This is a genomic window from Streptomyces sp. NPDC056347, from assembly GCF_042262625.1.
Classification (GTDB): domain Bacteria; phylum Actinomycetota; class Actinomycetes; order Streptomycetales; family Streptomycetaceae; genus Streptomyces.
This window is the reverse complement of record NZ_JBHJQP010000039.1, coordinates 1-49,241: the sequence shown is the minus strand read 5'-3', so window position 1 is coordinate 49,241 and position 49,241 is coordinate 1. Positions and strand designations below refer to the sequence as shown.

Annotated in this window: 40 protein-coding genes and 5 tRNA genes; 25 read left to right on the top strand and 20 right to left on the bottom strand. The window is 73.1% G+C overall.

All coding sequences use genetic code 11. From position 1 onward, the window contains the following. Positions 1-90 precede the first annotated feature (90 nt). Positions 91-1,182: a Leu/Phe/Val dehydrogenase gene (locus tag ACFCV8_RS12260; RefSeq protein ID WP_376685230.1), complete on the bottom strand. Its 1,092-nt coding sequence runs from the start codon at positions 1,180-1,182 to the stop codon at positions 91-93. A gap of 175 nt (positions 1,183-1,357) precedes the next feature. On the opposite strand from ACFCV8_RS12260, the gene ACFCV8_RS12255 reads away from it, so the two are divergent. Beyond that, positions 1,358-2,200, top strand: coding sequence for a hypothetical protein (locus tag ACFCV8_RS12255; RefSeq protein ID WP_376685229.1), 843 nt, complete (start codon positions 1,358-1,360; stop codon positions 2,198-2,200). Positions 2,201-2,810: 610 nt separating this feature from the next. Further along, a complete protein-coding gene (gene bldC, locus ACFCV8_RS12250; RefSeq protein ID WP_003949541.1) occupies positions 2,811-3,017 on the top strand; it encodes a developmental transcriptional regulator BldC in 207 nt (68 codons plus the stop codon). A 967-nt stretch (positions 3,018-3,984) separates the two neighbouring features. Here bldC and ACFCV8_RS12245 read toward each other — a convergent pair. Both ACFCV8_RS12245 and hrpA read right to left on the bottom strand, forming a co-directional pair. Continuing rightward, positions 3,985-4,059, bottom strand: a tRNA-Asp gene (locus ACFCV8_RS12245). A gap of 150 nt (positions 4,060-4,209) precedes the next feature. Beyond that, entirely contained in the window at positions 4,210-8,142 is a 3,933-nt protein-coding gene (gene hrpA, locus ACFCV8_RS12240; protein WP_376685228.1) for an ATP-dependent RNA helicase HrpA, read from the bottom strand. 197 nt (positions 8,143-8,339) lie between these two features. Here hrpA and ACFCV8_RS12235 point away from each other — a divergent pair, with 197 nt between their 5' ends. The 3 genes from ACFCV8_RS12235 to ACFCV8_RS12225 are packed head-to-tail and all read left to right on the top strand — an operon-like array spanning position 8,340 to position 10,580. Continuing rightward, positions 8,340-8,771, top strand: a complete 432-nt coding sequence (locus tag ACFCV8_RS12235) for a hypothetical protein (RefSeq protein ID WP_376685227.1) — start codon at positions 8,340-8,342, stop codon at positions 8,769-8,771. 52 nt (positions 8,772-8,823) lie between these two features. Beyond that, on the top strand, positions 8,824-9,732 hold the full coding sequence (locus ACFCV8_RS12230; protein WP_376685226.1) for a DsbA family protein: 909 nt from the start codon (positions 8,824-8,826) through the stop codon (positions 9,730-9,732). Beyond that, entirely contained in the window at positions 9,729-10,580 is an 852-nt protein-coding gene (locus ACFCV8_RS12225) for a cytochrome c biogenesis CcdA family protein (protein ID WP_376685225.1), read from the top strand. Before ACFCV8_RS12230 ends, ACFCV8_RS12225 begins: the two co-directional genes overlap by 4 nt. A 38-nt stretch (positions 10,581-10,618) precedes the next feature. On the opposite strand, the gene ACFCV8_RS12220 is transcribed toward ACFCV8_RS12225, so the two are convergent. The 4 genes from ACFCV8_RS12220 to ACFCV8_RS12205 all read right to left on the bottom strand — a co-directional run bounded on the left by ACFCV8_RS12220 (position 10,619) and on the right by ACFCV8_RS12205 (position 11,412). Further along, positions 10,619-10,695: transfer RNA gene (locus ACFCV8_RS12220), tRNA-Phe, on the bottom strand. Positions 10,696-10,718: 23 nt separating this feature from the next. Continuing rightward, positions 10,719-10,793: transfer RNA gene (locus ACFCV8_RS12215), tRNA-Asp, on the bottom strand. Positions 10,794-10,832: 39 nt separating this feature from the next. Then, positions 10,833-10,905 (bottom strand) — tRNA-Glu (locus ACFCV8_RS12210). A 156-nt stretch (positions 10,906-11,061) separates the two neighbouring features. Next, positions 11,062-11,412, bottom strand: a complete 351-nt coding sequence (locus ACFCV8_RS12205; protein WP_376685224.1) for a metallopeptidase family protein — start codon at positions 11,410-11,412, stop codon at positions 11,062-11,064. 310 nt (positions 11,413-11,722) lie between these two features. Here ACFCV8_RS12205 and ACFCV8_RS12200 point away from each other — a divergent pair, with 310 nt between their 5' ends. From ACFCV8_RS12200 to ACFCV8_RS12110, 19 genes are all read left to right on the top strand, one after another. Then, on the top strand, positions 11,723-12,316 hold the full coding sequence (locus tag ACFCV8_RS12200) for a hypothetical protein (protein WP_376685223.1): 594 nt from the start codon (positions 11,723-11,725) through the stop codon (positions 12,314-12,316). Positions 12,317-12,524: 208 nt separating this feature from the next. Continuing rightward, positions 12,525-14,489 carry a DEAD/DEAH box helicase gene (locus tag ACFCV8_RS12195; protein ID WP_376685222.1) on the top strand — a complete coding sequence of 655 codons (1,965 nt, stop codon included), beginning with the start codon at positions 12,525-12,527 and terminating at the stop codon, positions 14,487-14,489. A 117-nt stretch (positions 14,490-14,606) separates the two neighbouring features. Next, a tRNA-Lys gene (locus ACFCV8_RS12190) sits at positions 14,607-14,679 on the top strand. 379 nt (positions 14,680-15,058) lie between these two features. Beyond that, positions 15,059-18,994, top strand: a complete 3,936-nt coding sequence (locus tag ACFCV8_RS12185; RefSeq protein ID WP_376685221.1) for a BTAD domain-containing putative transcriptional regulator — start codon at positions 15,059-15,061, stop codon at positions 18,992-18,994. A gap of 391 nt (positions 18,995-19,385) precedes the next feature. Beyond that, a complete protein-coding gene (locus ACFCV8_RS12180; protein WP_376685220.1) occupies positions 19,386-20,675 on the top strand; it encodes an MFS transporter in 1,290 nt (429 codons plus the stop codon). Between the two features lie 148 nt (positions 20,676-20,823). Next, positions 20,824-21,321: a SigE family RNA polymerase sigma factor gene (locus ACFCV8_RS12175; RefSeq protein ID WP_376685219.1), complete on the top strand. Its 498-nt coding sequence runs from the start codon at positions 20,824-20,826 to the stop codon at positions 21,319-21,321. After that, positions 21,314-21,805 (top strand): hypothetical protein, encoded by a 492-nt coding sequence (locus ACFCV8_RS12170; RefSeq protein ID WP_376685218.1) that lies wholly within the window; start codon positions 21,314-21,316, stop codon positions 21,803-21,805. Before ACFCV8_RS12175 ends, ACFCV8_RS12170 begins: the two co-directional genes overlap by 8 nt. Before the next feature lie 33 nt (positions 21,806-21,838). Next, positions 21,839-23,074, top strand: a complete 1,236-nt coding sequence (locus tag ACFCV8_RS12165; protein ID WP_376685217.1) for a mannosyltransferase family protein — start codon at positions 21,839-21,841, stop codon at positions 23,072-23,074. A 671-nt stretch (positions 23,075-23,745) separates the two neighbouring features. After that, entirely contained in the window at positions 23,746-24,486 is a 741-nt protein-coding gene (gene pqqC / locus ACFCV8_RS12160; protein WP_376685216.1) for a pyrroloquinoline-quinone synthase PqqC, read from the top strand. Then, a complete protein-coding gene (gene pqqD, locus ACFCV8_RS12155) occupies positions 24,483-24,758 on the top strand; it encodes a pyrroloquinoline quinone biosynthesis peptide chaperone PqqD (protein WP_376685215.1) in 276 nt (91 codons plus the stop codon). The genes pqqC and pqqD overlap by 4 nt, the downstream gene beginning before the upstream one ends. Further along, positions 24,751-25,863: a pyrroloquinoline quinone biosynthesis protein PqqE gene (pqqE, locus tag ACFCV8_RS12150; protein ID WP_376685214.1), complete on the top strand. Its 1,113-nt coding sequence runs from the start codon at positions 24,751-24,753 to the stop codon at positions 25,861-25,863. The genes pqqD and pqqE overlap by 8 nt, the downstream gene beginning before the upstream one ends. Next, positions 25,860-26,759 (top strand): pyrroloquinoline quinone biosynthesis protein PqqB, encoded by a 900-nt coding sequence (pqqB, locus tag ACFCV8_RS12145; RefSeq protein ID WP_376685213.1) that lies wholly within the window; start codon positions 25,860-25,862, stop codon positions 26,757-26,759. Before pqqE ends, pqqB begins: the two co-directional genes overlap by 4 nt. 116 nt (positions 26,760-26,875) lie before the next feature. Continuing rightward, positions 26,876-28,324 (top strand): glucose/sorbosone family PQQ-dependent dehydrogenase, encoded by a 1,449-nt coding sequence (locus ACFCV8_RS12140; protein ID WP_376685212.1) that lies wholly within the window; start codon positions 26,876-26,878, stop codon positions 28,322-28,324. A gap of 134 nt (positions 28,325-28,458) precedes the next feature. Next, the gene (locus ACFCV8_RS12135; protein ID WP_376685211.1) at positions 28,459-29,577 is read left to right on the top strand and encodes a PP2C family protein-serine/threonine phosphatase; all 1,119 of its coding nucleotides are present in this window, start codon (positions 28,459-28,461) and stop codon (positions 29,575-29,577) included. Positions 29,578-29,745: 168 nt separating this feature from the next. Beyond that, positions 29,746-29,976, top strand: coding sequence for a ferredoxin (locus tag ACFCV8_RS12130; protein ID WP_376685210.1), 231 nt, complete (start codon positions 29,746-29,748; stop codon positions 29,974-29,976). After that, positions 29,966-31,360, top strand: coding sequence for an NAD(P)/FAD-dependent oxidoreductase (locus ACFCV8_RS12125; RefSeq protein ID WP_376685209.1), 1,395 nt, complete (start codon positions 29,966-29,968; stop codon positions 31,358-31,360). Before ACFCV8_RS12130 ends, ACFCV8_RS12125 begins: the two co-directional genes overlap by 11 nt. A gap of 68 nt (positions 31,361-31,428) precedes the next feature. Continuing rightward, entirely contained in the window at positions 31,429-32,667 is a 1,239-nt protein-coding gene (locus tag ACFCV8_RS12120) for a cytochrome P450 (RefSeq protein ID WP_376685208.1), read from the top strand. 34 nt (positions 32,668-32,701) lie between these two features. Then, positions 32,702-34,486: a PucR family transcriptional regulator gene (locus tag ACFCV8_RS12115; RefSeq protein ID WP_376685207.1), complete on the top strand. Its 1,785-nt coding sequence runs from the start codon at positions 32,702-32,704 to the stop codon at positions 34,484-34,486. 118 nt (positions 34,487-34,604) lie between these two features. Then, positions 34,605-35,954: a diaminopimelate decarboxylase gene (locus ACFCV8_RS12110; protein WP_376685206.1), complete on the top strand. Its 1,350-nt coding sequence runs from the start codon at positions 34,605-34,607 to the stop codon at positions 35,952-35,954. Positions 35,955-36,057: 103 nt separating this feature from the next. On the opposite strand, the gene ACFCV8_RS12105 is transcribed toward ACFCV8_RS12110, so the two are convergent. From ACFCV8_RS12105 to ACFCV8_RS12045, 13 genes are all read right to left on the bottom strand, one after another. Continuing rightward, entirely contained in the window at positions 36,058-36,846 is a 789-nt protein-coding gene (locus ACFCV8_RS12105) for a discoidin domain-containing protein (protein WP_376685205.1), read from the bottom strand. A gap of 356 nt (positions 36,847-37,202) precedes the next feature. Then, a complete protein-coding gene (locus tag ACFCV8_RS12100; protein ID WP_376685204.1) occupies positions 37,203-37,736 on the bottom strand; it encodes a phage tail protein in 534 nt (177 codons plus the stop codon). Between the two features lie 5 nt (positions 37,737-37,741). Continuing rightward, positions 37,742-39,700 (bottom strand): putative baseplate assembly protein, encoded by a 1,959-nt coding sequence (locus ACFCV8_RS12095; RefSeq protein WP_376685203.1) that lies wholly within the window; start codon positions 39,698-39,700, stop codon positions 37,742-37,744. Beyond that, positions 39,697-40,134, bottom strand: coding sequence for a GPW/gp25 family protein (locus tag ACFCV8_RS12090; protein WP_376685202.1), 438 nt, complete (start codon positions 40,132-40,134; stop codon positions 39,697-39,699). The genes ACFCV8_RS12095 and ACFCV8_RS12090 overlap by 4 nt, the downstream gene beginning before the upstream one ends. A 208-nt stretch (positions 40,135-40,342) precedes the next feature. After that, entirely contained in the window at positions 40,343-40,636 is a 294-nt protein-coding gene (locus tag ACFCV8_RS12085) for a PAAR domain-containing protein (RefSeq protein ID WP_376685201.1), read from the bottom strand. 75 nt (positions 40,637-40,711) lie between these two features. Continuing rightward, positions 40,712-42,748, bottom strand: coding sequence for a VgrG-related protein (locus ACFCV8_RS12080; protein WP_376685200.1), 2,037 nt, complete (start codon positions 42,746-42,748; stop codon positions 40,712-40,714). Then, entirely contained in the window at positions 42,748-43,551 is an 804-nt protein-coding gene (locus ACFCV8_RS12075) for a peptidase M23 (RefSeq protein ID WP_376685199.1), read from the bottom strand. The genes ACFCV8_RS12080 and ACFCV8_RS12075 overlap by 1 nt, the downstream gene beginning before the upstream one ends. Before the next feature lie 5 nt (positions 43,552-43,556). Further along, on the bottom strand, positions 43,557-43,994 hold the full coding sequence (locus ACFCV8_RS12070; RefSeq protein WP_376685198.1) for a phage tail protein: 438 nt from the start codon (positions 43,992-43,994) through the stop codon (positions 43,557-43,559). 96 nt (positions 43,995-44,090) lie between these two features. Then, positions 44,091-45,893 carry a hypothetical protein gene (locus ACFCV8_RS12065; RefSeq protein ID WP_376685197.1) on the bottom strand — a complete coding sequence of 601 codons (1,803 nt, stop codon included), beginning with the start codon at positions 45,891-45,893 and terminating at the stop codon, positions 44,091-44,093. 37 nt (positions 45,894-45,930) lie between these two features. After that, the gene (locus ACFCV8_RS12060) at positions 45,931-46,074 is read right to left on the bottom strand and encodes a DUF6760 family protein (protein WP_093896703.1); all 144 of its coding nucleotides are present in this window, start codon (positions 46,072-46,074) and stop codon (positions 45,931-45,933) included. After that, positions 46,071-46,511 carry a hypothetical protein gene (locus tag ACFCV8_RS12055; protein WP_376685196.1) on the bottom strand — a complete coding sequence of 147 codons (441 nt, stop codon included), beginning with the start codon at positions 46,509-46,511 and terminating at the stop codon, positions 46,071-46,073. Before ACFCV8_RS12055 ends, ACFCV8_RS12060 begins: the two co-directional genes overlap by 4 nt. Beyond that, on the bottom strand, positions 46,511-46,954 hold the full coding sequence (locus ACFCV8_RS12050; protein WP_376685195.1) for a phage tail protein: 444 nt from the start codon (positions 46,952-46,954) through the stop codon (positions 46,511-46,513). Before ACFCV8_RS12050 ends, ACFCV8_RS12055 begins: the two co-directional genes overlap by 1 nt. A 54-nt stretch (positions 46,955-47,008) precedes the next feature. Further along, positions 47,009-48,568, bottom strand: a complete 1,560-nt coding sequence (locus ACFCV8_RS12045) for a phage tail sheath family protein (protein WP_376685194.1) — start codon at positions 48,566-48,568, stop codon at positions 47,009-47,011. Between the two features lie 368 nt (positions 48,569-48,936). Between ACFCV8_RS12045 and ACFCV8_RS12040 the strand changes: the two genes are divergently transcribed. Then, positions 48,937-49,241, top strand: a 305-nt coding sequence (locus ACFCV8_RS12040; RefSeq protein ID WP_376685193.1) for a hypothetical protein, incomplete at its 3' end; no start/stop codon positions are given.

The following is a 49,241-nucleotide window of genomic DNA, read 5'->3' as shown; positions in this document are numbered from 1 at the left end:
GGCGTGAGTCTTCTCTCGCCGGTCGGCGGGTCGGTGGACCACAGGGGTCCCGCGGGGCGCCGGGGACGCGCGGTGACGCGTCCGGCACCGTCAGCTCCGGCGCGCTTCGGCCATCCGCTGCTCGGCGATCCGGTCGGCCGCGGCGGCCGGCGGGATGCCGTCTTCCTTCGCACGTGCGAATATCGCCAGCGTGGTGTCGAAGATCTTCGAGGCCTTGGCGCGGCACCGGTCGAAGTCGAAGCCGTGCAGCTCGTCGGCGACCTGGATGACCCCGCCCGCGTTCACCACGTAGTCGGGCGCGTACAGGATCGCCCGGTCCGCGAGGTCCTTCTCGATGCCGGGGTGCGCCAGCTGGTTGTTGGCCGCGCCGCACACCACCTTGGCCGTGAGCACCCGGACGCTCTCGTCGTTCAGCGCGCCGCCGAGCGCACAGGGCGCGTAGATGTCGAGGCCCTCGGTACGGATCAGCGCTTCGGTGTCCGCCACGACGGAGACCTCGGGGTGCCGCTCGGTGATCCGGCGTACGGACTCCTCGCGGACGTCCGTGATCACGACCTCCGCACCGTCCGAGAGCAGGTGCTCGACAAGGTGGTGCCCGACCTTGCCGACTCCGGCGACCCCTACTTTTCGGCCACGCAGCGTCGGGTCGCCCCAGAGGTGCTGGGCGGAGGCCCGCATGCCCTGGAAAACGCCGTAGGAGGTGAGCACCGAGGAGTCGCCGGCGCCACCGTTCTCGGGCGAACGGCCGGTGGTCCAGCGGCACTCGCGGGCGACCACGTCCATGTCGGTGACGTAGGTGCCGACGTCGCAGGCCGTCACGTAACGCCCGCCGAGCGAGGCCACGAACCGGCCGTAGGCCAGCAGCAGCTCCTCCGACTTGATCCGCTCGGGGTCGCCGATGATGACGGCCTTGCCGCCACCGTGGTCGAGCCCGGCCATGGCGTTCTTGTACGACATGCCGCGCGCGAGGTTCAGCGCGTCGGCGACGGCCTCCGCCTCGGAGGCGTACGGGTAGAAACGGGTGCCGCCGAGGGCCGGGCCCAGGGCGGTGGAATGGAGCGCGATGACGGCCTTGAGGCCGCTGGCCCGGTCCTGACATATCACGACTTGTTCGTGGCCACCCTGGTCCGAACGGAACAGGGTGTGCAGTACGTCGACGGGCGCGCCGGTCACATCGGTCACTGTGGTGACTCCCAATTACGAAGCGGCGACGACCCTCCTGAAGGTGGGGAGGGCCGCGGCCGGACCGGCACGGCCGGTCCGACTGGGCAAGAGGGTATGTCCTGCGGGGGCGCGGATCGGCCGTCCTGCCCCGGATCACCCCCCGGCGGAGTACGGGCGTGACACGATCTGCTGCATGTCGGTGGTGTCTTCGGTACTTGTCCCTTATGCGTCCTATCTCCGGGTGTACGAGCCGCTGGCCGCCTTCCCGGAGCCCGAGCGCACGCACTGGGCGCGGTACGCCGGACAGCCCGGGACACCCACGGCCCAGGACGAACTGCGCCGCTCGCTGGCCGATTTGGCGGCCACCCCGCCGGCCGCCGTACCGGCGCACGAGAGCGGGGACGCGTTCGTCGCCGAGGTCGACGGGGTGGTGTGCGTCTGCCCGTGGCGGACCAGGCTGCGCGGCTGGCTGGCGATGGAGGAGCTGGCGGAGCTGTTCCCCGGGCCGGTGCTCGACGCGGTGCTGCCGCCGGTGGTACGCGGGCAGGCGGCGGCGGACCACGAGCGATGGGCGGAGCGGAATCCGGATGCCAGGCCGTGGATCCGCTCCGCGCTGTGGCAGGTGCCGGTGCGGTGGTTCGTGCTCTTCGACGACGAGGAACGCGAGCACACGGCGGGCGGGGACGGGGCCGCGCCGGTGCTGCGATACCGGACGCCGATGGTGCAGGCCCGTCGCCGGCTGGCCCGCGGGCTGAGGACGCTGCGGGACTCGGTGGCGGAGGGCTCGCTGACCGAGGGGCTCGTCGACGTGGGGCGCTGGCTGGAGGAGTTCCATCCGCGGGCCCTGGTCGAGCTGGACTACGGCGGCCTGGTGCACGCGCTCCCGGCCGAGCAGCTCGCGGCGGACCGGTCGGCGGCCGATGTGGCGGAGGGCATCGCGGCGCTGCGGGCCGGTGACACCGACGCGGCGGGCGAGGCGTACGGGCGGCTGGCCGAGCGCTGGCGTGCGGTGAGAGACCGTCAGTTCGCCAACTGACCGGGCGCGGAGACAGTTCGGAGCCGGTCGGAGGGCGGCTCAGAGCCGGTCGGAGGGCGGTTCGGAGGCGGTCGGAGGGTGGTCGGAGGGCGGCCCGGAGGCAGCGCGCTCGCTCTTCGCTGTGATCTGTGGGGCTGAAGAGGCAGAATCACACTCCTGCGGTCGTGGGACCTACGTCCCGAACCGGGCCTTTGGCTCAAGCGTGATGGACTGCACTATCTGGGCTCTTGCGCCCTTACCCACTCCTCATGCCAAAATAGGACAAGGAGCCCGGGGAGGGCTCTCTCCGTCCAACTAAGGGCGGAATGCTCAGCATTGCACGCTATGGGGGGTCTGATGGCTCCTGATCACTCTGTGACTGATCGTCACTGAAGAGTGACTGTCCGCTATGGCATGGTCCATCGGCTTCCGTCGCTGATGAACACCTGGGAGGGCAATTCCATCGGTTTGGCCGACGTGGCTGGACGGATGGTGTAGTTGTAGTGCCGAGGACAAGCCGTTCGTCCTATAACCGACTCGGCCCGCGTCCGCCATTTCGGGCAACGCGGGTCAAGGTGCAGAATTTAGAGGAAAGAACCGAGATGGTTCGGTTCTCCCGAGGAGGCCGCTCATGACCGCTCGCACCCCTGATGCCGAGCCGCTGCTGACCCCGGCTGAGGTTGCCACGATGTTCCGCGTGGACCCGAAGACGGTTACCCGCTGGGCCAAGGCCGGCAAGCTCACGTCCATCCGCACGCTCGGTGGACACCGCCGGTACCGCGAGGCAGAGGTCCGCGCACTGCTTGCGGGTATTCCGCAGCAGCGCAGCGAGGCCTGACACACCCCCTGCCACGCCGCTCCACCCGGGCCTTCCGAGTCCCCCAACTCGTACGGGCCCACCCCATGGCTCCACATGACGGGCGCCCGCCCCAACGGGCGCCACACCTGTGAAACGCAGGTGCGTCATTCGATCGCGCTGGACTCCGCCGGGTCCAGCGCGATCTTTTTTTGTGCGCGCGGAAAGGGTGCCGGGCCGGACCGCCGGAGCTGCCGCCGGAAGCCCGCGCGGGGTCGTACGCGTCACAGCGGTCCACAGGGGTCCGTACGGGCCGCCACAGGAAACCGTGCGTCCTGTTTCTGTTCGGACCGGGTGCGGGTTTGAGCGAGTCCGTTCGGGACTGTTCCAGCACGATCGAGGAGGTCAGATCGGGCGATCGGAAACTGTCTTGCCGCACCCTCATCCGGGAGGTGCAATTGCACATATTAAATTCGCTACTTGTAGGGCGGGCGTAAGATCCCCACTCCGCAAAACTGCTTTGGTGACTCCCGTCACACTGCCTGAGCCTTGTTATGTACGAGCCTGCCACCGCGAGGGGGCGGAACGGCCTGCCATTGGTCACCCACCCGCAGGACTTTCGTCCCTGGCTCCCGGAAAGCCACACAGGGCCCCTACGGGCGCGTTCGGCCACTCGGAGCGGAATCCGGGCACGGCGAGCCGTCGCGGGCCCCAGGGCGGGCTACAGAGGCCGAAGGGCGGGCGGGTCGGGATCCGGGCGGGCCGAACGGGACGAGAAGGCCGGCCGCCAAGCGCTCCGCGGCCAACGGCAGGTCCGCGGAGCACAAAAGCGCGAAAGCACGGGAGCACGGGCCATGACAGCCGTCCTCCCCTCCACGGGCCGCCAACCGCCGACCACAGGCAGGCCGGTGACCACGGACCGCGAGCACGGCCACCGGTCACCCGTCACCAACCACGGGGCGGAACGCGCGAAAGCCCGGATCCAGAAGGATCCGGGCTTTCGTTACTGCGGTCCTGACGGGATTTGAACCCGCGGCCTCCACCTTGACAGGGTGGCGAGCACTCCAAACTGCTCCACAGGACCAGGCTTTTCGCTTCCGGCCTTGCGGCTGGCTGCGAAGACAGACTGTACAGCAGGTCAGAGGCTCAGGTCGAACTCACCGAAGGTGGTGGCCCGGTCACGCCCGGAACGGCCTGTCGTACCGCCCGAAACAGCCCGTCCGGTCGGTCCCTTTCACGGTGCCGCCGCGTCGATCGCCTTCACGATCCGCTTGTCGGAGACCGGGTACGCGGTGCCCAGGGCGTGCGCGAAGTAGCTGACCCTCAGCTCCTCGATCATCCAGCGGATCTCCAGGACCTCCTGCGGCACGGGCCTGCCCTGCGGCAGTTGTTCCAGCAGCCAGGCGTACTCGTCCTGCATCTCGTGGACCTTCTCCATGCGCGTGGTGTCGCGCTGGGCGGCCGTCGGCATCTGCTGGAGCCTGCGGTCCACGGCGACCAGATAGCGCATCAGGTCGGGCAGCCTGCGCAGCCCGGTCCTCGTGACGAAGCCGGGCGGCACGAGGGCGGCCAGCTGGTCGCGGGCGTCGGCGACGTTGTCGACCAGGACCAGGCTGTTGGTCGCCTTCAGGCGCCGTTCGCAGGACTGCCAGGCGGCCAGCACCTGCTGGACCTGCTTCACCGTGTGCTCGGTCAGCGCGACGAGATCGGTGCGCACCTTGTCGTACAGCTTCCGGTACGACTCCTCGTCCCAGGCCGGGCCGCCGTGGACGCCGATCAGCCGGTCGGCCGCCGCCGTCGCGCAGTCCTCGAAGAGCGCCTGGACGGAGCCGTGCGGATTGCGGGACAGGGCGAGCTTCTGCTGGTTCGTCAGCTGGTCGGAGACGAACTTCGCCGGATTCACCGGCACGTTCAGCATGATCAGCTTCCGGGTGCCCAGCCGCATCGCCTGCTGCTGCTCGGCCTCGGTGTCGAAGAGCCGTACGGCGACGGTGTCGCCCTGGTCGACCAGCGCGGGATACGCCTTGACCGGCTGGCCCGCCCTCCGGGTCTCGAAGAGCCTGTTCAGCGTGCCGATCGTCCAGTCCGTGAGGCCCGAGCGCTCGATCGACTCGCCCGAGGGCCCCGCCGTGGCCGCTGCGGCCTTGGAGAGCGCCTGACGGGCCTTCGGGCGCAGCTGGAGCTTCAGCGCCTCCAGGTCCTTGTCCTCGGCCACCTTGCGGCGCCGCTCGTCGACGATCCGGAACGTGATCTTCAGGTGGTCCGGTACCCGGTCCAGGTCGAAGTCGTCGGCCGTGACCGGGACGCCGACCATCCGCTGGAGCTCGCGGGCCAGCGTGACCGTCAGCGGCTCCTGGAGCGGTACGGCCCGGTCGAGGAACTTGTCGGCGTAGTTCGGCGCGGGGACGTAGTGGCGGCGGATCGGCTTGGGCAGCGAGCGGATCAGCTCCGTGACCACGTCCTCCCGCAGGCCCGGGATCTGCCAGTCGAAGCCCTCGGCGGTGACCTGGTTGAGCACCTGGAGCGGGACGTGGACGGTCACCCCGTCGGCGTCCGCGCCCGGCTCGAACTGGTACGTGACCTTGAACTTGAGCTTCCCCTGGCGCCAGGAGTCCGGGTAGTCGTCCTTGGTGACGGCGCCGGCCTTCTCGTTGATGAGCATCGAGCGCTCGAAGTCCAGCGCGTCCGGCTCGTCCCGGCGCTTGTGCTTCCACCAGGAGTCGAAGTGCGCCCCGGAGACCACGTGCTCGGGGATGCGCCGGTCGTAGAAGTCGAAGAGCGTCTCGTCGTCCACGAGGATGTCGCGGCGCCGGGCACGGTGCTCCAGCTCCTCGACCTCGCCGAGGAGCTTGCGGTTGTCGTGGAAGAACTGGTGGTGGGTCCGCCAGTCGCCCTCGACCAGGGCATTGCGGATGAACAGGTCGCGGGAGGTCTCGGCGTCGATACGGCCGAAATTGATCTTGCGCTGGGCGATGATCGGGACCCCGTAGAGCGTGACCCGCTCGTACGCCATCACCGCCGCCTGGTCCTTCTCCCAGTGCGGCTCGCTGTAGGTGCGCTTGAGGAGGTGCTGCGCCACCGGCTCGATCCACTCCGGCTCGACCCTGGCGTTGACCCGGGCCCACAGCCGGGAGGTCTCGACCAGCTCGGCCGACATCACGAACCGCGGCTGCTTCTTGAAGAGCGCCGAACCGGGGAAGATCGCGAACTTGGCGCTGCGCGCGCCCAGGTACTCGTTCTTCTCGGTGTCCTTCAGCCCGATGTGCGAGAGCAGCCCGGAGAGCAGCGAGACGTGCACCGCCTGCTCCGGCGCGTCCTCCTCGTTGAGCCCGATCCCCATCTGTTTGGCGACCGTGCGCAGCTGGGAGTAGATGTCCTGCCATTCGCGGATGCGCAGGAAGTTCAGGTACTCCTGCTTGCACATCCGGCGGAAGCTGGAGGAGCCGCGCTCCTTCTGCTGCTCGCGGATGTACCGCCACAGGTTGAGGAAGGCCAGGAAGTCGGAGGTCTCGTCCTTGAAGCGGGCGTGCTGCTGGTCGGCCTGCGTCTGCTTCTCGGAGGGCCGCTCGCGCGGGTCCTGGATGGAGAGCGCCGACGCGATCACCATGACCTCGCGGACGCAGCCGTTGCGCTCGGCCTCGATGACCATGCGGGCCAGGCGCGGGTCGACGGGCAGCTGGGAGAGCTGCCGGCCGAGCTGGGTGAGCCGCTGCCCCTTCTTCTCGCCCGCGGACTTCTCGCCCTGCTCCAGCGCGCCGAGCTCCTGGAGGAGCTGGATGCCGTCGCGGATGTTGCGGTGGTCCGGCGGGTCGATGAAGGGGAACTTCTCGATGTCGCCGAGACCGGCCGCGGTCATCTGGAGGATGACGGAGGCGAGGTTGGTACGGAGGATCTCCGGGTCGGTGAACTCCGGCCGGGTCAGGAAGTCGTCCTCGGAGTACAGCCGGATGCAGATGCCGTCCGACGTACGGCCGCAGCGGCCCTTGCGCTGGTTGGCGCTGGCCTGCGAGATCCGCTCGATCGGCAGCCGCTGGACCTTGGTGCGGTGGCTGTAGCGGGAGATCCGGGCGCTGCCCGGGTCGATCACGTACTTGATTCCGGGGACCGTCAGCGAGGTCTCGGCGACGTTGGTCGCGAGCACGATCCGCCGCCCGGTGTGGCGCTGGAACACCCGGTGCTGCTCGGCGTGCGAGAGCCGGGCGTACAGCGGGAGCACCTCGGTGTGCCGGAGGTTGCGCTTGTTCAGCGCGTCCGCGGTGTCGCGGATCTCCCGCTCGCCGGAGAGGAAGACCAGGATGTCGCCGGGCCCCTCGGACTGGAGCTCGTCGACGGCGTCGCAGATCGCGGTGATCTGGTCGCGGTCGGCGTCGTCGCCGTCCTCCTCCAGCAGCGGGCGGTAGCGCACCTCGACCGGGTACGTACGGCCGCTGACCTCGACGATCGGGGCGTCGCCGAAATGGCGGGCGAAGCGCTCGGGGTCGATCGTCGCGGAGGTGATGACGACCTTCAGGTCCGGGCGCTTGGGCAGCAGCCGGGCCAGATAGCCGAGCAGGAAGTCGATGTTCAGCGACCGCTCGTGGGCCTCGTCGATGATGATCGTGTCGTAGGCGCGCAGCTCGCGGTCGGTCTGGACCTCCGCGAGGAGGATGCCGTCCGTCATCAGCTTCACGAACGTCGCGTCGGGGTTCACCTGGTCGGTGAAACGTACCTTCCAGCCGACCGCCTCGCCCAGCGGCGTACTCAGCTCGTCCGCGACGCGCTCGGCGACCGTACGGGCCGCGATCCGGCGCGGCTGGGTGTGCCCGATCATGCCCCGGACGCCGCGCCCCAGCTCCATGCAGATCTTCGGGATCTGCGTGGTCTTGCCGGAGCCGGTCTCCCCGGCGACGATCACGACCTGGTGGTCGCGTATCGCCTCCAGGATCTCGTCCTTCTTCTGGCTGACCGGAAGCTGTTCCGGGTAGGACACGGCGGGCACGCGGGCGGCCCGCAGCGAGAGCCGCTCGGCCGCCTTGCCGGCCTCGGCGGCGATCTCGTCCAGCACGGCCTGCCGGGCCTCGGGCTTACGGATGCGGCGCGCCCCTTCGAGACGGCGGCCGAGCCGGTGCGCGTCGCGGAGCGAGATCTCTCCGAGCCGGTTCTGGAGATCAGCGAAGGAAGTAGACATACGGAGCCCAGGATCTCACCCGGGCGCGGAGAACGGCGAACGCATTTCGTGCGGTCCGGGTCACCTTCCGGGCACCCCTCGGAGCGGCCGGATCACAGCACGTACCATTTCGGGCAGCTGATCACCCGCCGCCCCCGCCCGTAGCCCCAGCCGTCGCCCCCGTCAGCCGTCGCCCCCGTCCGGAAAGGCCGGTCGCCGTGTCCCGTACGCAGTGGTACTGCCTGACGGCGGTGCTCGCGGTCGTACTGGGACTGTTCTGCGGACCGGGAAGGGCCTCGGTCACCGACTCGGCGGCGAAGCCGGTCGCGTCGGCCGCGCTCCCGACGGCGGCCGGCGCGGCGACGGACGCGGCGGCCGACGCGGACCCGGATGCCCCGGACGCCCCGGTGGTCGCGGCGGACTCCGGCCGGCGCCCGCTCCCGGGCTGCGGCCGCACCAGGAAGCAGGACGACGCCCCCTCCCTCCCGGGCCGGTCCCGGTCCGCGTACGACCAGGCGCCCGGCCTCGCCGGATGGGGGCTGCCCGCCGCCACCGGACAAGCACCGGTCCACCCGCCCGCCCGGCCGATACGGCGCGCCCCCGTGTCCGCCGCGCCCACCCCCGTCGAGCTCTCCGTGCTGAGGGTGTAGGACGACCGCCCCACCGGTCCCTTCCACCCCTTCTTTCCGCATGGAGTCACGCATGTCCGCATCCCCTTCTCCTTCCCCGTCCGCGCCCACGTCCGCGCGCAAGCCCGCGTCCCGCAAGCCGTTGCTCTACGGCGCCGGTGTCGTCCTCGCCGCCGCCCTGCTCGGTTTCGTCTCGTACCGGGCCACCGCCCCCGACCGAACGGGTTCCGGTTCCTCCTCGATCGCCGACGTCAGCGCCGACCCGGACGCCGGTGTCTATCCGGAGCTGGAGAAGCTCGCCCGCCGCGACGCCGGTGACAAGCTCGCGCAGGGCCGTGCCGACGCGCCCGTGGTGCTGATCGAGTACGCCGACTTCAAGTGTGGCTACTGCGGAAAGTTCGCCCGCGACACCGAGCCCGCCCTGGTGAAGAAGTACGTCGAGAACGGCACCCTGCGCATCGAGTGGCGCAACTTCCCGATCTTCGGCGCCGGGTCCGAGGCCGCCGCCCGCGCCGCCTGGGCCGCCGGGCAGCAGGACCGCTTCTGGCAGTTCCACGCCGCCGCGTACGCCGAAGGGGCCAAGGAGAAGGGCTTCGACAAGGACCGGCTGAAGGCGCTCGCCCGCGAGGCCGGGGTCGCGGACCTCGACCGCTTCGTCCGGGACGCGGACAGCCCCGCCGCGTACGCCGCCGTGTCGAAGGACCAGGAGCAGGGGTACGGGATCGGCGCGACCTCCACCCCGTCGTTCCTGGTCAACGGCCGTCCGATCGCCGGGGCCCAGCCCATGGAGACCTTCACCCGGGCGATCGACGCGGCCGCCGAGAAGGCCCGCGCGCGGCAGGACGCGAAGGACTCGGAGAAGGACGCAAAGAAGGACGCGGGCAAGGACTCGGAGAAGGACGCAGGCAAGGACGCAGGCAAGGACAGCGGGAAGAAGCCCGCGGACGACACCGCTGACGGCGTCGCGGACGGCGACAAGTGACCGCGGACATCGGCTACTTCGCGGCCTTCCTCGGCGGGCTGCTCGCCCTGGTCAGCCCGTGCAGCGCCCTGCTGCTGCCCGCCTTCTTCGCCTACTCCGTCAGCTCCGCCTCACGTCTGCTGGCCCGTACCGGCATCTTCTACGCCGGGCTGGCCACGACCCTGGTCCCGCTCGGCGCGGCGGGCTCGTTCGCCGGGCGGCTCTTCTACCGGCACCGGGACGCGCTCGTCCTCGGCGCCGGCTGGCTGATCATCGCGCTGGGCGTCGCCCAGATCGTCGGCCTGGGGTTCGCCTCGCGCCGGATCGCCGCCCTCAGCGGCCGCATCCGCCCCACCACCGCCCTGTCGGTCTACGCCCTGGGCGCGGTCTACGGACTGGCCGGCTTCTGCGCGGGCCCGATCCTCGGCAGCGTCCTCACCGTCGCGGCGGTCAGCGGCAGCCCGGTCTACGGCGGGCTGCTGCTCGCCGTCTACGCCCTGGGCATGGCGGTGCCGCTCTTCGTGCTCGCGCTGCTCTGGGAACGCTTCGACCTGGGTCGCCGGGCCTGGCTGCGCGGCCGGGCCTTCCGGCTCGGCCGCTTCGAGCTGCACACCACGACCCTGCTGTCCGGACTCTTCTTCATCGCCCTCGGCGCGCTGTTCCTCGTGTACGACGGGACGACCGCGCTGCCCGGACTGCTGGACGTGGACGACTCGTTCGCCGTCGAGCAGTGGGCCCAGCGGGTCGGGGAGCGGGTACCGGACGCCATGGCCCTGGTGGCCGTGGTCGCGGTGGTGCTGGTGATTCTCGCGGTACGGGCGTGGCGCGGCCGGGCGGGCGTGAACGACGCGGACCGGGAGGAGGTCTGACACGACGAAGGCCCCGTCCACCGGACGGGGCCTTCGGGTGGTGGCTGGGGCCGGGATCGAACCGGCGACCTATCGCTTTTCAGGCGATCGCTCGTACCAACTGAGCTACCCAGCCACGCAGCTCACCAGGAGCTGCAGCGGTCCTGACGGGATTTGAACCCGCGGCCTCCACCTTGACAGGGTGGCGAGCACTCCAAACTGCTCCACAGGACCAAGCTAATGTGCGAGACAAGTCTCGCACACGGTAAAGCGTGCCCCCAACGGGATTCGAACCCGTGCTACCGCCTTGAAAGGGCGGCGTCCTGGGCCACTAGACGATGAGGGCTAAGGGCCCACCTGCGCACCTTCCGGCGCGTCGGGGACGTGAGAAGCATATGGGATGGCGGCGGCTATCGCCAAAACGGTTTACCGCGAGCGCCCGCAGGGGGTGTGCGCGGGCGCGCGGGAGGTCGCGGAGGCGACCCGGCGAGCCCGTCCGGGATCAGCCCCAGCCCAGTTCGTGGAGGCGCTCGTCGTCGATGCCGAAGTGGTGGGCGATCTCATGGACCACGGTCACGGCGACCTCGTGGACCACCTCGTCCGGTGTCTCGCACATGCGCAGCGTCGGGCCCTTGTAGATCGAGATGCGGTCCGGGAGGACCCCGGCGTACCACTCGCCCCGTTCCGTGAGCGGAGTCCCTTCGTAGAGCCCCAGGAGCTCGGGATCGTCGGCCGGAGGCTCGTCCTCCACGAAGACCGCCACGTTGTCCATGATCCGTGTCAGTTCGGGCGGGATCGTGTCCAGGGCGTCGGACACCAGCTCTTCGAAGGCTTCTCGCGTCATCTCCAGCACACGGCCATTGTCCGCGAGCCGCGCCGATTCCGGGCGGGCCGATTCGAGGCAGGGCGGGAAGCGCCGGTTCCGGGGCCGGTCGTGGCGGACCCGTCACGCGGGGCCGTCACGCGGGGCCGTCACGCGTACCTGTCGCGCGGGGCCCGCCGCGGAGAGGCGTCGCCGAGGACCCGTCGCGGAGGACCGTTTCCGGGCGGCCGGGAGGGGTGGGGCGTGTCCCCGGCGGGGTGGCGGGAGTTGGGCACGGCGCCCACCCCTTTCTCCTGCCGCGCCGCTCCCCTCTCTTCCCCGTACCCCGGAGGTGCCTCCCGTGCGCCAATTGCCCGCACCCGCCCGCTGGGCGGCCGTCGTCGCCGTGACGGTCGCCGCGTCCACCGGCTGCATGAGCATCGGTGAGGGCGGCGCCAAGCCCTCGCCCTCCCCGTCACCGTCACCGTCGCCCGGGCACGGTGGGAGCGCGGCCCGGCCGGACGGCGGCACGGTGGAGGGCACCGGGCGGGTCCGGGCCGTCGGCGGGACGGGGGCGCACTCCGAGCGGGAGGCCGAACACTCCCCGCGGCCGGGCGGGGCCGCCGCCTCCTCGGCCACGCCCGGGGGCGCGCTCCCGGGCGGCGGGGCGGGCGCGGGGGCGGACGGCGGCGCCGAGCCGCCGCGGGGCGCGCCGGTGCCGAAGCCGTCGTCATCGAAGCCGGGGCCCGGGGTGCCGCAGGAGCCCGAGCCGCCGGATTCGTCCGGGCCGGAGGCGCCCGAGCCGCCGGGCTCACCCGAGCCGGAGGAGCCGGGGTCCCCGCCGCTGCCGTCCGCCTCGCCCGCCGCCCAGGTCCGCGGCGAGGCACCGGGGTTCGAGCGGGGTCCGGCAGCGGCGCGGGAGCCCGGGGCCCTTCCTCGGACGGAGCCGGTGTAGCGCAGGTCACGGAAGGCCGGTTTGCGCGATGTGGGGAGGAGTGCGTATGGTAGTAGATCGTTTGATCCCATTGCCCGGCGCCGAAACAGAAGCGCGCCGTGTGGCGCGTACTCTCCCTTGCCGTGGCTGGACCGCATTGAGGCGGTCGAAATTGCGAATCACGGAGTTACGGGCGCGTGCCGAGACTCCGGAAGGTTTCGCATTTCGCATGTCAATTTCCAGTTCTGACCGCGCCGTCCTGCCCGAGAACGTCGAAGACGTCGAGCAGGTCGAGCAGACCGAGAACCCCGAGAACACTCAGAGCGCCGAGAGCGCCGAGCGTGTCGAGAACACCGAGCGCGACGAGCAGGCCGAGCAGGTCGAGCAGTCGGAGGGTGACGACACCGAGGACGCTCCGGCCGAGCCGACGATCACCTTCGCCGACCTGGGCCTGCCCGAGGGCATCGTCCGCAAGCTCGCGCAGAACGGTGTGACGGCCCCGTTCCCGATCCAGGCCGCGACCATCCCGGACGCCCTGGCCGGCAAGGACATCCTGGGCCGCGGCCGTACCGGCTCCGGCAAGACGCTCTCCTTCGGTCTGCCGACCCTGGCCGCGCTGGCCGACGGGCACACCGAGAAGAAGAAGCCCCGCGCCGTCATCCTCACCCCGACGCGTGAGCTCGCGATGCAGGTCGCGGACGCGCTCCAGCCGTACGGCGACGTGCTCGGCCTGAAGATGAAGGTCGTCTGCGGCGGTACGTCGATGGGCAACCAGATCTACGCGCTGGAGCGCGGTGTCGACGTCCTCGTCGCCACCCCGGGCCGGCTGCGCGACATCATCAACCGGGGCGCCTGCTCCCTGGAGAACGTCCAGGTCGCCGTCCTCGACGAGGCCGACCAGATGTCCGACCTGGGCTTCCTGCCCGAGGTCACCGAGCTGCTGGACCAGATCCCGGCCGGCGGTCAGCGCATGCTCTTCTCCGCCACGATGGAGAACGAGATCGGCACGCTGGTCAAGCGCTACCTGGACAACCCGGTGAGCCACGAGGTCGACAGCGCCCAGGGCAACGTCACGACCATGACGCACCACGTCCTCGTCGTGAAGCCGAAGGACAAGGCGCCGGTCACCTCCGCCATCGCCGCCCGCAAGGGCCGCACGATCATCTTCGTCCGCACCCAGCTGGGCGCCGACCGCATCGCCGAGCAGCTCGTCGAGGCGGGCGTCAAGGCGGACGCGCTGCACGGCGGCATGACGCAGGGCGCCCGTACCCGGGTGCTCGCGGACTTCAAGGACGGTTACGTCAACGCGCTCGTCGCGACCGACGTCGCCGCCCGCGGCATCCACGTCGACGGCATCGACCTGGTGCTGAACGTGGACCCGGCCGGTGACCACAAGGACTACCTGCACCGCTCGGGCCGTACCGCCCGGGCCGGCAAGTCGGGTGTCGTGGTCTCGCTGGCGCTGCCGCACCAGCGCCGTCAGATCTTCCGCCTGATGGAGGACGCGGGCGTCGACGCATCGCGCCACATCGTGGGCGGGGCGGGCGCCTTCGACCCGGAGGTCGCCGAGATCACCGGTGCCCGTTCGCTGACCGAGGTCCAGGCCGACTCCGCCGCCAACGCCGCCCGTCAGGCCGAGCGCGAGGTCGCCGACCTGACGAAGCAGCTGGAGCGCGTCCAGCGCCGTGCCGGTGAGCTGCGCGAGGAGGCCGACCGTCTGGTGGCCCGGGCCGCGCGCGAGCGGGGCGAGGACCCCGAGGCCGCGGTGGCCGAGGCCGCCGCCGAGGCGGAGGCCGCCGCCGAGGCCGCCGTCTCCGTGCCGGAGCAGCCCGCCGCCCGTGACGAGCGCCGGGACGACCGGGGCAACTTCGAGCGCCGCGACAACCGTGGCGGTGACCGCGGTGGTTACCGTCGTGACGACCGCCGGGACGACCGTGGTGGCCGGTCCTTCGACCGCCGCGACGACCGCCCCTCGTTCAACCGCGACCGCCGCGACGACCGCCCCTCCGGCGGCTTCCGCTCCAGCGGTGGTGACCGCCCGTTCAACCGCGACCGCCGCGACGACCGCCCCTCGGGCGGCTTCCGCTCCGGCGGCGGCGACCGCCCGACCGGCCGCCGTGACGACCACCGCGGCTCCGGCAGCAGCTCCTTCGGCCGCCGCGACGACAAGCCCCGCTGGAAGCGCAACGGCTGACACCCGAGCCCGATGACCTGCTGAAGGTCCGCGGATTTTCGCCCTGCCGGGGCCCGATGGCCGATACCCGATCGGCCGCCGGGCCCCGGCGGGCTATGCTCAGGGGTGATGCGTCAGGGGCCGTTAGCTCAATTGGCAGAGCAGCGGACTTTTAATCCGTTGGTTGTGGGTTCGAGTCCCACACGGCCTACCGACAGCAGCAGCGGGCGCAAGCCCGTGGATCTGCGAAGAAGCGCCCATCCGGCTCCGGCCGGGTGGGCGCTTCGCTGTTCGGCTCCGGGCATCCGCCGGCCTGTGCGGACCCGCCGCCCGGACACGGCCTCCTTCATGACGGCGCGACACGTGCCACGGCGCGGGCGAGCGCGCGGCCGGGGACGACCGGGTGCCCGCCGCTGCGGGCGACGGGCCGCCGGCTCGTCCGAGGGGCCCTTGCTCCTGCGGGGGGGGCGGGCCCGACCGGCCGCTTGCGTAATCCGCTTGGGCGCGGTCGGTTCTCCGGAGCGGATCGACCCGGCAATGTGAAAATCCCTCACGCACTCGCATCCGACGTGAACGGCACAGCGCGGCAAATGGGTCCGCTCCCGCGTGCGAGCGGGAATACGGGCCGGATATCCGGGCGCCATGTCCCATATCGGCCGGCTCGGACGCGGGCCGCCGGGCGGTTCTTCTCCAGAGGGACCGTCCCGGACTGCGGGCCCGAGGGCAGACGCTCGCCACCTGCTACCCGCGTACGCGCGAGGAGCCTGATCCCGCTGCCCTGCTGCCGCGCTTTTGGGCGGTGGCACCGGGCGCCTCGTCATCCCTCACGGTCCGTCCGGGGCATTCCTCATCCGGTGAAAATCCCTTTATTATTCTTGGGTCTTTTCCCCGACGGGCGGTTTGATGCCGGTTCGACCGTTTGCGCGTATCGCTCCGACCAATACTCCGGAATCGTCGAAGTCCATGAACAGGGGCGCTCCGTGACAGACCGGTTCTCGGCAGGGAAGGGAATTTCGCAAGAAGTCTCGGAAATCATTTCCGGCCCGGCCGGAAGCTGGATCCGGTCGCTGCGCGTGCGTGCCTCACTGAGTCAGCGCGAGCTGGCGGCCCGGGCCGGGATGAGTACGCGGGCGCTGCGTGACATCGAGAACGGCCGGGTCCGGCAGCCGCAGTCGGGCACGGTGCGACGGCTGGTCACCGCGCTGGGGCTGACCGACGCCGAGGCGGCGTCCCTGCGTTCCGCCGTACGGGGAGAGGCGGAGCGGGCGGGCGGGGAGCTGCGGCTGCTCGTGCTCGGCACGCTCGCGGTGCGGCGGGGCGGCAGCGAGGTGCTGGTCGCCCGCCCCATGCTGCGGCGGACCATCGGACTGCTGGTGCTCAGGCATCCGCAGCCGGTCACCCGGCAGGAGCTGGTGGACGCGCTGTGGCCGGCCGGTCCGCCCAGCTCGTACCGGAGCCTGGTCCACACCTACGTCAGCCAGGTGCGCCGGAGCCTGGCGCCGGACGGGTCGCGCCCCGGGGGTCCCGGGGTGGAGCGGGTCCCGGGCGGCTACGTGCTCCGGGCCGACCGGAACCAGACGGACCTGGGGCGTTTCCAGGAGCTGGTGGCCCGCGCCGAGCGGTTACGGGGCGCGGGCTCCCGCGAGTCGGCCTTCGACTCGCTGACGGCCGCGCTCCAGTGCTGGCGCGGCCCGCTGTTCGCGGACCTGGATCCGGGGCTGCAGCAGCATCCGGCCGCCGTCGCCGTCGCGGAGAGCCGTACCGAGGCCGCTCTGCACCACGCCGACCTGGCCCTGGAGCTGGGCCGCCCCGAGCAGTCCGTACGGCTGCTGTGGCCGGTGGCGGGCGGCGACCCGCTGCACGAAGGGGTGCACGCCCGGCTGGTGCTCACGCTCGCCTCCTGCGGCGAACAGGCCGCCGCGCTCAAGGTGTTCACCGCCTTCCGGGACCGGCTCGACGATCAGCTCGGCATCTCCCCCGGCGACGAGATCCGCGACGCGCATCTACGCGTCCTGCGTCGGCAGCTGCCCCGTCCCGCACACCCCGGAGACCCGGAGCACGAGGAAGCTCCGCAGCACGCCGATGCCCCGCGGCCCACCGGAGCCCCGGTGCCACCCGCCCAACTGCCGTACGGGACCTCCTGGTACACCGGCCGCGAGCGGCAACTGCGCGAGCTGGACGCGCTGCTGGACGACGACCCGGCCGGGCACACCCCGATCGTGACCGTGATCGGTCCGCCCGGCGCGGGCAAGACGGCCCTCGTGCTGCACTGGGCCCACGCCCACCGCGACCGCTTCCCCGGCGGGCAGCTTTTCGTGAACCTCCAGGGCCACTCGCCGCTGCCCGCCCTGCGCCCCGTGGACGTCCTGGCCCGCTTCCTGCGGTCCCTGGGGGTGGCTCCGGGGCAGGTGCCGCCCGACGAGGACGAGGCGGCCGCGCTGCTGCGCACCCTGCTCACGGGCCGCCGGCTGCTGATCGTGCTGGACGACGCGGCCGGGGCCGGCCAGGTGCGTCCGCTGCTGCCGGGCGACGGCGACTGCCGGACCGTCGTCACCAGCCGCACCCACCTTTCGGGGCTCGTCGCCAACGACGGGGCCCGACCGCTCGGCCTGGACGTGCTGCGCCCGGACGAGGCCCGCATCCTGCTCACCCGCGTACTCGGCGAGCGACGGGTGGCCGCCGAGCCGGACGCCGTGACGGAGCTGGCCGGGCTGTGCGGTCGGCTGCCGCTGGCGCTCCGGATCGCCGGGGCCGCGCTGCTCGCCCGCCGGACGCTCGGGATCGCGGAGTACTGCGCGGAGCTCGCGGACGGCGGCCCGCTCGGCGGGCTCCGGCTGGAGGACGACGAACGGTCCGCGGTACGGGCCGCCTTCCGCCTCTCGTACGAGGCGCTGTCCGGGCCCGCCCGGCGCATGTTCCGGCTGCTCGGGCTCGCCCCGGGGCCCGACATCACCGCACCCGGCGCGGCGGCGCTGACCGACGCGGCCCCGGGCGAGGCCGGGCGGCTGCTGCGGACGCTGGCCCACGCCCATCTGGTCCAGCAGCCGGGCCCCGGCCGGTTCGGCATGCACGACCTGCTCCGCTCCTACGCGCGCGAGCTGGTCGCCGACGACGAGCGCGGGGCGCGACGGCGGCTGCTCGACTGGTACACGCGGGGCGCCCGGGAGGCCTCGCTGGTCCTGTACCCGCAAGCCCCCGGGGAGCGGACCGCGGCCGACACCGAACGGGCCACCGAATGGCTGGAGAGCGAGCGCGAGAACCTGATCGGCGCGGTGCTGTCCGCTGCGGAGGCCGGGGAGCACCGGACCGCCTGGCGGCTGGCGGAGGCGCTGCACGGCTTTCTCTCGCAGGGCACGTACACCACCGAGTGCCTGGCGGTCGCGGAGGCCGGGCTCGCGGCGGCGACCGCCGACGGGGACCTCAGGGCCCGGTCGGCGGCCCGGCTGCGGATCGCCGACTGCCACTGGGCACAGGGGCACAACGCGGCGGCCCAGGACCAGTACGCCGACGCGCTGCAACTGGCCGCCTCGGCCGACTGGGCCGACGGGCAGGCCGCCGCGCTGCGCCGGATCGGGGCCGCGCACCAGGAGAACGGCGCGATGCGCACGGCGTCCGGGCTGTTCCTGAGGGCGCGCGGGCTGTCCGGGCAGACCGAGGGGGCGGGCGCGGCCGACGACCTGATGAACCTGGGGCTGATCGGCTGGAAGCTGGGGCGGCTGCCGGAGGCCGTCGCCCACTACACGCAGGCCGCCCGGATCTTCCGGGACCTGGGCGCGCTGGGCGGCGAGGCCGTCGCACACACCAACCTGGGGGTCGTTCACCGGGCCATGGGCCGCCCGCTGAACGCGATCCGGGTGGTGGAAGAGTCCCTGCGCGTGCACCGGATCAGCGGCAACAAGGCCAGCGGGACGGTGGCGTTGAGCTGTCTGGCCTCGGCCCACGCGGACCGGGGCGACCACGCGTCGGCGACGCGGCTGGCGCGTTCGGCGCTGGACTCCGCGCGGTCCGTGCGCAACCGGCGTCTCGAGTCCAACGCGTACTTCTCGCTGGGCGTGGCGCGGGAACGGGCCGGGGACCTGGCGGGAGCCTCGGCCGGATACCGGTCGGCGCTGGACCTGGCGGAGGTGGTCGACGACCGTTATCCCCAGGTGTCCGCGTTGGTCGGGCTGGCCGCCGTGCGGCTGCGCCTGGGGGCCTTCGAGGACGCGCACGCCACCGCGCACCGGGCCCTGGCCCTCGCCCAGGAGGCCGGGTTCCGGGTGCTGGAGGCCTCCGCCCTCAATGTCCTGGCGCAGGCGCGGGTGGTCCTCGGCGAGCCGGAGCGGGCGCTCGACGACGCCCGGCGGGCGCTCGCCCTGCACCAGGAGACCGGTCACCGGCCCGGCGAGGCGCGCAGCCACCTGGTGCTCGGGGACGCGTGCCGGGTGCTGGGCGACCGGGGCGGTTCGTTCGGGCACTGGCGCCGGGCGCTGCTGATCTTCGACGGCATGGGTCTCGCGGGCTTCCGGGACCTGCGGGCCCGCTGAGGGCGTACCGGCCCACCGCCAAGGGCGTACCGGTCCGTCGGCGAGGGCGCCGCGATTTCTGCCGCCCCGGTCAAAGGGTCCTCCGGTGGAGACGCGTCGCCGCAGGTCAGCGCGGGTTCTTCCGGTTCTGTACGCGGTCCGTGGCGGCCGTCTCGGCTATGGATTCGTTCTGGCCGCGCGACCAGGCGCCCTCCGTACGCTGCCCGGAAACCGGGAAGGGCGCGGGCCGTACGGGCCCGCGCCGTCCTGTCGTACGCGAACCAGTCGCACTTCCCCGAAGGAGAACCGTGGAGATCATCAGTGCCGCACGGCCGGGGTTCGCCCCGGGCGGGAGCGGTGACGCGGCCGATGCCACCGGTGCGTCCGGGCGCCCCGGAAGGCGTGGGACCGCATGAGCGGCACCACGACCGGGCGGAACGGGGCGGCGCCGCCCGCGGCATCCGTGTGGACGGGCAACTTCCGCCTCTACTTCGGCGCCCGCACCGGCTCCCTGCTGGGCGACGCGATGCTGCCCGTAGCCCTCTCCGTCGGTCTGATCGACGCCGGGTACGGCTCGTCGGGCGTCGGGTACGCGCTCGGCGCCTGGATGGCCGCGCTCGCCCTGTGCATGCTCTTCGGCGGAGTGCTCGCCGACCGCTTCACCCCGCGCCGGATGATGGTTCTCGCGGACCTGGTCCGGCTGACGATCCAGGCGGGCATGGCGGTGCTGTTCGCCACCGGTACGACCTCGCTGGCCGGGGTCGTCGTCCTCCAGTTCCTCAGCGGGGCGGCCACCGCGCTGTTCCAGCCCGGCGTGGCGAGCATGGTCCCGCAGGTCGCCGACGACGTGCAGCGGGCCAACGGGGTACTCAGGGTGGCGGAGTCGGCGGCCGGTGTCCTCGGCCCGGCGCTCGCCGGACTCCTGGTCGGCCTCTCCGGCCCGGCCACCGTCTTCGCCGTCTACGCGGCAACGTACGCGCTGAGCGCCGGGTGCCTCTTCGCCCTGCGCCTGGGCCCGTCCGCCGGCGACGGCGCGAGGACCGACTCCTTCTTGCGCCAACTGGTCACCGGCTGGCAGGAATTCAGGTCCCGGACCTGGCTGTGGGGGGTCATTTCGATCTTCTTGCTGTACGGGTGCTTCGTGGCCGGTGTCTCGCTGCCGGTCGGGGCCGATCTCGTCGTGAACGGCCTGGGGTCCACCGCGCTCGGCATCGGCATGGCCGCCTTCGGCGCGGGCGGGGTGCTCGGCGGCATCGCCGCCATCAAGGTGCGCAGCGAACGGCCGCTGGCCGCCGGGTCCGCGGGCTGGGCGCTGTTCGCCCTCTACCCGATCGTGCCCGCGCTCGGTCCCGGCGTCGTCGTGCTGTCGGCGGGCTGGGCCTTGGCCGGTGCGGGCCTGGCGTACTGGTCGGTCATCTGGGCCACCACCGTGCAGACCCAGATCCCCGCCGAGCTGCTCAACCGGGTGTACACGTACGACGTCGCCGGGTCGCTGCTCTCCATGGCCCTGGGCCGTTCGCTGGCCGGTCCGCTGGCCTCGGTGACCGGGCAGCGCACGCTGATGGTGCTGGCCACGGCGCTCGGGCTGGTCTGCGCGGGGCTCCTGCTCGCGGTGCCGGCCATCCGGCGGCTGCGCGCGGCTGGGAGCCAGGACGGAGGCGGGGGCGCCCGGCCGGCGGAAGTGGCACCGGAGCGAGGCTGAGCCGACCCGGTCGGCTGGTCGGCCGGAACGGGGCGGGAGGCGGTGAGGGTGTGAGCGGGGTCACTCCGGTTTTTCGGGGTTCGTGTCGTCCGGATGGTGGGGGCCGGGCGTATGAGGGGTGAGATACGGGAGAGCCAGGAGTTTTTTGTTGACCGTCGAGGAGTTCGAAGAGTTCTACGCGCAGACGGCTGCCCGGCTGACCGGGCAGCTGTTCGTGATGCTCGGCGACCAGCACGAGGCGCAGGACGTGGTGCAGGAGGCCTTCGTCAAGGGGTGGAGCAGGCGGCGCCAGCTCGACCGTGACGGGCAGCCCGAGGCGTGGGTCCGTACGGTCGCCTGGCGGCTGGCGGTCAGCCGGTGGCGGGGGCGCAGGCGGGCGGCCGACGCCTGGCTGCGCAGGGGCGCGCCGCCGCACGCGGAGCCGCCCGGGACCGAATCGGTGGCGCTGGTGGAGGCGTTGCGGGGGCTGCCGCCCAAGCAGCGCCGGACGCTGGCGCTGCACTACGTCTGCGATCTGACCGTCGAACAGATCGCCGCGGAGACCGGCCTGGCGGCCAGCACCGTCAAGACGCATCTGGCCCGGGGCCGGGCCACTCTCTCCCACCGTCTGCACGATCCGCGCACCGAGGAGGGACCCTGTGTCTGATCCCAACGACCCGCTGAGGTCCTTGTTCAAGGAGGCCGCCGCGGCCGGGCAGTCCCGTGCCCGGTCGGCGCCGCCCTCGTACATCACCGCGCGCGGTGAGCGGGTGCGGCGGAACCGGACGGTGGGCCTGGCCGTCGCGGCCTGCCTGGTCTTCTCCGGTACGGGCGCGGCCGTGGTCTCGCTGCTGCCGGACAGTCCGGGCACCAGCGTGCCGGCCACCACGCCCTCGCCCCGGCCCAAGCCCTCCCCGTCGCCCTCGATACCCACGCCGTCGACCTCCTCGCCCGCCTCGCCGCGGACCACCTCACCGCCGACCAGCCCGCCGCGGACCACTGCACCGCAGACCACTCCGCCGCAGACCACGGCCCCGCGGACCTCCCCTCCCACGCACACGCCCACCAGCGGTGACAGCCCGTCGGACGCGCCCGGCGGCCCGGGTGGCCAGGACGGCCCGAGCCGGAGCGCCACCCTGCCGCCGTCGTAACCCCCCCCCACCCCCGAAGGCAGGAGATGTGCCGTGAGTCTTTTGGTCCCGCCCCGGCAGCGCGAGCGTCCGGCGTCCCCGACGGCCGTGGCGGCCGAAGAGGCCGGGGGGAAGCGTGCGCCGTGGCTCGGGGCGGCCGACCGCGAGGTGCTGTGGCTGTATCTGCTGACCCGGGTGGGGGTGTGGACCACCGCGTACTGCACCCGGTGGCTGTTCGCCGACGACGGCAAGGCCCGGTACACCGGTTCGTTCTTCTCCTCGTGGGAGCGCTGGGACTGGTGGCACTACCTGCGCATAGCCCGGTCCGGGTACTTCCCGGACGGGCAGGGGCCCTGGAGTGCGGGCTGGGACAACCGGGAGGCGTTCTTCCCCGGCTTCCCGTTCCTGCTGCGGGCGGTGCACACCGTCGTGCCGAGCTGGCCCGCCGCCGGGGCGCTGATCTCGTTCGTCGCGGGCGGGGTCGCCGTGCTCGCCCTGGGGAGGATCGCCCGGTCGTACCCGCCGCACCCGTCCCGGGGCGGGGCGGGGCCGCGGGCGGCGCTGTTCTTCCTGCTGTCGCCGTGCGCGGTCTTCCTCGCCGCCGGTTACACCGAGGCGCTCTTCCTGGCCTTCGCGCTGCCCGCCTGGCTGGCCGCCCGGCGCCAGGAGTGGGCGCGGGCGGCCGTCCTCGTCTGCCTGGCCACCACGGTCCGGGTCAGCGGGCTGTTCCTCGCCGCGGCCCTGGCGGTCCACTTCCTGGCGACCGCCCGCGCCGCCGCTGCCCCCGGCCACTGGCGACGGGCTCCCTGGCTGGCGCTGCCCGCCCTGCCGCCGCTGCTCCAGAGCTGGTACCTGCACGCGCACACCGGCGACTGGATGGCCTGGAAGCACGCGGAGGAACGAGGCTGGTACCGCGACTTCCACTCCCCCTGGGAGGCGTGGCAGAACACCTGGCACGCCGCCTTCGGGCACTCCCAGTCCACCGGGTACGCCCTGATGTGCCAGGCCGAACTGCTCACCATGGTCGTCGGGCTGGTGCTGTGCGGGGTGCTGCTGAGGCGGCGGCGCTGGGCGGAGGCGGTGTACATCGCGCTGAGCCTGTGGGCGCTGGGCACCTCGTACTGGTACACCTCGCTGCCGCGCGCGACGCTGCTGTGGTGGCCGCTGTGGACCGGGCTGGCGGCCTGGAGCCTGCGCAGGCCGCGCGTGACGACGGCCTACCTCGCGGTGGCGGCGCCCCTCTCGGCGGTCGTCGCGGTCACCTTCCTGTCCGGGCGCTGGGCGGGCTGAGCCGTACGGGCACGGGGAGCTTCCGCCGCCCAGAACCGGTACCGGTGGTCCCGTACGAAGTCCGCGCGCTCCCAGGCGGTGGACGACAGGGACCGCACGTGCCCGTCCTCGCCCCGGAAGGCGGGCCAGTCGGTGCGGCCCGAGGCCGCGGCCCGAGGGGCAAGATGGGCCCCGCGGGCGCCGGAACGGGTCCGTGCGCCGCTCGACGTGCAGGGCCGACGGGCCGGACTTAGATTGCTCAGTACGGCGTTGCCGGGCCGGGACCGGCCTGCTCGACACCTGATGGCCTGCCTGCGGGCGAGGTCACCGACAGGCCGGGCCCATGGCCGCTCCACCACGCTCCTCTTCGGCTCCCGGCCCGGCGCGCGCCCCTCCCCCAGGCAGGAGAGTGCCCATGCGTTCCACCATGAAGCCTCGTGTCCGTGCGCAGAGCCCCGTGCGCGAGCGGCGCCCGGCTCGTCCCGTGGCAAGGACGTGGACCCGCCCGGTGTACCAGGTGTTCGACACCCCCATGGAGGTAACCGCCTACGCCGGTCGTGCCTGACGGTGACGAATCCCGGATCGCCCGGTCGGCGGTCGCATCCGGCGGGCCCGGGCTCGCCGGATGCGACCGCCGACCGCCGACCGCCGACCGGGCAGGAACAACGCGATGAAGGGACGGCAGCGCGCCGATGGCTGTGACCTTGACCTGCGAGACCGAACGCCTCTGGAGCAACGCCGAGTTCACCGACGCGCTGCGCGCCCTGGGGTCCCGCTACTGGGACCGGCACCCGTTCCATCAGCGGCTGCACGACGGAGCGCTGAGCGCCGAGGAGCTCCGGCTGTGGGTGGCCAACCGCTGGTACTACCAGCGGTGCCTGCCGCAGAAGGACGCGGCGATCGTCGCCAACTGTCCACTGCCCGAGGTACGGCGGCAGTGGCTGACGAGAATCGTCTACCACGACGGCGCCGACACCCGCTCGGGCGGAGCCGAGAAGTGGCTGCGGCTGGCCGAGGCGGTCGGTCTCGACCGGGCCGACGTGCTCTCGGAACGGCTGGTCCTGCCCGGGGTCAGGTTCGCCGTCGACGCCTACGTCGGCTTCGCCCTGCGCCGCCCCTGGCTGGAGGCGGCGGCCTCGGGCCTCACGGAGCTGTTCTCCCCCGGGCTGCTCACCCACCGGCTGCACCGGATGCGGCAGCACTATCCGTGGGTGGCCGAGGACGGCCTCGCGTACTTCACCGCGCGGATCAAGGTCGTGACGGCGGAGGGACAGGCCTTGCTGGACCTCGTCGCGGGAAGCGCCCGGACACGTGCCGAGCAGGAGGCGTGCGTGCGTGCCCTCGCGTTCAAGTGCGAGGTGCTGTGGGCGGTGCTCGACACCGTGGACTACTACTCCGGCGGCACCGGCCCGAAGGAAGCGGCACAGCGGTGACCAGTTCCCCGAACACCGCGTCGCCCCGGCTGCGGCCGGGCGTACGGCTGACCCGTGATCACGTCCGGGACACGGACATGGCGCTGCTGCCCGAGGGCGTCCTGGTGCTGAACGAGACGGCGGCCGCCGTGCTCGCCCTGTGCGACGGCAGACGGACCGTCGCGCAGATCACCGGTCTTCTGCGGGAGCGGTACGCCGGGGTGCGCGGCGACGACGTCACCGAGCTGCTGGCCGATCTCGCCGAGCGGCGCGTGGTGGGTCTCGATGACTGAGGCTCCGCTGGGCCTGCTGGCCGAGCTCACCCACCGCTGCCCCCTCCACTGCCCCTACTGTTCCAATCCGCTGGAACTTGCCGCCCGGTCGGCTGAGTTGACCACCGATCAGTGGCGGGACGTGCTGAGCCAGGCCCACGAGCTGGGGGTCGTGCAGATGCACTTCTCCGGGGGTGAGCCACTGGCCCGGCACGACCTGCCCGAACTGGCCGCCCACGCCCGCGGCCTCGGCGCGTACGTCAATCTGGTGACCAGCGGAGTCGGTCTCACCGCCGACCGGGCCCGGCATCTCGCGGACCACGGGATCGACCACGTACAGCTGTCCCTGCAGGACGCCGATCCCGCACGGGCCGACCGGATCGCCGGTGCCCGGGTGCACGCCGTGAAGCAGCTGGCCGCGCGGGCGGTACGGGCCGCGGGACTGCCGCTCACCGTGAACGTGGTCCTGCACCGGGCGAACATCGACCGCATCGGCGAGATCATCGAACTGGCCACGGCCCTGGGCGCCAACCGCGTCGAGCTGGCCAACACCCAGTACTACGGGTGGGCACTGCGCAACCGCGGCGCCCTGCTGCCGACGCCGCGCCAACTGGCGGCCGCCCTGCGGACCGTCGAGGAGGCCCGCGCCCGATACGCGGACCACGGGCCGGAACTGGTGTACGTCGTGGCCGACTACTACGCCGACCGGCCCAAGCCCTGCATGCACGGCTGGGGCAGCCGGCAGCTCACCGTCACGCCCACGGGTGACGTCCGGCCCTGTCCGGCCGCCGATGTGATCACGACGCTGCCCGTGGAGAACGTACTGCGCCGGCCGCTGGCCCGGATCTGGTACGACTCCGACGCGTTCAACGCGTTCCGCGGCACCGGCTGGATGTCCGGTCCGTGCCGCACCTGCCCCGAGCGCCACACCGACTTCGGCGGCTGCCGCTGCCAGGCGTTCCAGCTCACGGGGGACGCGGCGGCGACCGATCCGGTCTGCGCCCTGTCACCGCACCGCGGGCTGGTGGACGCCCTCCTCACCGAGGACGCCGTGGCGCGGCCGGCCTTCGTCATGCGCACCCCGACGATGCGTGACCCGGCCACGCGCACCCCGCCGCCCCCATGAGGGTCGTCCTGCTCGGCACGGCGGCGGGCGGCGGCCTGCCCCAGTGGAACTGTGCCTGCGCCCGGTGCGCGGCGGCCCGTGCGGGCCGGCTGCCCTGCCGCACCCAGGACTGCGTCGCGGTCAGCGGGGACGACAGCAACTGGTGGCTGCTCAACGCCTCTCCCGACCTTCGTACGCAGCTGCTGGCCTCCCCCCGCCTCGCCGCCGGGCCGGGCCCCCGGGACACTCCGGTGCGCGGTGTCCTGCTCACCGACGCCGAGGCCGATCACGTCCTCGGCCTCGCCCTCCTGCGCGGACACGCCGGGCTGACCGTCCACGCCACGGCGCCCGTCATGGGGGCCCTGACCGGCGCCCTGCCCCTGCGGACCATGAGCGACCGGTACGCCCCCTGGGAATGGCGGGACGCTCCGGGCGCCGACGGCACCACGCTGGCCGGCGGGCTCAGGGTGACCGGCCACCCGGTGGGCCCGAAGCCCCCGAGGTACGTCGGCGCGGCGCCGCCCGACGACCGCTGGGTGACGGCGTACCGGATCGAGGACGCCGCTTCGGGGAGCGCCCTCGTCTACGCCCCCTGCCTCGCCACCTGGACGCCCGCACTGGACCGCCTGCTCTCCGGAGCCGACTGCGCCCTGGTGGACGGCACCTTCTGCACCGCCGACGAGATGGGCTCCGGGCTCGGCACGTGGTCCGGCCACGGGCAGCCGTCCATGGGACACCTGCCGGTCCACGGGGCGGACGGCTCCCTGGTCCGCCTCGCGGGCCATCCCGGCGTCCGTCGTGTCTACACCCACCTCAACAACACCAACCCCCTGGTCGACCCCGCCTCCCCGGCCCGTGCGCAGGTGTCCGCCCACGGGATCGAAGTACTCCCGGACGGTGCGGAGTTCACGCTCTGAACACCGGGTGGTCCCGCTGCCGCCCGAAGGGCTCGTCACCCGACCGACGGACACACATCGCGATCGGGACGTCCTGATGAGTGACTGTGACCGAGGGGGCCGAAGGGAGTAGACACATGCGCATACGCATCGCGCTGGCCGCCATACCGGCCGTTCTGATTCTCGGCGTCACACAGAGTGCGCTCTTCCAGGCGGGCGCGGGCGGCCCAGGTGGCGAGAGCGACACCGCCACGGGCGCCGCGTCCTTCGACGGATTCACCAAGCAGGTGGTCGCCACCGGCCTGGACAATCCGTACGAGCTCGTCTGGGGACCCGACGACTTCCTGTGGGTCACGGAGAAGAACGGCAGGAAGGTCACACGCGTCGATCCGCACACGGGCGCGAAGAACACCGTCCTCGACCTGACGCGGAAAGCCGTGCACACCATGGGCGGCCAGGACGGTGTGCTGGGTCTGGCACTCCACCCGGACCTGCTGAAGAACAAGGGACGCGATTACGTGTACGTCTCGTACACGTACGACTCGAACGCCTCGGACGCCGAGGTCAGCCAGCGGCTGAGGATCGACCGTTACACCTACGACAGCAGAACCGGGAAGCTGGGGCGTCCGAAGAACCTGATCAGCGGCCTGGCATCGGGCACCGACCACCAGAGCGCCCGGCTGCGCTACGGCCCCGACGGCAAGCTGTACTACACGATCGGCGACCAGGGCGCCAACCAGCTCCAGCACTTCTGCGAGCCGAACCGGGCGCAGTCGCTGCCCACCGCGGAAGAGATCGAGGCCAAGGACTGGACCGCCTACCGCGGCAAGACGCTGCGGCTGGACCCGGAGAACGGCTCGATCCCCGCGGACAACCCCGTGCTCGGCGGCGTACGCAGTCACGTGTGGGCCTACGGGTTCCGCAATGCCCAGGGCCTGGACTTCGGGCCGGACGGCACCCTGTACGGCACCGACCAGGGCCCCAAGACCGACGACGAGGTCAACATCCTGACGAAGGGCGCCAACTACGGCTGGCCCCGCGTGGCGGGATACCGGGACGACAAGGCCTACGCGTTCCGTCCGTGGTCCGCGTCCGCACCGACCCCGTGCGCCGACCTCACGTTCAGCGACCTGGAGGTGCCCGCGTCGGTGCCCCGGCACAAGGAGACCGACTGGAAGGGACGGTTCACCGAGCCGATCCGCACCTTCGGGACGGTCGGCTCCGACTACGACTTCGCCGATCCCAAGTGCGGCGAACTGATCTACCTCTGCTGGCCGACCGTGGCCAACTCCAGCATCACGTACTACCCGGGGACCGGTGGCATCGCCGGGCTGCGCGACTCGCTCCTCATGACCACCCTCAAGGACGGCACGGTCTACCAGCTGAAGCTCACCGACGGGGGCCGGAAGGTCGCCGGGGCCGTCCCGCTGTGGAAGGCGCGGAACCGCTACCGCGACATCGCGCTGAGCCCGGACGGCAAGTCCGTCTACGTCGCCACCGACTCCGAGGGCAATGTGCGCGACCGGAACGGCGCGCCCGCGACGAAACTGGAGAACCCCGGAAGCATCCTCCTCTTCCGCCAGTGACGACCCGTTCCGCGGCGGCTGTCCGTACGCGACGGTCACCCGGGGGGGCGGACCGCGGCGCGGTACGGGAGGCGGGGGCCGCGCACATCCGACAAGGTGTAGGTGGGGTCTCACTGCGTCCAGGCGGGACGGTCATGGCGGAACCGGAGATCGACTACACGGCGGTGTTCCAGGCTCTTCCGGGGGCCGTGGCCCTCCTGACCCCGCAGCTGTTCTTCGCGGACGTCAACGAGCAGTGGCTGCGCATGGTCAGCCGCAACCGCGAGGACGTGATCGGCCGCTACATGCCCGACGACTACGCCGACACGCCGAATCACCCCAACGCGGTCGTGGCGCGCAACATCGGGGAGTCCCTGCACCGGGTCGCGAGGACCGGCAGGGCCGAGACCATGGAGTTGCAGCGGTTCGAGCCGACGGATTCCGCCGTCCGGCCCCGGGCGGCGGAGGAGCGCTTCTGGAGCATCACCAACATCCCGGTCCCGGGCACGGACGGACGGGTCGCGATGCTGCTGCACCGGGTGGCCGACGTCACCGAACTGATCCAGGCCCGCGCGGTCGCGCTGAGCCTCCAGGAGGCGATGCTGCCCGCGCCGCGCGTGGTCGGACGCCACACCGTGGCCGTGCGCTACCGGCCCGCCGTCGGCGCGCTGGAGGTGGGGGGCGACTGGTACGACCTGGTGGAGCTGCCGGGCGACCGCCTCGGGGTCGCGGTGGGCGACGTGGTCGGCCACGGACTGTCCGCGGCCACCGTCATGGGGCAGCTGCGCAGCGCGCTGAGTGCCGCCTCGCGCTCCTGCGGCGGCCCGGCCCGCGCCCTGGAGATCCTGGAGCTGTACGCCGACTCCGTCGTGGGGGCCGAGAACACGACGGTGGCCAGCGCGCTCATCGACTGGGACACCCACCACATCACGTACAGCGTCGCCGGTCACCTGCCACCGGCCCTGCTGCGGAGCGACGGCACCGTCGAGTTCCTGGACCGGGCCACCGACCCGCCGCTCGGCGCCCGCTTCGACCACGGCCCCTGGTCGCAGGCCACGGCACCGTTCACCGAGGGCGGGTTCCTCGTGCTGTACACCGACGGCCTGGTCGAACGCCGCGGCGAGGACATCGACACCGGCCTCGCCCGCCTGGCCGGCTCCCTGAGCCGCCACGCCCGGGCCGGCGCCGAAGCCCTCGCCGACGCCCTGCTGGCGGACCTGCTGCCGTCGACGGGCACCGGGGACGACACCGCCCTCGTCATCGTCCCGCTCTGAGGGCTGCCGTCCGCCGCCGTCCGCCACCGGGCTCGTTCGGGCTCGTTCGGGCTCGTTCGGGCTCGTTCGGGCTCGTTCGGGTGATGACCCCAGTGGTCCGCCCGTGGTCGCGCTTCCGGTGCCCGCCTCGCAGCCTGGGCTGAGGTACTAACGGAAGGGCGGGGCCCGATGCGGCTTGTCGTCGATCTCAACCGGTGCCAGGGGTACGCGCAGTGCGCCTTCCTGGCCCCCGATGTGTTCAGCATGCACGGCGAGGAGGCGCTGCTGTACAACCCGCACGCCGAGGAGGCGCAGCAGGAGCAGGTGCGGCGGGCCGCCGCCGCCTGCCCGGTGCAGGCCATCCGGGTGGAGTACCCGGAGCCCCGGACGGCGGAGGGGGCGGCGTCCGGTGTCCGGTGACAGTGCGACGGAGCGGCTGAGGCGCGAGGGGCGGATCGTGATCGTCGGAGCCTCCCTGGCGGGGCTGCGGGCGGCGGAGACCCTGCGGAGCGAGGGATTCACCGGTTCGCTGACGCTGATCGGGGACGAGCCCCACGAGCCGTACGACCGGCCGCCGCTCTCCAAGCAGGTCCTGCTGGGCCACGCCTCGCCCGACCACACCGAGCTGCCCCGGCAGCCCGGCCTCGACGCGACCTGGCGCCTGGGCACCGCCGCCACCGGGCTCGACATGGCGGCCCGGCTGGTCCGGCTGGCCGACGGCGACGAGGTGCCCTACGACCGGCTGCTGATCGCGACCGGGGTACGGGCCCGGCCCTGGCCGCACCGGGCGGAGGCCGAGCTGGACGGGGTCTTCGTACTGCGCACCCGGGACGACGCGGCCCGGCTCCGCAGACGGCTGGCGGCCTCACCGCGCCGGGTGCTCGTCATCGGCGCGGGCTTCACCGGTTCGGAGATCGCCTCGGCCTGCCGTGAGCGCGGACTCCCGGTGACCGTCGCCGAGCGCGGGGCGGCGCCCCTGGTGGGCGCCCTCGGCGGAGTGGTCGGCCGGGTCGCGGCGGAGCTCCAGCGGGCGCACGGGGTGGACCTGCGCTGCGGGATCATGGTCACCGGTCTGGAGGGCGACCCGGCGGGGCGGCTGCGGCGCGCCCACCTCTCCGACGGCACCGCCCTCGACACGGACATCGCCGTCATCGCCCTGGGCGCGACCCGCAACACCGAGTGGCTGGCCGGGTCCGGCCTGGCCGCCGGTCCGCGCGGGATCGCCTGCGACGCGGGGTGCCGGGCCTTCGACGTACGGGGCATCGTGACCGACGACGTCTTCGTCGCCGGGGACGTCGCACGGTCGCCGCACGCCCTCTTCGGCTACCAGTTCCTCTCCCTGGAGCACTGGGGCAACGCCGTCGAGCAGGCCGCGACCGCCGCGCACAACATGATCAGCAGCAGCTCCGAACGCCGCCCGCACCTGTGGGTCCCGGCCTTCTGGTCCGCCCAGTTCGGCGTCAACATCAAGTCGGTCGGCGTCCCGTCGCTGGGCGAGGAGATCATCGTCGCCCAGGGCTCGCTCGCCGACCACCGCTTCACCGGGGTGTACGGATACCAGGGCCGGGTGATCGCCGCGGTCTCGTTCGACCAGACGAAGTGGCTGGGGTTCTACGAGCAGCAGATCCGCTCGGCCGCGCCCTTCCCGCCGGACTACGCCTCGGTGGACCGCCGTCCGGAAGGGCTGCGGCCGGTACCGGCCGAGTTCCCGGACCCCTCCCTGCCCACCCACGGACCGTCCGTGACCGTCAGCGGCTACGCGCCGACCGAGCAGCGGATCACCTTCACCCCCGCCCGGGCCTGACCCGGCCCGCCACAACCCGCCACGGCCCGCCCCGCGAGCACCCCCCGAGGACCCGAGGACCCGCGACCATGACGAACAGCACGCTGCTGCGGCAGATCATCGACTACGGCAGCCGCGCCGACCCGTACCCCCTCTACGCCGAGCTGCGCCGGACCCCGGTGCTCCAGGACGGCGACGACCTGTTCGTCGTCAGCACCTACTGGGAGATCAAGAGCCTGCTGCACGACCCGCGGCTCAGCTCCGACACCCGCAACCTCTCCCCCAGCGCCTCCGGCACCCTCCTGGAGGAGCAGGAGGACTCGCCGCTGCCGCCCGCCTTCCTGCGGCTGGACCCGCCCGAGCACGACCGGCTGCGCCGGATGACGATGCGCCCGTTCGGGCCGCCCGAGACGCCCCGGCGGGTGCACAACATGCGGGGCGAGCTGGCCCGGATCGTCGCCGGGCTCGTCGACGGCTTCGCCGGGCGCGGGCAGGCCGACATCGTCGACGACTTCGCGTACCCGTTTCCCGTCACCGTGATCTGCCGGCTGCTGGGCATCCCGCGCGCGGACGAGGCGCGCTTCCACTCCTGGGCCGACACCATCGCCGCCGGGCTCGACCCGGACCCCCGCGGGGACCCGGGCGAACGGTTCCGCCTCACCCGGCAGGCCCGCACCGAGCTGGGGCTCTACCTGAACGGGCTGCTCGACGAACGCGCCGCCGCCCCCGGCGACGACATGCTGTCCGCACTGGTCACCGGGGACGGGCCGGACGGGCGGATGACCCGGCCCGAGGTGCTGAGCACCGCCGCCCTGCTCCTGATCGCCGGCCACGAGACCACGGTCAACCTCATCACCAACGGCACCCTCACCCTGCTGCGCCACCCCGAGGTCCTGGACCGGCTGCGCGAGGACCCCGGGCTGGCCGTGCCCGTCGTGGAGGAGTTGCTCCGCTTCGAACCGCCCGTGCAGCTGCTCCCGCAGCGCACCACCCTCGCGGACATCGACATCGCGGGCACCACCATCCCCAGAGGGGCCGGGGTCTGGCTCGTACTGGCCTCCGGCAACCGCGACCCACGGCGGTTCCCCGATCCGGACCGCTTCGACCCCGACCGGAAGGACATCCAGCACCTCGGCTTCGGCAGCGGCATCCACACCTGCTTCGGCGCGCCCCTGGCCCGGCTGGAGGCGCAGCTCGCCCTGACCGAACTCGCCACCCGGCTCGACGGCCCCCGCCTGGTGGCGGACCCGCCGCCGTACCGGCAGAACGCGGTGCTGCGCGGGCCCCGGCACCTGGAGGTCGCCTTCGACGGGCTCCGCCGCCCGTAGGCCCCGGACGGCGTCCGCCCGCCATGATGGGCGGATGCGGATGCCGACGCACGAACCGGACCGGGACGACACCGAAGCCGACGCCGAAGCCGACGCCGAAGCCGACACCGACACCGACACCGACACCGACACCGAAGCCGGCTTCGATTCCAGCACCGCCGACACGGATACCGGCACCGGCTCCGGCACCAGTCCCGGCCCCTCGCTGGGGCAGCTGCTCGCCCTGGTCGCCCCCGGGACGCTCGACGTCGTCGTCGCCCCCCGCTCCACCTCCATACCGGTCACCGGCGTGGCCCTGCACGACCCCGGTGAGGAGCCGCTCCCGTACGGCACCGCCGGGCTGGTCCTCCTCGCGGTCGGCGTGGAGCTCGGCTCGCCCGGGGCGGTGGACGTCCTGCGCGCCGCCGACCTGACCGGGGCCACGGCCGTCGTGATGCGGCGGGGCGGCCGGGACCCCGGGCCGGAGCTGCTGGAGGCGGCGGCCTTGGGGCGTACCGCGCTGCTGTCCCGGCGGCCGGAGCGGGGCTGGACGGAGGTGCTCGGGCGGCTGCGGACCGCGCTCGCCTCGCACCGTGCCCCGTCCGGTACGCGCGGCACGGACTCCCCGGTGGTGGGGCTGCGGCCCGGCGACCTGTCCGGGCTGGCCAACACGGTCGCGGACCTGGTCGGCGGGGCCATCACGATCGAGGACCCGCAGTCCCGGGTGCTGGCCTACTCGCGCCTCGACCACGAGCCCGATCCGATGCGGCGGCTGACGATCCTGGGCCAGGAGGTGCCGCGCTGGCGGGTCGCGGAACTCCGCGAGAGCGGCTTCCTCCAGACCCTGTGGAGCACCGACGACGTGGTGCGGCTGCCCGCCGACGGCCGGTACGCCGAGCGGCTGGCCGTCGCGGTGCGCGAGGGCTCCGAAGTCCTCGGCACCCTCTGGGCCGCACCGGACGGACGGCCGCTCACCGAGGACGCGGCGGACGCCCTGCGCACCGCCGCCCGGGCCGCCGTGCCGCATCTGGCACACCACCGCACCTGGGGCCGGGCCGCGGCCGGGGCCCGGGAGGAGGCGGTGCACGCGCTGCTGCGGGGCAACGTCGGGGCCGCGCCGGAGGCCGGGGTCGCGGCGGACCGGCCCTACGCGGTGGTCGTGGCCGAAGCGGGAACGGGGGCCGGCGGACCGGACGGGCGGCGGGTGCTGGACGTCCTCGCGCTGCGGGCCGCCGCGGACCGGCCGGGCTGTGCGACGGCGCACTCCGGGCGGCGGCTGTACGTGCTGGTCCCGGCCGGGGACGGCGAGCGCGATCCGGCCCGCGCGCTGCTGGCGGCGGCGCGTTCGGTGACCCGGTGCGCGGTGTTCGCGGGCGCCGGGCCGGTCGCGGCGGGCCCGGCGGAGCTGCCCGCCTCGCGGGAGGCGGCGGAGCTGGTGGTACGGGCGCTGCGGGAGCGGGCCGCCCGGACAGCTGACGGCGGGGCGGTGTCGGCTGCGGCCGCGCACCACGAGGTGGTGGCCCGGACGTCGGCGCTGCGGCTCCTCGACCGGCTGGAGCCGCTGTGGGGCGCGCTGTCGGGGCCGGTGCACGCGATGGTCGAGCACGACCGGACGCACGGTTCGGCGTACGGGGCCTCGGTCGCCGCGTACCTGGACGCCTCCTGCGACGCCGGGGCGGCGGCCCGGCGCCTCCATGTCCACCCCAACACCCTGCGGTACCGGCTGCGGCGGGCCCGGGAGCTGTTCGGCGTCGACCCGGCCGACCCCGACGTACGCCTCCTCGCGGAGATCGGGCTGCGGCTGGCGGCCCGGCCGAAGCACCCGCCGCGCCCGGGTTGATCGTTCGGTTGTCCGGCACGCCGAAGGAACCGGCCGGGTGTCGTCGTGTCGGTCGAAGACGTACGGTCCCCCGCGCCCCGAAGCTGTCGGTACACGACGAAGGGGTGATGTGGTGGACATGACGTCGGGGGTTACGGTCCTGCCGCGCGCCGAGCGCCGTACGGCGGCGCTGGCGCGGGCCGTCGAGGAGGGGCTGCTCGGTCCGCAGGCGCCCGTGGTGGGGCTGCTGGACGTGGACGGGGTGCTGGCCGCGGTGGACGCGCTGAACGGGGCGTTCGAGGGGCCCGCCCCGGTGCTGCACACCTTCGCGGCCAAGGCTTGCGGACTGGTGCCGGTGCTGCGGCTGCTGGCGGACGCGGGAATGGGGTGCGAGGTGGCCTCGCCCGGTGAGCTGGAGCAGGCGCTGGCCGCCGGGTTCGGGTACGACCGGCTGGTCTTCGACAGCCCCGCGAAGACGGCCGGGGAGCTGGAGTTCGCGCTCGCCCACGGCATCGCGGTCAACCTGGACAACTTCCAGGAGCTGGCGCGGGCGGACCGGCTGCTCGCGGGCCGGGAGGCGTCCGGCCCCCTCGGGATCCGGGTGAACCCGCAGGTCGGGGCCGGGGCCATCGGCGCGATGAGCACGGCGACGGCGACCTCCAAGTTCGGCGTCGCGCTGCGCGACCCGGGCGCCGCCGACGCGGTGGTCGAGGCCTTCGAGCGCCGCCCCTGGCTCGACCGGCTGCACGCCCACGTCGGCTCCCAGGGCTGCCCGCCGCCGCTCGTCGCCGAGGGCCTGAGGGCCACCTACGAACTGGCCGAGCGGATCAACGAACGGGTGGGCCGCGCCCAGGTCACCGGCATCGACATCGGCGGCGGACTCCCCGTCAACTTCGGTGACGAGGAGGACCGTCCCACCTACGCCGACTACGCCGCCGGACTCCGCGCGGCGGTGCCGGGGCTCTTCGACGGCCGGTACGCGCTGGTCACCGAGTTCGGCCGCTCGCTGCTCGCCAAGAGCGGGACGATCGGCACGGTCGTCGAGTACACGAAGTCCGCGGGCGGCCGGCGGATCGCGATCACCCACGCGGGGGCCCAGGTCGCGACCCGTACCGTGTTCATGCCCGGGTCCTGGCCGCTGCGGGTGGGGGTCTTCGACCCGGCGGGCCGCCCGAAGGAGGGCCCGGCCGAGACCGTCGACATCGCGGGGCCCTGCTGCTTCGCCGGGGACCTCACGGCGGCCGGGGCCGAGCTGCCGGCCGTGGAGCCCGGTGACGTGGTGGCGCTGTACGACACCGGGGCGTACTACTTCTCCACGCACTTCTCGTACAACTCGCTGCCCCGGCCCGCCGTGTACGGCTACCGCACCGGGTCCGACGGGCGGCCGCGGTTCGCGCTGGTGCGCGCGGCGCAGAGCGTGCGCGAGGTCGTCGAGGAGAGCGGCCTCGCACAGGCGGACAGCCTGGTGGCGCTGCGCCGTTCGGAGTGATTCCTCCCGGGACTCCCTCTCGGGGCTCCCTGCCGGATCTCCTTCTCGGCGTCCCGTCAGGTCCGGTCCTGTCTGATCCGGTTCGGTTCGGTTCGGTCCAAGGTCAGGGCCTGCGGCCGAAGAACTCGACCTCGGCGACGGCGAGCCGGCGGTCGGGGCCCGCTCCGTACGTGGTCTCGGTGGTGAGCCGGGCCCGGACGATCTCCGATCCGCGCAGGTCGAAGGTCTGCTGGCCCGGCTGGTCCTTGACCCGCAGCTTCCTGCTGACGCTGGTGCCGTCGGCGGAGGTGAGCCGGACGGTGATCCTGGCCGGGCGGGCCTGGGTCAGGAATTCGTCCATCTTCGACGAGACGCCCGGGAAGACCACCAGTTTCAGCACCCGTACCGGCTGCTCGAAGTCGCACTCCAGATACTGCCCCCGCCCGGTGTCGGGTCCGTCGTCGGCGGGCGCCCAGTAGCGGTTGGTGAAGCCGTCGAAGGCCGCGCCCGCCGGGTGCCCGGCGGCCCGGCTGGAGGCCCGGAACCGGGTGGGCGGCACGGCCTCCGGCGTCCCGGTCTCGTCCTTGGCGAGGCCGAGCCAGCCGGACACGTGCGGCAGCGCGAACCAGACCCCAGCCGCCAGCACGACCAGCACGATCGGCAGCGTCAGCCCGGGCCGGCGCCACAGCCGCCGCTTGGGCCGGGTGCCCGCGAGGGGTGCCCGGCGCGGCCGCCTGCGCAGGATCCTGCGCCACCAGGGCGGCCGGACCTCGGGCGGCGGCCCCGGGTCCAGGAGCAGCCCGCAGTGGACGCACAGGGTGCGGTCCGGGGCGTTCTCCGTACGGCAGCCGGGGCAGCGCACGGGCGGGGCGGGCGGCGGGCCCGGGGGTGCGGGGGCGGGCCGGTCCGGCACGGCGGGGAGCGCCTCGGGGCCCGGGACCGGGGTGTCCGGATCGTCGCCGGGCCGCCGCGGCGCGGCCGTCGCGGCGGCGCTCCGGGACGGCGGGGACGGTGACGGGGGCGTGGGCGGGGGCGGGGGCGATGGGGACGGCCGGGGCGCCGGGGGTGCGGGCGCGGGAGCAGGCGGAACGGGTGCGGCGGCGGGAGTCGCCGGAGGAGCCGTCGGCGTACCGCTCGCATCCGCATCCGTACGCGTGTTCGTGTTCGTGGGCGTACCGCTCGACGGCGGTTCCTCCCACTCCAGGAACGACCGGCACGAGGTGCAGAACTGCGTCCCCGGCGCGTTGTTCTGGCCGCACGTCCCGCAGATCACAGGACCTCCAGGTCGAAGCCCACATGCGCCGGGATCTCCGTACGGATCAGCTCCTCCAGCCGCACCCGGTCGATCTGGTACGGCTGGGTGGGCCGGACCCGGACCGTGACCCACGGGCGCGGACCGCCGGGGAGCCGGGTGTGCGGCGTCGTCGACCACGCCGTGCCGCCGCTCTCCGCGATCTCCGGCTCGATCCCGGTCTCCAGCAGCACCGCCTCCGCGAGCCCGCGCCGGGTGCCGCGCCTGCTGTGCCGCTCCACCGCGCCCCGCACCGTCTCCCGCCGCCGCTCCATCGGGTGGTCGGCGCGGGTGTCGGCGGCCACCCACTGGGCCAGCCAGGTCAGGAAGTCCTCGGGCGCGCTGCGCGGGTCGAGGTGGGCGGGCAGGTTGTCGATGGAGAGCAGTACCGGGGCGAGCACGTCGTCGAGCGCCTCCAGGAACCTGCGCAGGAAGTCCTGCTCCAGGTAGACCGCGGGGAGCTGTTCGATCAGCGGGTGCGGGGTCGGCAGTCCGGTCACGGCTGTGCGCATGGCGGTCAGGCCTCCCGTACCCGGAGCTGGTGCTCGTAGCTGAAGACCAGCGCGTGCCGGTCCAGGGCGATCTTGGTGGTGGGTTCGCCGCGCTGCCCGTTGACCGGGTCGGCGGGGAAGAGGCGTACGTCCTCCACCAGGTCCACGCCCGGCACCTGCTGGAGCACGGCGAACGCCTCGCCCGACTGGACCGGCCGGCCGAAGGGCCAGCCGTCGCCGCCCGGCCCGCCGCTCAGCGGGTTGAAGTAGCTGTAGAGCGCGGTCAGCGCCTCCTCGCGGACCCGCTCCGGCACGGCACCGCGCCGCGCCTGGACCGAGGCGACCACGGTCACCCCCTGGTAGAAGGGCCGTTCGACGACCAGCCGGGCGCCGATGGGCCGCCGTTCCTCCAGGTGGCCCGCGATCAGCGCGAGGGTGTGCTCCGGCGGGATCAGCTCGTCGAACTCGATCCGGCCCTGCTCGTCGCTGCGCCCGGCCGGCACGATCAGCAGCCGCACCCCGCCCGCCTCGACGTCCGCGTCCTGGCCGGCCGCGATGCACTGCACCCGGGCCGCGTCGGGCGCCACCTCGCGGGCGAGCAGTTCGTAGTCGTGCGGGACGACGGCCCGGTGCAGGGTGCGCAGCGTCATCGGGCCACGCACCCGGGCGCTCTCCACCGTCTCGCCGTCGACCCCGCCGAGGGCCGGGCGGCGGTTCTCCACCCGGGCCACGTACGGGATGGCGCTGCGCAGCACCCGGAGGGTGGAGCGGGCCACGTTGCCGCGCAGCCCGCCGCCGGTGCGGTACGAGCGGACCCGGACCGCGGCACCCTTCGGCGGCACCTTGCCGTAGTAGCGGATCGAGCCGTCCCGTTCCCGTACCGCGGGGCCGAACTCGACCCGGCCCGAGTTGGGGTCGAGGGTGATGTGCCGGTCCTCGGGGCCGGAGTGCGCGAAGTCGTCGACCCGGGTCCACTCCGTGCCCTGTGCCCCGCCCGCCGGGTCGGCGACCTCGACGACGAACTCCCCGGGCACCACCGGCGGCCGGCTCACCGTGAAGCTCTGACCGGGTACGCCCTCGGCGGGGCCGAGCACCTCGTCGGTCACGGTCTCGGCGTGCACCGCCCCGACCGTCGCGCCGATCGTGAACGCGGTGATCCGGCGGACCACCGGGGACGCCATGTAGGTGGGCTGCCCGGGGGCCGCCTCCACCAGGCGGCAGCGCAGCCAGCCGCCGGTGCGGCGCACCACGACGGCGGGGGTGTGGCCCTGCGGCAGGTGCAGGATCAGGTCGCCGGACCGGTTGAAGCCGCCGGTGTCGTCCTTCTCGGTCTCGCAGGCCACCCAGGCGGTGCCGTCCCAGGCCTCCCAGACCAGCGGCGGGCGCAGCGGGTCCACGCCGACGCCCTCGACCGAGCAGTCCAGCCGCAGCACGACGACCCCGGCGGGGACGGCCCCGGACAGTCCGACGTAGAGGGCGTCACCGGGCGTGGGAGTGGTGCCGAAGCAGGGCACGGGCCGGCCGAGGTTCAGTTCCTCGGTGCGGTCGACGGCGTCCCCGGACGTCGGCCAGGCCGCCAGGTGGGCGAACTCGCAGGGAGCGATGGACAGTTCGTCCACGGTCGTGAAGACCACGGCCTCCTCGGTCTCCGTGCGTACGGTCGCGACCTCCGTACCGGCCCTGACCCGTACCGGTTCGGGCTGGGGGGCGGAGAGCCGGAACGTCACGTCGGCGCGGGCGGCGGTGGGCGGGTGGAGGCGGACGCCGATCAGGTCGAGGAAGGTCAGATAGCTCTTCTCCGGGACCCGGTTCACCCGGTAGACGAGCTGGTCGACCATGGTCGCGAAGGCCTCGATGAGAGTCACGCCGGGGTCCGACACGTTGTGGTCGGTCCACTCGGGGCAGCGCTGCTGGACGAGCCGTTTCGCCTCGTCCACCAGGCCCTGGAAACGGCGGTCGTCCAGATGCGGGCTGGGCAGCGTCACGCGCCGTCCACCTCCTCGTGCCGGGGGATCGCGAGATCCTCGTGCTGCGGGATCACATAGAACGGGAAGACCAGGTTCCGGGGGTCGTTGGCGCCCCGGACGGTGTAGCCGATGTCGATGTACAGGACCCCGTTGTCGACCTCGTCGAACCGGACGACGACCTCGGTGACCTCGATCCGGGGCTCCCACCGGTCGAGCGCGAGCCGTACCTCGTAGGCGAGCTGTCCGGCGGTGCCCGCGTCCGCCGGGGCGAACACGTAGTCGTTGACGGCGCAGCCGAACTCCGGGCGCATCGGGCGTTCACCCGGTGACGTGGCGAGGATCAGCCGGATCGACTCCTCCAGCTCGTGCTCGCCGCGCACCAGGGCGATGGAGCCGGTGGCGTCGGTGCGCGGCGGGAAGGCCCAGCCCGCGCCGATGAATTCCTGTCCCACGGTGGTCAGCCTCCGGTTCCCGCGCCGCTCTCCGGACCATTTCGCATGCCGTTGCGGACACCGGTTCGCGTGCCGTCGCGCACGCCGCCGCGGATGCCGCCGCATGTGCCGTCCCGCGTGCCGTTACGCACGCCGATTCGTGTGTCGTCCCGCGTGCCGATTCGTGTGTCGTCCCGCGTGCCGCCGCGCCCACCGATCCGCATGCCGTTCAGCCGCCGATCAGCACGGTCGGGCACCCGGACACGATCGGTGCGCCGCAGGCGGCCCGGTCGCCGACCCGGGCGGCGGGGAACCCGCCGATCAGCACCGTGGTGCTGCCGGGCGGCACGATCGCGGACGGCGGGTGCACCGCGGGCGGCGGCGAGGCGCACAGGTGCGGGGTGCCGACCGTGGCGGCGGGGAGCCCGCCGATCAGCACGGTCGGGACGCCGGGGGGCCCGACCGTGCCGGGGTGTCCGGTGGGGTCGCCGACCCGGGCGGCTGCGGCCGCGACTGCTGACATGGGGTCCGTTCCTCTCGGTTCGGTCGGTGCGGTTGGTTCGGTTGGTGCGGTTGGGGCGGCCGGTCGCCGGAACGGTCAATTGATCTTCACCATGGGGGCGTTGATGGAGAGCGAGGAGCCGCCCTTGACCTCGGTGCGCTGGGTGCCGTCCACCGTGACCTGGGCGCCACGCACCTCGACCGTGCCGCCGGTGGCGAGCGTGACCTCGCCGTTCCCGCCGTCGACGCTCACTCCGCTGCGGGACTTCAACGTGACGCTGTCGCCGCTCAGTTCGAGGGCTCCCCGGCCGCCGTCGAGCGCGACGCCGCGCTCCGCCCTGATGGACACCTGCTGCTTGGCCTCGATGGTCACGCTGCCGTCGCTGTGGACGCGGATGACGGTGCCCCTGCGGTCCAGGTCGATCTTCAGCTTTCCGTCCCCGGTGAGCAGCCGGACGCCCTGCGGCCCGTTGGCGTCGTCCAGGATCTCCAGCTGGTTGCCGCTCCTGGTGGCGACGGCGCGGCGGTTCACGGCGCCGCTGGTCGGGTCGACGAGCGAGCCGCCGGGGGCGTCCGCGGAGGGGGCGGAGGAGGCCGGTGCGCCGGAAGGGGCCGGCGCGCCGGTGGCGGCCGCGGTCACCGCGCCGACGATCCCGCCGCCTCCGCCGCCCGTTCCCCCGTTTCCCCCGTTTCCCCCGTTTCCCCCGCTTCCGCCGCTTCCGCTGCCCTGGGACGGCCGGTCCTTCCCGTTGTAGAGCCCGGCCAGGACGTACGGCCGGTCCAGGTGACCGTGCTCGAAGCCCACCAGCACCTCGTCGCCGACCTCCGGGATGAACGCGTCGCCGCCGCCCGTCCCGCCCGACTGCGCGGTGCGCGCCCAGTCGCTCGCGTACTCGTCCGACAGCCACGGGAACCGCACCTTGACCCGCCCCGAGCCCTCCGGGTCCTGGGTGTCCGTGACCGTCCCGCTGACCAGCCCCGCGCACCGCGAACCACCGCCGGAGCCGGTTCCGGAGCCGCCCGCGCCCGGCCCGCCCCCGGTCAGCCCGAACAGGGAGCGCTCCTGCTGGCCGGAGACCGTCAGCCAGGTCTCGTAGCCGCGCACCGGGTCGAAGACGTGCCGCGAGGACGTGACCGTGTACCGGCCCTCGAACGGCGCCCCCACCGCGTTGAGCGCCACCGCGCTCCCGGCCCGCACCTCCGGGTTCCCCCGGATCACCGCCTCCAGCTCCGCGAACGACCCGGCGATCCGCTCGGCCAGCGCCTTCGCCGCCTGGTCCACCTGCGCCTGCGCCCCGTACGCCGCGTCGGTGACCACGAACCGGGCCTCGCCGAACGGGGCGGACACCTCGGCGGCGCTCACCCCCAGCTCCAGCGTGGCCGACCTGCCGGCCGGGGCGCGCCCGACCAGCGGCTGTTTGGCCTTCACGTCCCAGCCGCGCACCTCCACCTCGGAGACCTGCTCGGCGGAGGACACCCCGGCCCGGCAGCGGAGCAGGTTGCTCCCCATCTCCAGGACCAGCGGGTTGCGGTCCGCCCGCGCCGAACCGTCCGGGGCGCCGCTCGCCTCGGCGGGCCGGGTGATGTGCAGCTGCCCGTCGAGTACGTACGCCTGGGCGCCCGCCTCCTCGGCCAGGTCCCGGACGAACTCCCAGTCGGTGACGTTCGGCTGGGCGATGTGCTCCAGCACCGGACCGGCCACGTCGACCGTGCCCGGCTTCAGCCCGGCGCGCTGGGCGACCTGGGCGCAGATGTCGGCGAGCGTCATGTTCTGGTAGCTGGCCACCCGGCGTCCCCGGAACAGCCGGTGCGACTCGTCGAGTCCGCGTACGACGGTGAAGGTGCCGGTCTCGTCCAGTTCCACCTCCAGCGCGGTGACGACCCCCTTGAGCAGCGGCTTCGGCGTCGAGTCGCCGCCCGCGCGGGCCAGCAGCCGGGCCTCGGTGCCGATCTTCAGCCCGGTCTGCTCCAGCAGCACCCGGTCCGGGTCGCGGAACCTCAGGAGGAACAGGTCGGGCAGCGTCCGGCTGTCGTCGACGTACCCCTCGACCAGCGTGTTCACGAACTTCGCGGGCAGCGGGCTGCCGCCGAACTCCACCATCAGCGCCGTCGCGACGCCCGGCTGCGCGGCCATCAGGGACGCCCTCCGTCCCGGTTCTCCGCCAGCCGGTTCAGCTCGTCGAGCGCCGGGAGCAGCAGCTGCCGTCCCGGGGCCAGCCGCAGCGGGTCGTCGATCCCGTTCGCCTCGGCGATCACCCGCCAGGCCGCCGGGTCGCCGTACTCGCGCTGCGCGAGCGAGGGCAGCGAGTCCCCCGCGTCCAGCCGGTGCACCCGGCGGGCGGCCAGCGCGCCGGAGGTCGGGTTCTGGCCCGGGGTGTCGCCGCTGATCTCCTCCATCGTCACCTGGCAGACGGCCCGGATCGGCACGCCCGACGTGGTGAACAGGGTGTACTTCGCCTGCACTTGGCTCACATAGCCGGGGAACCCGGTCAGCCCGCCCCAGTGGAAGACCACCCACGGCGGCGAGGAACGCTGCTGCTGGCGGGTCTCGTTGGTCGGTACGCAGCAGGCGAAGAGCTGCTCGACGGAGGTCACCACCCGGGTGTCCTGGGTGTCGCTGGCGTCGAAGAACATCTCCACGGTGAGCTTGCTGGGCTGCGAGCCCTGGTACTCCGGCGGGCCGGAGCTCTTGGCGCCCTTGGCCGTGCTCCGTTTCCAGGAGGCCGCCTTGGTGAGGCTGAGCTCCTTGGGGTTGAACTGGAAGTCGATCCGCCCGCACGGGCCGCCGGGGGTGAGGCCGCCGCCGGTCGGCGGGGTCCGCAGCTCCAGATAGGCGTGCTCCAGCTTGGGCCTGGCCGAGCCGCCCTTTCCGGCCCTCGCGGCCGAGGCCCCGGACGTACCGGCGGCGCTGAAGGCGATGGGACCGGCACCGCTCACGACGCTCAGCCCTCCATCATGTAGCCGTGGTGGGCGATCTCGATCGTCTCCATCGCGACCTTGGGCGATTCCGGGGAGAAGGACGGGCCGGTCCAGCGGACGGGCACGACCTCCAGCAGCCCCCACTGGGCCACCTTCGTCCCGTCCCCGGTCCGCGCCTCGATGTGTGCGGTCTTCCGGCTGAACCCGGTCGTCATGGTGGCGAACCAGCGCGCCACCTTCTCGGTCTCCTTGGTGAGCGGCCGGGACAGCTTGACGTTCGAGTACTTCAGGCGGGTCGGCAGCTGCCACAGATGCCCGTTGTTCCCGCCCTCCTCCCGGGTTTCGAGCACCACTTCGCAGCCCAGCCCGTCGCATGTGTTGAACGACCCGAGCTCGATGTCGTCGATCGTGACGACGAAGCAGACGCTGACGGCGGGATCGTTGTCCTGGGCGGTGGCCATGGCACGTACCTCTCGTTTTCCTGTGCTGTGTCAGTGCCGGGTGTTGTCGGGTTCGGGTGTCGTCGGGTTCGGGTGTTGACCAGTGCCGGGTGTTGATCAGTGCCGGGTGTTGATGAGGAATCCCGCCCGTTCTCGTTCCAGCCGCAGATCAGCCTTGAAGAGCCTGCTGAGCGGCGGGTACAGGGCCCGTACGAGTTCGTCGGTGACGACGGGTGCGCCGCCGGGACCGGCCGCTCCCGCCGGTCCGCCCGGCGCGGCGGCCGTCTCCGCTCCCGGTCCGGGTCCGGGCTCCGGTCCGGGTCCGGGTTCGGGTTCGTGGCTTTCGGGGGCGGTGTCCTGGGGCGGGTCGGGTGGCGGCGGCTCCTCGGTCACCGTCTCGCGCTGGACGACGGGGGAGGCGTACGCCGGTGGCGGCGGCCCGAAGACGACGCTGCCGTCGGCCGCCCGCTGCGCCACCCCGGCCGCGAGGGCGACCGCGCCCGCCGTGGTGAACGACGGCGCGGCGGGCCCGTCGCCGCCGGACGGCGCGCCCGGTCCGGCGGAACGCGACAACGAACGCGGCACCGGGGGACCACCGGCCGTCCGGCGTTGCAGGCCGGGGAGCGGGGGGCGGGGCGGTGGTGCTCCCGGCGGCGCGGGCTGCGGGGCCGCGCCGGTACGTTGCAGCGACGCCGGTGCGCCCGGGGTGACCTCGGGCAGCGACGCCGCCCCCGGCCCGGCGGGCGTCCAGCGCACGGGTACGGCGTCCACGGCGCCGGGGGCGTTCCCGCTCTCCGCTCCGGGAGGCGTCGGCCCCGGACCGGCGGGCGGTGACGGCTCCACCCCGCCCGTGGCGGAGCGCTGTACGGCGGAGGAGCCCGCGTCCGGCCCGTTTTGGAGCTCCAGGGGCCGCGCGGCGAGCAGGGGCGCGACCGGCTCGGGGGCGGGGGGCGGTGCCAGGGGCTGCTGCGGTACGACGGGGGTGCGCTGCACCGCCGGTGCGGGGCCGACGGACGCGGGGCCGACGGGTGCGGGACCGGGGCCGGGGTCGCCGGGGTCCGGCGCGTCGGAAGGCAGCAGGGGCGAGTCCCCGAGCAGCGGGGCGGTGGGCGCGTCGGACCCGCCCGCCGGTTCCGGGGTCCCGGCCCCCTGAGCGTCCCGGGGCATCCCGAGGCCCCCGTCACCACTGTCCACGGGCCCCTGGGCCGCCGGATCCGGCCCGTCCACCGCGGCCGGAACGTCGGCGGCGGGCCGCCGCTGGGCCGTCGGCGGCAGCCCGGACATCGGCGCCCCGAGCCCGGGCGCACGCCGGGGCACACCGGCCCCGGGCCCCACCGCCCGCTGAACGGGCACATCCACACCCGGGAACGACACCGCCCCCGGCCCCGCCCCCGGCCCCGCCTCCGGCTCGGGCACCTCCACCGCCACCGCCGCCAACGGCTGCTCGCCCACCAGCCGACGTACCGGAAGTTCCGCCTCCGGCGCTCCCTTGGCCGAGGTCATCCCGGGCCCCTCGCCCGGGACCACCCGCTGCACGGACACCGCCGGCGGCAGCGGCCCCCGGGGCCGGACCGGCAGCTCCACGGCCCGCTGCACCGCCGCAGGAACGGCCGGCGCCGCCGGAGGCGCCGGTTCCGCAACCCCGCGCACCAGCCCGGTCGGCGCCTGCGGGCTGACCAGATGCCCGAGCGGCGTACCGAGCGAGGCGTCCTGCCGGGTGGAGAGCGACCCCTGGAACCCGGCCGGATCGATCACCAGATCCTGTGCCCCCAACGTCCGCTGGATCGGCGGAAGTTCGGAAAGGTCGACACGCTCACGCACCACACCGCCCGTGCCCGCGTCGGCACCCGTACCCGAACCCGAACCCGTACCCGTATCCGCCGTACGTCCGCCACCGCGCAGCCAGGACATCAGGCCCATGGACTCTCCCGCCCTTTCCCGCTCACTGCGCTGTCCGCTACTGCCCGTTGAGGCGAGCGATCTGTGCGACGAACCTCAGACGTTCCGGGTGTTCCAGATCCAGCAGCTCGTCGAGCGGCCAGTGGAAGTGGTAGGCGAGGTACGCGACCTCCTCGTAGAGCAGGTCGGCCGCGTACGTCACGATTCCCCCAGGCGGCCACCGGCGAGATTCACCGCGAACTCCTCCTTGCAGGCCGGGCAGGAGACGGCGGCGCGGGTGTGGCCCTCGGCGTTGATCCGCCGGTAGAAGTCCTGGAGAAAGGCCAGGTCGGAGGCGAAGAGGTCCTCGATGATGCCGGGGTGGATGTCGTCGATCGTGCCGATCCGGGTGACCACCCGGGAGATCAGTACGACGGACAGATACGCGGAGTTCTCCCGCACCCGGTCGTCCCGCAGCGGCACGAGCTCGTCCCGCGCCGTCGCCAGCCGCATCACTCCCGTGTAGTGCACGACGCCCGCCTCGTCGACGTAGCCGCGCGGCAGTTCGAAGGTGAACTCGGTACGGAGCGGCTCCCGTCGGCCGTTCGCCGGATGCGCGTCCGGCCGTTCCCGCTCCTCCGCCGGTGCCGTGCGTCGCATCAGTCGAGTTCCATGCTCTCGTAGGTGATCGCGAGCTTCTCCGTCAGCACCGAGGTGTCACCGGCCTTGAGCGTGCCGATCTCCAGGGACTTCGGCCAGGCGTTGATGAGCTTGTACCGCTTGATCGCGATGCCCTCGTGGTCGTACACGATGACCGCCCCGTTGCGCCGGGCCGTGGTCATCCGGCCGAACCGGGAGTCCTTGATCCACCGTTCGAAGCTGCTGTCCTCGGTGAGCCCACGCGTCACGGTCACCTCACCGGCCTTCGGCCTGCCGGGGAGCTTCTTGATGGCGTAACGGCCGTCGGCGGTGTTCTGCTTCAGCTCGATGACGTCCTGCTCCATCTTCAGACCACTGACCTCGGTGATCTGCTTGATGACGACGCTGTCGAACTCGAGGCCGAACGAGGCCCCGACGGTGCTGTCGAGATCGGGAAGTGGCACAACAGGCTCCTTTACCGCTCTTGCCGCTCTGGCCGCTCATTCCGCTGTTACGCGCTACTCGTCGACGCCGCCGGTGCCGCCGGTCAGCTGGGAGAGCCGGAAGACGACGAACTCGGCCGGCCGGACCGGCGCCACCCCGATCTCGCAGATGACCTGCCCGGCGTCGATGCTCTCCGGCGGGTTGGTCTCGCGGTCGCACTTGACGTAGAACGCCTCTTCCGGGGTGAGCCCGAACAGCGCCCCCTTGCGCCACTCGTTGACCAGGAACGCCGAGACGGTGCGCCGGATACGGGCCCACAGGGCGTCGTCGTTCGGTTCGAAGACGACCCACTGGGTGCCGGTGAGGATCGACTCCTCCAGGTAGTTGAAGAGCCGTCGTACGTTCAGGTACCGCCAGGCCGGGTCGGAGGCCAGGGTGCGGGCGCCCCAGACCCTGATGCCGCGCCCGGGGAAGGAGCGGATGCAGTTCAGCCCGATCGGGTTGAGCTGGTCGTGCTCGCCCTTGGTGAGCTGGGTCTGGAGGGCGACCGCCCCGCGTACGACCTCGTTGGCGGGCGCCTTGTGCACCCCGCGCGACTCGTCGTTCCGCGCCCAGACCCCGGCGATGTGGCCGCTCGGCGGTACGAGCCGGGCCCTGCCCGAGGCGGTGTCCGCCACCCGGATCCAGGGGTAGTAGAGCGTGGCGTACTTGGAGTCGAAGTTGGCGCTGCCGGTACGCCAGGTGCGGATCTGCTGCGGGCTGAGACCCGGCGGCGGGTCGAGGATGGCGACCCGGTCGCCCATCAGCTCGCAATGGCTGATGATCCCCTGCTGGACGGCGATGACCGACTCCAGGTCCAGCAGCCCGCGCTGGTACGCGCTCATCAGGTCCGGTACGGCGACGGTGGTGACCTGCTCGACGGCCTCCAGCCCGCCGACCCCGGTACGGCGGTCGGGGTCGCCGACGTACAGCTCGGGCGTCAGCGTCCCGGTGCCGTTCGGGGCGGGCGCGGCGGGGGCCAGGGTGACGCTCTGCGGCTCGGGCCTGGCCGGTGCGGCGCCGCGTCCGGTCTCGCGGATCTCGATGAGCTCCGAGGTGGCGTTCACCTTGGTGGCGACGTTGTCCTTGCTGCGCTTGGTGGTCACGCCCGGGTACGTCTCCGCGACCTGCCCGTCCCGCCGCACGATCAGCTGGAAGACGTCCGAGGGCGGGTCCTCCGCCTCAGCCTCGGTCACCTCGACGGTGATCTGCCCGGCCGCTCCGGGGCGGGGCTTCACCGCGTACGGCCCCAGCTGGGTCTCGGACCCCGCGGGCAGCCGGCCGACGGCACCGTCGTCCCCGTCCGCGTCCGTGTCCGCCAGGGGCTCGGAGCCGTCGTCGATGCGGACCACGTAGCAGACACCGCCGCCGTTGGTGAAGAACCCCTGCACCGCCGACGCCAGGTACGTGCCGTCGACGAAGTCGCCGAACGTGCTGACGAACTGGCTCCAGTTGGTGATCAGCGTCGGCTCGTCGAACGGTCCCTTCCGGGCGAAGCCGACAAAGGCGGTGACCGAGGTGCCCACCCCTTCGATCGGCCGGGATCCGGACTCGATCTCTTCGACGTAGACGCCCGGGGACAGGTACGACGGCATATGAGTCTCTCCTTGGCCGGGAACGCCCGCAATTCTCGTCAGAGCCGCGATCACCGGGAACGGACGCTCGGCCGCCCTCCCGTGCACCGGCCGCTGCCCGATCAGGCAATGCCCGCACGCCGACCATGCCGCCGGACGATGCCCCCGCACGCGGTCCGCCCGTCCTGCGTACGGGGTGGTCGCCCCGCACACCCTGGAATCGGCGAGCGGGCGAACTCGTAGCGGGGGGACGGATGAAGGCGACTCCGGACAAGGACGCTTCCGCCCCCGGGCCCGACCGCGCGGGGGACGCCGCCCGCCGCGAGAGCGTCCCCCTTCCTCGTGCGCCCGGTCTCCAGCGTCTTCAGCGTGCGGCGGGGAATCGTGCGGTGTCCCGTCTGGTCGCCCAGCGCTACACCCCTCCGGTCAAGCCGTCCCCCGCCCAGGCCCCCGGGTTCCGGAAAGTGAAGGCGGATGTCGCGGCGAAGCGGACCCGTCTGTCCGTCCATGCCCCCGCCGCCACGGAGTCGAGGTCCGCGCAGGACGCCGCGGTCGCGCCCCCGGACGACAAAGAAGCCCAGGGCAAGGCCGCCAACACGGAGAAGATGAACGCCGCGAAACCCGGCGAGTTCAACAAACAGGCCTTCATCGACGCCGTGAACAAAGCCATCGACGCCCAGGCCCCCAAGAACCT

Bases quoted from the DNA above. Each gene is read 5' to 3' on its own strand.
- bldC (WP_003949541.1), top strand. From the start codon at position 2,811: ATGACCGCTCGCACCCCTGATGCCGAGCCGCTGCTGACCCCGGCTGAG.
- ACFCV8_RS12045 (WP_376685194.1), bottom strand. From the start codon at position 48,568: ATGCCGTCGTACCTGTCCCCGGGCGTCTACGTCGAAGAGATCGAGTCC.
- pqqE (WP_376685214.1), top strand. From the start codon at position 24,751: ATGACTGAGGCTCCGCTGGGCCTGCTGGCCGAGCTCACCCACCGCTGC.
- ACFCV8_RS12120 (WP_376685208.1), top strand. From the start codon at position 31,429: ATGACGAACAGCACGCTGCTGCGGCAGATCATCGACTACGGCAGCCGC.
- ACFCV8_RS12110 (WP_376685206.1), top strand. From the start codon at position 34,605: ATGACGTCGGGGGTTACGGTCCTGCCGCGCGCCGAGCGCCGTACGGCG.
- ACFCV8_RS12180 (WP_376685220.1), top strand. From the start codon at position 19,386: ATGAGCGGCACCACGACCGGGCGGAACGGGGCGGCGCCGCCCGCGGCA.
- ACFCV8_RS12135 (WP_376685211.1), top strand. From the start codon at position 28,459: ATGGCGGAACCGGAGATCGACTACACGGCGGTGTTCCAGGCTCTTCCG.
- ACFCV8_RS12070 (WP_376685198.1), bottom strand. From the start codon at position 43,994: ATGGCCACCGCCCAGGACAACGATCCCGCCGTCAGCGTCTGCTTCGTC.
- ACFCV8_RS12065 (WP_376685197.1), bottom strand. From the start codon at position 45,893: ATGGGCCTGATGTCCTGGCTGCGCGGTGGCGGACGTACGGCGGATACG.
- ACFCV8_RS12130 (WP_376685210.1), top strand. From the start codon at position 29,746: ATGCGGCTTGTCGTCGATCTCAACCGGTGCCAGGGGTACGCGCAGTGC.
- ACFCV8_RS12055 (WP_376685196.1), bottom strand. From the start codon at position 46,511: ATGCGACGCACGGCACCGGCGGAGGAGCGGGAACGGCCGGACGCGCAT.
- pqqB (WP_376685213.1), top strand. From the start codon at position 25,860: ATGAGGGTCGTCCTGCTCGGCACGGCGGCGGGCGGCGGCCTGCCCCAG.
- ACFCV8_RS12255 (WP_376685229.1), top strand. From the start codon at position 1,358: ATGTCGGTGGTGTCTTCGGTACTTGTCCCTTATGCGTCCTATCTCCGG.
- ACFCV8_RS12140 (WP_376685212.1), top strand. From the start codon at position 26,876: ATGCGCATACGCATCGCGCTGGCCGCCATACCGGCCGTTCTGATTCTC.
- ACFCV8_RS12230 (WP_376685226.1), top strand. From the start codon at position 8,824: ATGTCCGCATCCCCTTCTCCTTCCCCGTCCGCGCCCACGTCCGCGCGC.
- ACFCV8_RS12085 (WP_376685201.1), bottom strand. From the start codon at position 40,636: ATGTCAGCAGTCGCGGCCGCAGCCGCCCGGGTCGGCGACCCCACCGGA.
- hrpA (WP_376685228.1), bottom strand. From the start codon at position 8,142: ATGTCTACTTCCTTCGCTGATCTCCAGAACCGGCTCGGAGAGATCTCG.
- pqqC (WP_376685216.1), top strand. From the start codon at position 23,746: ATGGCTGTGACCTTGACCTGCGAGACCGAACGCCTCTGGAGCAACGCC.
- ACFCV8_RS12115 (WP_376685207.1), top strand. From the start codon at position 32,702: ATGCGGATGCCGACGCACGAACCGGACCGGGACGACACCGAAGCCGAC.
- ACFCV8_RS12195 (WP_376685222.1), top strand. From the start codon at position 12,525: ATGTCAATTTCCAGTTCTGACCGCGCCGTCCTGCCCGAGAACGTCGAA.
- ACFCV8_RS12080 (WP_376685200.1), bottom strand. From the start codon at position 42,748: ATGGCCGCGCAGCCGGGCGTCGCGACGGCGCTGATGGTGGAGTTCGGC.
- ACFCV8_RS12185 (WP_376685221.1), top strand. From the start codon at position 15,059: ATGGGTCCGCTCCCGCGTGCGAGCGGGAATACGGGCCGGATATCCGGG.
- ACFCV8_RS12100 (WP_376685204.1), bottom strand. From the start codon at position 37,736: ATGCGCACAGCCGTGACCGGACTGCCGACCCCGCACCCGCTGATCGAA.